This window comes from Mycobacterium zoologicum (genome assembly GCF_020181635.2).
In the GTDB taxonomy this organism is placed as follows: Bacteria; Actinomycetota; Actinomycetes; order Mycobacteriales; family Mycobacteriaceae; genus Mycobacterium; species Mycobacterium zoologicum.
In genome coordinates, this window is record NZ_JAYJJS010000027.1 from 1 (window position 1) to 54499 (window position 54499).

Sequence of the window (54499 nt, forward strand, 5' to 3'; positions counted from 1 at the left end):
GGAACAGTGGCTCACCGAACAGCGGAACAGTGGCTCTCACCCAGCGCAATATCCAGCAAGTGTAGACGAAATGTAGACACAGGGCATTGCGGATCGTCCCGTGTGTTCACGAACGCCAGGCAAGGTTCGGGTGCTACCAGCCCCTTGCTCTTCTGCCCCGCCTATCGAGCAAGGCCGAGAAATGCCATCATCGCTCGCTCGACCTCGACGACTTGCTCCGCAGTCAACCGACCTAGTCGGGAGTGGACATTCGACCTTCTGACGGTTGTGACCTTATCGATCATCACATCACTGTCGTGGTCCAGTCCGGATAGCCGGTCGTCGCCGCCGGCTATCCGAATGCGCATCAGCGGCGCATCCAACAGCATGCTGGTCATCGGAGCGACAGTCACTGAACTCGTACCATCAAACAGGTCGTCTTGGATGATCACCGCAGGACGCGGCTTCGCGGCATTAACGCCACCCGCCACGGTCCAGATCTCCCCTCGGTTCACTCCTCGTCCCATGGCGTCGAGATGGCCTCGATGAAATCTTGGTCGTCGCCGGTGTCGTCCGCCCGTGCGACCAACGAAGCCTGACGATGCGCCTCGGCCGCAAACGTCTCGGTTCGAACATCAGGCACCCAGACCTGCAGCGGCCGCAGGCCCCGCTCCCGCATTCGCCGTCGGTACGCACCGACCCTGTCCCTCACGGTCATGCCACCGATGTTACATGTAACGTTGGATCTGGGCGGCAGGATGAGCGGGCGCTGAAGGCCGGCAGACAAATTCCCCGCCACGGCTGTCGCGCGACGACGTGCTTGGCCAACTTGAAGACGGCCATCGTCACGATGCTCTAGAGGCGGCCCGACTGCTCGACCTACACCACCTGGGTGGACACTAGGACGTGGCTCTTTCTGCAACAGTGTTCAAGGTCGAACTTGGCATCTCCGATGTCGATCACGGTTACTACGCCGATCACATGCTGACCGTGGCACGTCACCCCAGTGAAACCGATGAGCGGATGGTGGTGCGGTTGTTGGCGTTCGGGCTGCGCGCACATCGACTCAGCGACGTCGACGGCGAGTTGACGTTCGGGGCGGGCCTGTCCACCCCTGGCGTACCGGACTTGCGGCTCGCCGACTACACCGGCCGGATCCTGGAGTGGATCAACGTCGGCCAGCCCGACGAACGCGCCTTGAGCAAGGCGGCCAGCCAGGCCGACCAGGTGCTGCTGTTCCCGTTCGCCGCCGGCGTGACCACCTGGTGGCGCACCGTGGGCCCCAAAGTGGCTGGGCTGTCGAACCTGTCGGTGATGCAGATACCGCACGCACCGGTGCGGCAACTGGCCCAGACTGTCGATCGACGGGTCTCGGCACAGGTGATGGTGCTCGAAGGTCAGGTGACGATGACCGTAGGCGGCGTCAACGTCACCTTCACGCCCGAGCCATTGGAGTGAACGCCTGAGCTCGAGGATGGATCATGGCCACTGCGAGTGAGTCTCGCCCGTCGCCTCGCGCTACTTCATCACTGCGACACGCCTTTTCCCGTTCGCGCCGTAAGCTGACGACGTGGACAACGCGACCCTGGCCAGCGCCTCCTCAGCGGCGGCGCTAACGGCGGGGCTGACAGCCTATCCAGCGTTGATGTTCGCCTGCATCGCGGTGACGATCTACTACGCACGCCGGCACCACCGAGGCCGGGCGATCGCCGCCGCGGTGATGGTCGGGGTACTGACCCTGGTCGGGTTGTTTATCGCGATCGTCAGCAGTGTCACGTGAACATTCACGACACGGCGGGCATGAACGCCAGATGGTTGGCGGCATCCGGCAACTCCCGGATGTAGATCCCCCCTTCCCCACTACTGTCTTTTATAGATGCCCCAACGCCTTTCACGACGGGTTGCGGGAATTGTCGCGACAACCACGACGGCATGCACGGGAGTGTGCGCATACCGGGTGGTCGTCACGCACACTGGAACACGCATCCGAGGCCATGGAGGAACGATGCTCGAATGAGCCCCATCCCCGAATTCGACTTCATCATCGTGGGAGCAGGCAGCGCGGGCTGCCTGCTCGCCAATCGGCTCAGCGCCAACCCAGACCACCGTGTGCTGTTGATCGAGGCCGGCGGAAGAGACAACCAGTTCTGGATCAAGGTGCCGGTGGGCTATCTGTACACCATCGCCAACCCCCGCACCGACTGGTGCTTCACGACCGAGGCCGATCCAGGTCTGGCCGGACGCAGCATTCACTACGCGCGGGGCCGCGTGATCGGCGGCTGCTCGTCGATCAACGCCATGATCCACATGCGTGGACAGTCAAGCGATTACGACCTGTGGGCGCACGCCACCGGTGACGACCGATGGCTCTGGGGTGGCCCAGACGGTCCCGGCGAGACGCTGGCGATCTACAAGCGGCTGGAGGACTACTTCGGCGGAGCCGATGCCTGGCACGGCGCCGGTGGTGAGATCCGGGTCGAGCGGCCACGGGTCCGCTGGAAGATCTTGGACGCCTGGCAGGCCGCCGCCGCCCATGTGGGCATCGCTCCGATCGAGGAGTTCAACCGGGGCGACAACGCCGGCAGCGCGTACTTTCACGTCAACCAACGACGCGGCCGCCGTTGGTCGATGGCGGATGCTTTCCTGCATCCTGTCGCCCACCGGCCGAATCTCAGCGTCTACACCCAGACGCAGGCGTTGCGACTGCTGATGGATGACCAGGTCCGCCAGGACCAGCGTCGCGGTGCCTGGACCACGGCTGCGCACCGCGCCACCGGCGTTCGGTTGCTCAAGGACGGCCGTATCGTCGACGTTCGTGCTCGCCGCGAGGTCATCCTGAGCGCTGGGTCGATTGGTTCGCCTCATCTCCTGCAGGTCTCGGGTCTGGGCCCCGCCAAGCTGCTTGCACAACATCAGGTGCCGCTGGCCGTCGACCTGCCGGGAGTGGGTGAGAACCTCCAGGACCATCTGCAACTGCGGACGGTCTACCGCGTCCGGGGCGCCTCGACCGTCAACACGCTGTACCGGAATTGGATCACCCGTGGCGGCATGGGACTTCAGTACCTGATGCTGCGATCAGGACCGATGACGATGCCGCCTTCCACCCTGGGGGCATTCGCGAAAAGCGACCCCGCTCTGGCCAGTCCCGATCTGGAGTGGCATGTGCAGCCCCTGTCGTTGCCCAAGTTCGGAGAACCGCTGCACCGTTTCGCGGCGATCACTCCCTCGATCTGCAATCTGCGGCCCAGCTCGCGTGGCCATGTGCGCATCGCCGGTCCGGATCCGCTGACCAATCCCAAGATTGCCTGCAATTACCTGTCCACTGACGCCGATCTTGAAATTGCCATGCGCGGCCTCCGGATGACCCGGAAGATCATGTCGGCGCAAGCCCTGTCCCGGTACAACCCGCAAGAGTTGCTGCCCGGCCCACAACTGGTGAGCGACGAGGACCTGCAGATGGCGGCCCGTGAACTGGGTACCACGATCTTCCACCCCGTGGGAACGTGCACGATGGGAGCCTTTGACGCGCAAGGTCTTCCGAGGTCTGCGACCACGGTGCTCGACACCGACTGCCGCGTGTACCGCGTCGCCGGTCTTCGAGTGGTCGATGCTTCGGCGATGCCCGCCATCACTTCCGGCAACACCAACGCGCCGGTCATGTTGATCGCAGAGCGTGCTGCGCGGGCAATCCTGAGCTAGGAAGGTTACGGTTGCCCCAGGTCGAGATCACCGGCCGCGACAAGGGAGGGTCACCATGCTCAAGCACGAGATCCACGGCACCGGTGAGCCCTTGGTGCTCGTCCACGGGATCACGCACCGCAGGCAGGCCTGGTATCCGGTGTTGGAGCACCTGACCGATCACCGCACCGTGGTGCTCTTCGATCTGCCCGGCCACGGCGAATCGCATGACCTGGTGGTCCGCGACGGCGACGTACAGGGGACCCTGCGCGTCGAGCTCGTCGAATTCCTGGACCAGCTGGGGCTTGAGCGCCCACACATCGCCGGGAACTCTCTCGGCGGCCGGGTGGCGCTGGAAGCCGCCGCCGACGACCTGGTCGCCAGCGCGACCGTGCTATCCCCCGCCGCGTACTGGCACAACGCCATCGACTTCGCCTACGTTCGTCTGATCTTCCGGTTGCTGACCACCAGCGCCCGACTGCTGGCACCCGTGGTGCCGACGCTCGCGCGTTCGCCACGGGCTCGCCGGATGATGGGCGGGGTGGTCTCAGCCCACCCCGAGAGGATTCCGGCCGAGGCGTTTGTGGGCGATCTCAACGGCATGCGGCGAGCCATCCCCGCCATGAAGAAGATCTTCCCGGCCGCAGAAGTGTTCGACCGTGAGATCGCCGCCGACGTTCCGGTGACCGTCGCGTGGGCAGCACGTGACCGAATTCTGCTGCCCTACCAAGCGCGCATCGCCGAGCAGCGACTCCCCCAGGCCCGCCACATCCGACTGCCCGGGTGCGGCCACGTGCCAATGGCCGACGACCCCGCGCTCGTCGCACGCGTTCTGCTGGAGGGCAGCGCACCCGGCGCGCAAGCCGAGGCGTCCTAGCCAGCCACTTCAAGAACGAACGCTACTGGTTCACCACCACCGGAACCGCCGACCGGCTGCTCAGCACATGCCCGGGCCAGTCGACGGTATCGACGTCCAACACAGCCAAGAATCTGCACGGTCTGACGCACTGACCCGCGCGCCCGGAATGTTTGAATGAGCCGTGGCCAACCGCATCCAATCCCTGCTCGAGGTCCAGTACCCCGTCGTCCAGGCCCCGATGACCTATATCGCGCGCGCCGAACTCGCCGCCGCGGTCTCCGAGGCCGGCGGGCTCGGAATGATCGAAACCCTCACTCCCGAGGGGCGTGCCGACCTGAAGCGGGTGCGTAAGCTCACCGCGAAGCCGGTGGCGGCGAACCTGATGATCCAGGGCTGGAAGAAGGACCCGTCGATCGTCGAGATCTTGGCGGGGGCCGGCGTACGCCACGTCTTCACCTCGGCCGGTGATCCGGCACTGTTCACCGCGCGGCTGCACGACGCCGGTATGACGGTGGTGCATGTTGTGGGGTCGCTCAAGGGCGCGCACAAGGCGGCCGACGCCGGCGTCGACGCGCTGGTGGTCGAGGGGGTCGAGGGCGGTGGGTTCAAATCCCTGCTCGGCGCCTCGACGATGGTGCTACTCCCCCTGGTTGCCGAGAACGTGCACCTGCCGATCATTGCTGCGGGCGGCATGTGCGACACCCGGTCGGCGGCGGCGGCACTGGTGTTGGGCGCCGAGGGCGTGCAGATGGGCACCCGGATGCTGGCCAGCCAGGAGTCGGCGGTGCACGCGAACTTCAAGGATGCGATCGTGACGGCAAACGATTCCGGCACAGTACTTCTCGACATTCCCGGCAATCCGACCATGCGGGTCTTGCGGACCGGGCTGGCGGCGCGTGTCGCGGACGACGACCCGGATGCCCAACTTCTGGGCAGAATCACCGAGCTGTACTTCGACGGCGACATGGAGGCCAGCGTCGCCAATACCGGTCAAGTGTCATCACGGATCGTTGATCTGCTGCCGGTGGCGGAGATCATTCGCCGGACGTGGGGCGACATCGAAGCGGTGCTCGACGACGCTCGATCACGCAGCGGAAGGTGCTGAACCAGGAGGCCGCGTCAAGTAGTGACCAGCCGTTGGCCCGCAGGCGCTAACTGCAGCGATACTGCCGGTTGAGCACGCAGTTCACCGGCGGCGAGTAGAGGCCGCTCACCACGCCGCGCATCCCGCCGGTCGCCGAACCACCGGGCGCGATGATGCGGTTCCAGTTCGCGGGTCCAAGAACATAATGTGTCCCCGATCGCGCGATGGTGCTGCTCCAGGTGTGCGACACCGATTCCCCCACCGGCAGGTCGAATTCAAGCCGCCAGTCGGCCATCGGCGCCGCACTCAAGTTGGTGACGGTGAACCGGGCAATGAAACCCGTCTGCCACGTGGAGTCCACCGACAACCTCGCCGTCGCCGCGGCCGCATCAGCCACCGGCATGGCGGGAAGCCCGACGACGGCGACCAGCCATACCGACGCGACCAGCCGAAGCGATGCGCGCCAGTGCTTCACAAAGGTGCTGAGGACGGCCACGGCCGCCAACCCTAGGCCTGACCCAGCACCATCGCCGCGTACCCGGCCGGCGGGCTGCCGAACCTTTGCCCAACCGAGACCGGCGTGAGATTTTTGGGCGACCTCACCGCGACCGCGACGACCGTATCTGTTGCGCGATCTCACCGTAACGCTCGAAGCGTTCGGGGTCGCCGATCGCGTTGTACAAGACCACGCGCGATGCCACTCCGCCGTACTTGTCGATCAGCTTGTCCGCCAATTGATCCCACGTTGACTCGGTCGCAAACGCAGCCAGGTGCTCGTCGGTGATCTGTGCGGCCATACCCGCGAAGTCACCGGCCTTCTGCCTCTCCCGGATCCGGGCCGTGGTGCCCTCGAAGCCGGCCTCATCCCAGATGAACGCGTAGTTCGGCGTGCTGCCGTAGAAGCTCATGCTGGCGCGGACGAAATCCCGTTCCCTGCTGCGCTCTTCGTCGCTGTCGCCGACGATCGTCATGGCGGGAACGATGATCGCGATATCCGACGGCGAGCGACCGGCCTTCTTCGCTCCTTCGGCGACCCGCGGCACGACGTGGCGTGTCAGATACCCGGGCTCGCCGAGTGGATGAACGTGTACGCCGTCGGCCACTTCGCCGGCCATCCGCAGCATCCACGGATTCACCGCCGCGACATCGACTTTGGGGTCGGGAGCGTCGATGGGCCCGGCGCTCCACTGCGGAGTGATGAAATCCAGGTCGTAGAACTCGCCGTGGTGATCGAGCTTCCCCGTGCGGAACGCGGCGAAGCACGCCTTCACCGCCAGTACGTAGTCGCGCAGCCGCGGCCCGGGGTGATCGAACGCAGCCCCGTAGCGTCGCACCACGTGGGTGCGGACCTGCGTGCCCAGGCCGAGCCGGAAGTTACCTGCGCTGGCCTCCTGCAACTCCCACGCCGTCGCCGCGGTGACGAACGGGCTGCGCGGGAAGGCGACCGCGACTCCGGTGGACAGCTCCAGGCCGGGTGCGGCCTGGGACGCGATGGCGGCGTTGAGATACGCGGTACGCCCGGCCTCGGTGAACAACAGACCGGAGAATCCCGCGGCCTGGGTGCGCCGGGCCAAGTCGCCGACCTTCCCCAGTGGCTGCGGGAGGATCATGACGTCGATTTGCACGCGGCGAGCCTACGCGCAACCTGTAGCGTCACGGGGGTGAAACTCACCCGAATGCAGTCGTTCGTTGCCGCCGCGGCCGGTGTCGCCGCCATCGTCCTGCCGTTCGCGGCGGGCCCGGCGACGGCGGCCGAGTCCTGCCCCACCGCCGCGCCGGCCGGCGGCACACCGGAGTGGACGCTGAGCGGGGCCACCGGCAGCGTCGCGGTCACCGGCTCCACCGCCACGACGGCACCGCGGGTGGACGTCTCCACACCGTTCAGTGTCACCGAGACCCAGGTGCACACCCTGCAGGCCGGCGATGGCCCGGTGGTTCCGGGTTCGGCGAAGGTGTCGGTCTGCTACATGGGCGTCAACGGCCGTGACGGATCGGTGTTCGACAGCAGCTATCAGCGCGGTGCACCGGTCGACTTCCCGCTCAACGGCGTGATCCCCGGTTTCCAGAAGGCGATCGCCGGGCAGACCGTGGGCTCCACCGTCGCCGTCGCGATGACGTCGGCCGACGGCTACCCCGACGGCCAGCCCGGGGCCGGAATCCGTCCCGGCGACACCCTGGTGTTCGCGATCAAGATCCTGGGCGCGTCCGGCTGAGTTCGCGGGCCGCGTGTGAGCCGACCCCGGTCAGCTCAGGGCTGCGATGGCCGCGTCGTAGTCGGGCTCGGAGGCGATCTCGGGCACCAGCTCGGTGTAGGCCACCTTGCCGTCGGCGCCGATCACCACGACGGCCCGTGCCAGCAGCCCGGCCATCGGACCGTCGGCGATGGTCACGCCGTAGTCGCCGCCGAAGCTCGACCGGAACGCCGACGCCGAGGTCACGTTCTCGATGCCCTCGGCACCGCAGAAACGCTTCTGCGCGAACGGCAGGTCGTTCGACACGCACACCACGGCCACACCGCCGGCCGCAGCGCGCTCGTTGAAGGTCCGCACGCTGGTCGCGCACACCGGGGTGTCAATGGACGGGAAGATGTTCAGCAACAGCGGCTTACCGCCGAACTGACCACTGTCGACCGCACCGAGATCGGTTCCGGTCAGCGAGAATGCGGGCGCCGCACTCCCCACCGCAGGCAGGTCGCCGGACGTGTTGACTGCGTTTCCGCGCAAGGTTATCTGTGCCATGCCGCCAGTCTGCCAGTCGTGACTACGGCAGGTGCCTCCGGTACCGTTCGATCATGACCGATCGAAACCGCCAGTTCCTGCTCCGTGAGCGTCCCACCGGCCGGATCGGCCCGGACACCTTCGAACTCACCGAGCAGGCGGTGCCGGCGATCGGCGACGGCGAGGCACTGGTGCGCGTCGACTGGATCTCACTGGATCCGACCAACCGGATGTGGATCAACGAAACACCGTCGTACCTGCCGCCGGTCGGCATCGGCGAGGTCATGCGCGCCGCCGGGCTCGGCGAGGTCATCGCGTCGAACAATCCGAACTTTCCGGTCGGCCAGATCGTGCAGGGACTGACCGGCTGGCAGGAGTATGCGGTCGTCTCCGATTCGATGCCGCTGTTCCCGGTCGAGGTCGCCGACGGCGTCTCACCCAGCGCGTACCTGGGCGCGCTGGGCATGACCGGGCTCACCGCGTGGATCGGGATCCGCGACATCGGCAAACCCAAGCCCGGCGAGACCGTCGTCGTCTCAGCTGCGGCCGGCGCGGTCGGCTCGGTCGCCGGTCAGCTCGCCAAGGCCTCCGGGGCCCGGGTGGTCGGGATCGCCGGCGGGCCGGACAAGTGCGCGCTGCTGACCGACCGGCTCGGCTTCGACGCGGCCGTGGACTACCGCGCCGAGGACTGGGCCCGCCAGCTCGCCGCCGCAACCCCCAACGGGATCGACGTCGACTTCGAGAACGTCGGCGGCGACATCATGGATGCCATCTTCGCCCGCATCAACGTCGGCGCTCGAATCGCGTTGTGCGGGATGATCTCCGGCTACAACGAGACCAACCCACCGCCGGGACCACGTGCGTTCGGCAACCTACTGATCCAGCGCGCGAACCTGCAGGGCTTCATCGTGCTCGATCACTTCCTGCGCTCCCCGGAGGCCAACGCCGAGATCGGCGAGCTGATCGCCGCCGGGAAGCTCACCCCGCTCGAGACCGTCGTCGAAGGGTTCGAGCAGCTGCCGACGGCCATCAACATGCTGTTCGACGGCAAGAACGTCGGCAAGCTGGTGGTGAAGGTCTCCAGCTAGACCCAGCGTCGGGTCAGGGCCTCAGGCGTCCAGGCGGGCCAGGCCAGCTCCCCGATCTCCGCACCTCCGGCGAACTGCGCCACAATCTTTGGCCCGGTCGCACGTGAATTGTCGTAAACCGTAGCGACATCGGCCATTGCGATCGCTTCGGCGACGAGTGGCCACAGCCGGTGGTATCGCCCTCGGATCTTCTCCTCAGGAACCGCGTGCCCGCCCGCGACCACGCGATACCGCACCCGCTGCACCGCCAACACTTCGGGGATCAACAGTGCATGCAGCATCACCGTGTAGCCCTGGGAGTGCGCATGGCGGAGCAAGTCAAGTTTGGACTCGTGCGAAAACACCGTCTCAGTGATGAACGAATGGCCCTCCGCGATGAGCTTCACCCGGGTCAGCGCAGCCACCTTTGCAGCGTCGTACGCGCGCGCAGCGGTGTCGTCGGGCCAGCGGCTCTTGGCGATCTCATCTGCGTTGACGAACGGCGCACCCGGCAGCAACTGCCCCAACGTCAGGGCAACGAAGGTGGATTTCCCCGCCCCGTTCGGGCCGACGACGAGGTCGAGTCGTCGCATCAGCGCCCGTCCGCCGTCAGTAGGACGTCTCGACGATCACCGAGGTGCCGTCGGGCCGATATTCGACGATTCGACCCTCGTCATCAAGCGCGACTGTGGTGATGCCGCGCTCGGCGAGCAGGTTCCCGTAATTGGTCTGCGCCAGGTTCTCCTCGATCGCCGCGGAGATTTCAGCGTTGTAGACCACGCCTTCGTCGGCAGTCAACGCAGCGGTGTCCAGATGACCGGCCAAGGCTGCTTCGACCCGCCTGCGCGCCGCGGTCTGCTGCGCCGATACCGCGCGACCTACCCGCGCCCAGTGATCGAGCTGTTGTTTGGCCGACCGGCTCTGCCGAGCACCTTCGGCCGCAGCGCTGTCCACCAAGTCCGCCGCAAACCTGGTTACCCGATCGGCGGCCTCGGCCATAGGCGACCTCCCAGCTGCGTAGCAATATGAAACAAGCTATAGCGGAATGCTACACCGTCCAGTCGGCTCACCCCGGGCTGTAGCGTGGCGCAGGTGACTTCCTTTCGCACCCCGCTCATCGCACTCGCCACCGGTGCCCTGGGCCTGGGCCTGACCCTGACCGCCTGCGGCGGCTCGGAGAACAGCGCTTCCTCGGAGCGCACCTCCACAGTGACGGATCTGTTCATGCCCCCCGGCGGCCAGACGCCGTCGGTCTGCCCCTCGTCGGCGCCGACGGAGGGCGGCGAGCCCGAGTGGACGCTGCCCGGATCCAGCGGCAGCCTGGCGGTGATCGGCTCCACCGACACCGCCGCGCCGAGTGTCACGGTGAAGCAACCGTTCAAGGTGGCGCAGACCCAGGTGCACACGCTCAAGGCCGGCGACGGCCCGGTGGTCGCGGACAGTGCCACCGTGACGGTCTGCTACATGGGTGTCAACGGCCGCGACGGGTCGGTGTTCGACAGCAGCTACCAGCGTGGCGAGCCGGTAGAATTCGGGCTGGGCCGCGTCGTGCCGGGATTCCAGAAGGCCATCGCGGGCCAGAAGGTCGGCTCGACGGTGGCCGTCGCGATGATCCCCGCCGACGGCTACCCCGAGGGCCAGCCCGCCGCCGGCATCCTGCCCGGCGACACCCTGGTGTTCGCGATCAAGATCCTCAAGGCCCGCTGAGCCGCGGTCGGTCATGGAATCGTCCCGGGTGGATCGGTGGCTGTGGGCGGTGCGGATCACCAAAACCCGGCCGGACGCGGCGGCCGCCTGCCGCGGTGGGCATGTGCGGGTCAACAATCGCCCGGCCAAGCCGGCGACCACGGTCTGTCCCGGTGACGTGGTGAGCGCCCATATCGGTGATCGCAGCCGAATCGTGGAAGTGCTGCGGGTGATCCAGAAACGAGTCGGGGCGCCCGACGCGGTGACCTGTTACCTGGATCGGACGCCGCCACCGCCACCGAGCGCCGCGATGCCGGTGGCCGCCCGCGACCGCGGTGCCGGGCGACCGACGAAACGAGAGCGGCGGGTGCTCGACAAGTGGCGGGCCCAGCAGGGCTGACGCCTCACTGCGGGTGCGACGCCAGGTACTGCTCGACCGGAATCCGCGTCGCCGAGAAGTACCCGATCGGCAGCAGCAGATCACCGGCGGTGGTGCGGTAGTAGGTGTCCCACCGGTAGTAGCCGGCGAATCCGGCCGGGTCGCCGCCGATGACCGCGGCATAGTCTTTGACGGCCCGCACGTAGTAGTCGGAGTGGTTGTAGCCCCAGATCGCCTTATCCGGGTTGGTGGCGAATCCGTTGGCGGCCAACAGCCGTCCCGCCGCCATGATGGAATCCCGGGGCGAGTGGATGTCTCCCCCGTTGCCGTAGGCCGCGAACGTCGACGGCAGGAACTGCATCGGGCCCGCCGCGGCGTCGTCGCTGATGCCGTTGATGCGGCCGAAGCCGGTCTCGACGAAGTTGATGGCCGCCAGGTAGTTCCACGGCACCCCGGATGCGGCCTCGGCGGCACGGTAAGCGGCGATCAGTTCGTTGGCCGGCACCGGCGGCACCACCCGCCATGGCGGCATGCTGGATTTCGGATCGGTGAGCGCCATGAGCGCACGGCGGGCATCGATGTTGCGGTCATAGACGTCGAGCAGGGACGCCGGGATCTGCGGGCGAGCCACCGCATCCCACTCCGGGTGTGCCCCCAGGGTGCGATAGGCGACCTGCTGGCGGCGAGCAGCGGCCGCGAGCACCTGTTCCGGGGCCGACGGGTTGCGCAGCGCCTCGTCGGCGGCGACCAGATCGGCGGCCAGCGCCGCCGGATCGGCTCCCGGCTCGGCACCGGCCGGCGTCACCGTTGCGGCGAGGGCGAAAACCAGGGTCGCGACAATGCGCCATACTCGTGCAGCCATGCCGTCCATCTTGACCGGTGAGCAGGCGTAAAGCGCGCAAGGTGGCCCTCGGGAGCGTTCCCGAGAAAGTAGAACATGTTTCGGTTATAGCCGTTTGTTCATTTATCATCGCTGGTTATCTGAGTAGAAGCAGAACTAGAACCTGTTACATTGAGCCGCGTGACCACCAGTTTGACAACTGACATCGTCGTCGTCGGGTTCGGCGCGGCAGGAACGAGCGCGGCGATCACCGCACGAGAACTCGGCGCCGAGGTCATCGCCGTCGACCGCGCCAACGGCGGTGGAGCCACCGCGATCTCCGGCGGCATCATCTACGCCGGGGCCGGCACCTCGGTCCAGAAGGAAGCCGGCGTACACGACACGGCCGAGCAGATGCTGGACTACCTGCGCCTGGAGGTCGGCGACGCGGTCAGCCCGGAGACGTTGCAGCGCTTCGTCGATTCCAGTCCGGAGATGATCGACTGGCTGAGCGGCCACGGTGTTCCGTTCAACGCCGGACTGTGCCCCTACAAGACGTCGTTTCCCAACAACCGCTACTACCTGTATCACTCCGGCAGCGAGAATGCCGGGGCATTCCGCGCCCACACCCCGCCGGTGCAACGCGGCCACCGCGCCTACGGCAAAGGCACCTCGGGCACGAAGATCTATGCGCCACTGGCGGATTCGGCCCGCAGGCTTGGCGTGGACTTCCGGCCGCACACCAGCGTCACCGAGCTGCTGCGCGATGCCACCGGCCGGGTGATCGGCGTACGCGCGATGACCATGGGCGAGGCGCCACGGCGCATCCAGCGCCGCTATGCACGCCTGGCGGCGATCTCCTCCAAGCCGGGCGTCTACTACCCGCCGCTGCGCGCGGCGATGGAGCGCCGGCTGGCCAAGCTTGCCGACCGTTACGCCCGTCCGATCGAGATCACCGCGCGGCGAGGCGTGATCATCTGCGCGGGTGGCTTCATCGCGAACACCGAATGGCGCAAGCGCTACGCCCCTCAATTCAACGGGGGCCTGCCGTTGGGCACCAGCGGTGACGACGGCAGCGGTATCGCGTTGGCGCAGAGCGTCGGTGCGGTGACCGACCGGATGGATAACGTCTCGGTGTGGAAGTTCATCACCCCGCCGAGCGCATTCATCTCCTCGATCGTGGTCGACGACAAGGGTTCTCGAGTCATCGACGAGACCCGCTACGGCGCCGCGCTCGGCCAGGCCCTGGTAAAGCAGCACGGCAGCAACGGCTGGATCCTGGCCGACGCCGCCCTGATGTCGGAGGCGCGGCGCCAACTGCTCACCCAGACGTTGTGGTTCCAGCGCGCCCAGTCCGCCGCCCTGATGCTCACCGGCGCCAAACGCGGCAAGACCCTGACGGAGGTGGCCCGGGCGGCCGGCATCGACCCGGAGGGCCTGCAGGCGACCGTCGCCGCCCACAACGACGCGATCGACGCCGGCCAGCCCGACCCGGTCGGGAAGCCCGACGAATTCCGCCGCCGCATCGATCGAGCCCCCTACACACTTCTGGATATCTCGGTGCGCCCCAACCCCTTGCTGCCCACGCCGATGCTCACCCTCGGCGGGGTGCGGGTCTGCGAGGACACCGGCTCCGTCGTCGACGCCGACGGAGCGCCGATCCCGGGGCTCTACAGCGCCGGCCGCACCGCGATCGGTATCGCGTCCCGGTCCTACGTCAGCGGGCTGTCGATCGCCGACTGCGTGTTCGCCGGCCGGCGCGCCGGGGCGAGCGCCGCCCGTCGGGCCGACTAGGGCGCGGACCGCTCGATCAGCTCACGAAATCCCCTGGCCGGGTCGGTGTTCGCTCCGGCCTGGCGGACCCGGTCCACCAGCGTGATATCCGATGTCACGACGGTGATCTCCCCGGGCCGCTCGTCGGCCAGCACCAGCCGCACGATCTCGTCGTCAGCGGAGTTGGCGCCCGGCCGCGGGGCCGCGGCGATAGTGACGATCTCCGAGCCGATGGGCGGCGACGGCGGCTTTTCGAAGACCACGGTGACGTCCCCGCCTCGCGCCGCCGCCCAGACTTCGAGCTGTCGGGTCAACCGGACCATCGCGGCGTGGCGGTCCTTCCACCAGCCGTCCGGGCGCGCACCGATCACATTCATCGCGTCCACGATCCACCTCACGACTCCGACGGTACGGTGCAGCCATGAGTCTGGTCACCTATGAATTGGACAACCACGTGGCGACCATCACCTTGAACCGGCCCGAAGCCCGCAACGCCATCAACGGGGCGCTGCGCGAGGACCTCAACGCCGCCTGGAACCGGTTCCGCTCCGAGGAGGACGCCTGGGTAGGCATCCTGACCGCCAACGGGGACGTGTTCTGCGCCGGGGCCGACCTCACCGATTCCGCCGGCGCCGTAGGCACCTTCGCCGGGACGTTCTGGGAGAAGCCCACCATCAACTCGTTCGAGAGCGGCATGGAGCTGTTCAAACCGACGATCGCCGCCGTGCACGGCCCGTGCGTGGGCTACGGGCTGACCGGATTGTTGTTCTGCGACTTCATCATCGCCAGCACCGAGGCGGTGTTCCGCTTCCCCGAGGTGTCGATCGGGGTGCCCACCATCGTCGGGGCGATCCGGCTGCCGCAGCGGGTGGGGTGGGCCAACGCGATGGAACTGCTGCTCACCGGCGAACCGGTCAGCGCGCAGCGGGCCAAGGAGATCGGCCTGGTGTGGAAGCTGGTCGAGCCGGACGAACTGCAGAACACCGCCCGGGACTGGGCGAAGACCCTCACCAAAGCCGCCCCGCTGGCCCAGCGGGCCACCAAGGAGGTGGCGTGGCGCAGCGCGGACATGAGCTGGATCGACGCGGTCCGGTTCGGGGAGACCATGCGCAAGGTCGCCGGTGCCACCGAGGACGTCGCCGAGGGGCTGCTGGCCTGGCAGGAGAAGCGTCCGCCGCACTGGCGAGGGCGCTGATCATTGATACTACCGTCGGTAGCAATCGGGTAGCATGACGGTGTGAAGCTGAGCGTGAGCCTGTCGGACGCCGACGTCGCCGCATTGGATGCCTACGTGGCGCACACCGGGCTGCCATCACGGTCGGCGGGTCTGCAGCGCGCTATTCGGATGCTGCGCTACCCCACTCTGGGCGACGACTATCGCAACGCATGGGCGGATTGGTCGGATGACAACGAAGAACACGTCTGGGACACCGCGGTCGCGGACGGGATCAGCGATGCAGCGCGGTGAGATATGGCTGGTCGACCTGGATCCGGCTCAGGGAAGTGAAGCGAACAAGCAGCGTCCCGCCGTCATCGTCAGCAACGACCGCGCGAACAGCTCCGCCACCGCCTTGGGTCGCGGTGTCGTCACCGTTGTACCGGTCACGAGTAACGTCGCCTCGATCTATCCGTTCCAAGTTCTGTTGCCGGCCGAACGGACCGGCCTGACTGTCGACTCCAAAGCGCAGGCCGAACAGATCAGGCCGATTTCAGTCGGCAGACTGCGTCATCGTCTCGGCCGGCTACCCGCCGAAGAACTCACGCAACTCGATGACGCGCTGCGCCTGCACCTTGAATTGTGGTCCGGCTGAACCGAAGTCAGCTCACAGCGACGGGCTCGTCGGCATCGGCCAGGATCGGCGGGACGGTCGCCGCTGCCGTGACGCACAGGTAGGCCACGGTGAAGCACGCGATGGTGTACCAGAGGCAGCCGATGGGGTCGCCGTTGGCGGTCAGGCCGCCCTGCGCTCCCAAGTAGGCCGGTAGGGCCGTCAACCACAGTACCGCCATGACCGACAGATACACCGCCGCGTAGCGCACGATCAGCGGGTTGTCGTGGCGCCCGCCGACGATCAGGTTCAACCGCATTCGCCGCCACTGCATGACCAGCACCGGCACGGCGATCGCGACCATGACCAGAAGCTCTGCGGCATAGGCGATCCCGGTGAGTTTGCCGTCACTGACGGCGCCCAGAAGGGTCGCAGGAAGGGGCAGGATGCCCGTTCCCAGCGAGGCCAGCAGCCCGATGGCCACGGTACGCAGGAACACCTGGAATCCGCCGAACCGCCGGCCGTGGTCGACCTGCCGGCCGACCAGTAGTTGCACGAACAACGCCAGCGATGCCGGCCACAGCGCGGCGAACACCACCACGCTGCCCATCGGCACCGAGGTGAACATCGGCTGGTTGAGCGGGTTGTCCACCGACCACTCCCACCAACGCAGCTGTGGGCCGAGGTGATCGAAGATCTCATAGAAGGCGTGGTGGACGAAGCCCACGCAGATCGCCCCGACGATGCCGCCGAAGTGACGGAACACCCCCAGGATCCGGACGATCTCGAAGGCGACGGTCGCCATCATCGGATAGATGGCGACGATGTAGAGCGGCAGCCGTCCCCACAGGAAGTCGACGGTGAACACGTTGTGCGCGAACATCGTATCGACGTGATCGGCGATCCCGAACGCTGCCGGGAAGTACAGCGGCGGCTCGATGATCAGCAGGTAGGCGATCGCACCGAACCACAACGCAAGGTTGGTGGCGTCCCCGCTGCGGTAGCGTTTGATGGCGTAGATCAGCGCCAGCACCGCCCCGGCGATCACGGTGATCTCCAGCACCGGCAGCGTCCAGTTCTCCAGGTGCAGCGGGTTGCGGAACTCCACCAACCCCCCGGCCTCCCCGCAGGAGAACCCCAGCGACTCGGCGAGACGCTCGAAAGTCGGGGCACACAGATCGGTCATCAGGCACTCTTCTCGTCAGCGGTGTACCACTTGGTCACGTCATAGCCGTCGTCGTAGCGGGCGAACCATTCGGTGGCTAGCACCGGGATCTCCTCGTGTGCCGGTTTGTGATTCGGCATCTGACTGCGCACGATGCCCTTCACCGCGGTGAGCATCTCGTCTTTGGGCAGATGCTTGAACGCATCCAGCACCGGTCCTTGATCGGCCGGCCAGCCGAACGGAATCCGCTGCCGCCAAGCCTGTTTGGCCCGGTAGGTCTGGAACAACGACAGTGCGTCGACCTTGCGGTCCGCTAACGGGACGTGCTTGTTGAAACCCAGGCATGCCACCTTGATCACGCTCATCACGTGTTTGAAGATCGACGGCGCCATCCGCATCCGGTACCACGGGTCGTTGATGACGTGGTCATAGATGATCAGCGCGGAACTGCGGTGCTCGACCTCTTCGACGAAGTGCCACAGGAACAGCGAGGCGACCCGGTCATCGCCCGGCGCGAACAGGGTGTTGTCGTGATCGAGCATCAGCTTGAAGACGGGAGTGAAGGTCGCCTCGAGGTCGGCGGTGTAGGCCAGCCGGTAGTCCAGCGACTTCTCGGCGGTCATCTTGTCGAACATCGCGTTGCACTCGTCGACCGTCTCCTTGAGTCCCGGGTAGGTCCGGATCAGCGCCTTCGCGTGGCCGCGATGGGCCATCGAGTGCTGGCCCTCCTGGCGGACGAAGGCGTCGGCCTCCTCGGCTACCGCGGGGTCGGTGATCCGCGGCATCGCCTCGGTGATCATGCTGCCGATCATCTTCTCGAAGCCGATCGCCAGCAGCGAGACGGCGTTGGCCATCGACGAGAACGCCGGGTTGGCCTCGTTCCACAGAAATGGGACCGGGTATTCGGCGAATGCGAACCTCAACTTGCGCACGATCAGATCCGTCATCGCCAACCTCGACCCTAAACATACATATAGACGTTTAAGCGTATGATTGTTCGGTGACCCTCGATTGTCAAGCAGTGCACTGATGGCCCGGCGACGCGGATGGGGCGGCAACCCGCCCCGCAGCGACGAAGAGGCCGGCGAGCGGATCATCGCCGCGGCCGTCGACCTGGTCGCCCAGACGGGCTCGGCAGTGTCGCTGGCCGACGTCGCCGGTTCCCTGGGCGTGATCCGCCAGACCGTGTACCGCTACTTCCCCACCGCCGATGCGCTGATGCACGCGGTGGCCATCGCCTCGGTCGACGGCTTCCTGGACCGGCTGACCGAGCACGTGCGCGGTATCCACGACCCGGCCGATGCGCTCTCCGAAGGCGTGCTCTACACACTGGACGCGGTGGCCCGCTCCCCGCAGCTGGGCGCGATGCTGTCGTCGACGTCCCCGCACAACCGGGAGATGGCGTCCGAGGAGTCCCAGGCCATCGGGATGCGCATGATCGACCGATTCGACGTCGACTGGGAGCGGCACGGCTACGACGAGGCGAGCCTGCGCGAACTGGTCGAATTCACCCTGCGGATCATGCTGTCGTTCTTTGTCGCGCCCAATGAACCGGCGCGCTCCCCCGATGAACTGCGCCGCTTCCTGCGGCGCTGGCTAGGCGGCGCGGTGGCCGCCCAGCGGGCCCTGCCCGGGCCTTAACGGAGATCACATACCCCCACGGGCATTTTTGGGCGTGAATCAATACCCCATGGGGTATCGTATCGAGCAGTGGTTCAAATCAGAGGAAGTGCCGGAAGGTGGCCACCATGTTCAGAATTGCGAAGCGGGCCTGGGTCCCGGTCGTCGTCGTCATGGCGGCGGTCGCCGGCACCTTGGCGGTGGTCAACCTGCGCGGCGCGTTCGGATCCGACGAGATCTTCCACTGGGATGGCAGCGGTTCGGCGCCGATCGCATCGACCAATGAAAAGCGGGTTGTCTATGAGGTCTTCGGACCCGACGGCGCCACCGGCGGGGTCAGCTACCTCGATGAGCAGACTCAACCCGCGCGGTCGAAATTCACCGCCCTGCCCTGGTCGCACACCATGACCACGACGAGCCCCGCCGTGATCGCCAACGTGGTGGCCCAGGGTGACGCCGATGCGATCAGCTGCCGCATCACGGTCAACGGCGACATCAAAGATGAGCAGTTCGCCACCGGTCACCACGCCCAGGTCTTCTGTCTGGTCAAAGCGGCATGAGCGCCCACGGTAACCCCCGCCCGGCCTACATGCGCTGGGTGCGCAGGCTGGCCTGGCCGCTGATCATCGTCTGGCTGCTGCTGACCGTCGGCCTCAACGTGCTGGTGCCGCCGATCGAATCTGTTGCACGGGACCACGCGGTGACGATGTCCCCGCAGGACGCGCCATCGCTGATCGCCGCCAAGCACATCGGCAAGACGTTCGAAGAATTCGACTCCGACTCAATGGTCATGCTGGTGCTCGAGGGCCAGAACGAGCTCGGCCCGGAGGCCCACGCCTACTACGACAGGCTGGTCGAGAAGCTGTCCGCCGATCACGAGCACGTCCAGCACATCGCGAACCTGTGGGGCGACCCGATCACCGCGGCAGGCGTGCAGAGCGCCGACGGAAAGGCCGCCTACGCGCAGATCAACACCGCCGGCGACCAGGGCAGCACGCAGGGCAACAAGTCCATCGACGCGGTGCGCCACATCGTCGCCTCGGTGCCGGCCCCGGACGGGGTGAAGGCCTACGTCACCGGGCAGGCCGCGCTGACCACCGACATGACCGAGGCCGCCGACAAGTCCATGTTCAAGATGATGGCGGTCACCGGCGTGGTCATCATCATCATGCTGGCGATCGTGTACCGCTCGGCTGCCACCGTGGCCTTGGCGCTGGTGATGGTCGGGTTCGAGATGGGCACCGCCCGCGGGCTGGTCGCACTGTTGGGTGATCCTGGGCTGCTGGGGTTCTCGACATTCGTCGTCGCGATGCTGTCGTCACTGGCGATCGCGGCCGGCACCGACTACGCCATCTTCCTGGTCGGCCGCTACCACGAAGCCCGACGTGCCGGCGAGGACCGCGAAACCGCCTGGTATTCGATGTTCCGTGGCACCTGGCATGTCATCTTGGGATCCGGGCTGACCATCGCCGGCGCCTCCCTGTGTCTGCACTTCGCCCGGCTGTCCTACTTCAAGGCACTCGGCATCCCGTCGGCCGTGGGGCTGCTGGTGGTGATCGCCGGCGCGCTGACCGTCGCCCCGGCCATCGTCGCCGTCGGCGCCCCGCTGCTCGACCCCAAGCGGGCGGAGCAGCAGCGCGGATGGCGGCGCATCGGCACCGCCAACGTCCGCTGGCCCGGTGCGGTGTTCGTGAGTGCACTGCTGGTCACCCTGGTCGGGATGCTCGTGGTGCCGGGCATGCAGGTCAGCTACAACGACCGCTACTACATCCCGTCTGACCTGCCGGCGAACGTCGGTTACGACGCCGCCGAACGGCACTTCAGCGCCGCCCGGATGAACCCCGATGTGTTGATGGTCGAGGCCGACCACGACTTGCGCAATTCGGCCGACATGATCATCTTGGACCGGATCGCCAAGAACATCTTCCGCACCCGCGGGGTGGAACGCGTGCAGAGCATCACCCGGCCGTTGGGCAGCCCCATCGAGCACACCTCGATCCCGTTCCAGGTCAGCATGGGCGCCGTGCCGATCCAGCAGAATCTGCAGTTCATGGACGACCGACTGGCGGACATGCTCAGGATGAGTGACGACCTGGGCGCCACCGTCGCGTCCATGGAGCGGCTGCGGGAACTGGTCGCCCGGATGGACACCACCACCGGGAAGATGACCGCCGACATGGTCACGATCAATGCGACCGTCGACGAGATCCGGGACCACATCGCCGATTTCGACGATGTCGCCCGCCCGGTCCGCAACTACTTCTACTGGGAGCAGCACTGCGTGAACATCCCGGTCTGTCATGCGGTCCGGTCGGTGTTCGACGCCTATGACGGTATGGACAAGTTCAGCGAGAACATGGCGCCGCTGCTGGCCGACATGGCCGACATGAATGCGGTGATTCCGCAGATGGTCGGGCAGTTCGAGCCGATGATCGCTGTCGCGAAATCCATGCAGGCCAGCCTGCTTTCGATGCACTCGACGTTCTCCGGACTGGTGACCCAGATGTCGCGGATGACCGACACCGCCACCGAGATGGGCCGGGCCTTCGACGCCTCCCAGGCCGACGACTACTTCTATCTGCCACCGGAGGCCTTCGACAACCCGGACTTCCAGAGGGGCTTGGAGCTGTTCCTGTCCCCCGATGGCAAAGCGGCACGGTTCATCGTCACCTACGACGCGGATCCGGCTACCCCTAAAGGCATTTCGTTCGTGGAGCCGATGCTGGCCGCCGCCCACGACGCGGTCAAGGGTACGCCGTTGACCAACGCCAAGTTCTATCTCACCGGAACCGCGGCGGTCTACAACGACATCCAGTCCGGTTCCACCTACGACATCCTGATCGTCGGGGTGGCCGCGGTGACGCTGATCTTCATCGTGATGCTGTTGCTGACCCGGGCATTGGTGGCATCCGCGGTGATCGTCGGCACGGTGCTGTTGTCACTGAGTGCGGCGTTCGGGCTGAGTGTGCTTGTGTGGCAGCATATCTTCGGGCTGCCGTTGAACTGGATCGCGCCGGTGTTCGGTGTCATCATCCTGCTTGCGGTGGGCTCGGACTACAACCTGCTGCTGGTCTCCCGCTTCCAGGAGGAGATCGGTGACGGCACCAAGACCGGGATCAAGACCGGGATCATCCGCTCGATCGGCGGAACCGGCTCGGTGGTCACCGCGGCGGGCCTGGTGTTCGCGTTCACGATGATGTCGATGGCGGTCAGCGACCTGTACTCGATCGGCCAGGCCGGCAGCACCATCGGGATCGGCCTGCTGTTCGACACCCTGATCGTGCGGTCGTTCCTGACACCGTCGATCGCTGCGATGCTCGGCCGTTGGTTCTGGTGGCCCAGAAGGATTCACAAGGTCCAGCGGCCCGCGACTACCCAGCTGCCGGTGACCGTGGAATCACCGTAGGGCGGAAGTCGTACTGGGTGGCCGTGGCACCGAAGCCGCCACGGCTGCCCAGATTCCCGAACGGAACCATCGGCGGAATCGGTGATGCGGGACCCATCCCCGCCGGGGCAGCAGCTCCGGTCACCGGCAGTGCTGTGGCCGCCGGCGTGGTGGCCACACCCATGCCCGTCCAGGCCGGTGGCACCGACAGTGCACCGATCGCGGCCCCCCGGCCAAGACCGGCCGTCGCCGCCGTCCCGCCCGTGAAACCCGTCAGTGTCACCGATCCGGCAGTACCGGCCACCGCGGCCGGGGCCGCCGCGGCCCCGGCAGCAGCCAGACCGGCGGTGGCTCCCTTGGCGCCGTTGGCCCCGGTCATGAACATGCGCATGAGCATGCTCATGGGCATCATCGCCATGCGCAGTGGCATGCTCAGCGAACTCAGGCTCGACAACGATGACGCCGACGCACCCGTCGACGGATCCGGCGTCGGCGTGGCCAGCGCCTGCAACGCCGACGGCGTGGTGGAGATGAGCTGCGGGCCCTGCGACATCAGCGTCTCGGTGTCGGTACCGGTGGTGGAGGCAGCCGAGTGGGCGGCCGAGAACGCCTGGCTGACCTGGCCGGACGGATCGGTGGTCTGCGGTGGCGAGCTGAATGGAGTGACCTGGGTGGCCGCCGCCGAGGCGGCCGCGTAGCCGTACATGGCCGCCGCGTCCTGGGCCCACATCTCCAGGTACTCCGCCTCGGTGGCCGCGATCACCGCGGTGTTCTGCCCCAGGATGTTCGTCGCGACCAGTGTTGCCTGCAGGCTGCGGTTCGCCGCGATCAACGACGGCGGAACGGTTGCCGCATAAGCGGTCTCATATGCCCCGACCGCGGCGGTGAGCTGAGCGGCCGCCTGTTGGGCCTGGGCGCCGGTTGCGCCCAGCCAGGTCGCGTAGGGACCCGCCGCAGCCGCCATCGCCAGCGCCGACGGGCCCATCCATGCTCCACTGGTCAGGCCCTCGACGACCGAACGGTATGACGTAGCAGCCGAATTGAGCTCGCCGGCCAGCTCCTGCCAGGCGGTTGCGGAACTCAGCAGTGACCCCGGGCCGGTACCGGCGTACATTCGCGCCGAATTGATCTCCGGCGGTAAGGCTCCGAAATCCATTGCCTCCCCTTGTCCGCGCGCCGGCCACCATGCCGGCCAGATTTAGGAAGGCTAACTAGCTGATTTTGGTGCACGGCATGCCTGCGCTGTGTGCGCGCTGTGTGCGACGGGAGCGCGGTGGGCTCAGCGTGAATCCAGCGCGCCCGCAAGGTATTGCTGGCGGCACGCCGTCCGCCCGAGCTTGCCGCTGGTAGTGCGCGGAAGGCCACCCGCCGGAACGAGCCGGACGTCCGCGGCGATCAGTCCGTGTACACGCTTCACCGCAGAGCGGATCGCGGTGACCGCCGGGGCCGGGTCTTTTCGCCCGGTGCCGGTAGCCCGTTCAGCGATGATCACCAGCTCATCGACCGGCTCGGCGGCCACGGTGAACGCCACCGCGTAACCGCTGCGCACCATCGGCGAGGACTGCGCCACGGTGTTCTCAAGGTCGTGGGGATAGTGGCTGCGGCCCTCGATGACGATCAAATCGGCGGTCCGACCGGTGATGTAGAGCTCGCCGTCCAGGTAACACCCGAGGTCACCGGTGCGCAGCCAGTCGGCCCCGATGGGAACCCGCTCGGCGTGACTCCCCTGCGTCAACGGGGTCTGCAACCGGGCGCCGAACACCCGGCGCGTCTCCTCGGGGCGGCCCCAATAGCCGGCGGTCACGTTGTCACCGTGCAGCCAGATCTCACCGATGTGTCCGTCGGGCAACTCGGCGTCGGCGTCGACGATCACCGCCGACAGGCTGCGGGCGACGCGACCGCACGACACCTGGGCCACCGCATCCGGGGAGCCGGAGGCCACCGGAACAGCACATCCCACACCGAGCTGCTCGCGGCTCATGTGCAGCACACTCGCCTCGGCGTCGGGTTCGATGGTCGCCACGAACAACGTGGCTTCGGCGATCCCATAGGACGGTTTGATGGCGCTGCGCGGCAAGCCGTATGGCGCGAACGCCTCGTTGAACGCCGTGATGGCAGTCATGTTCACCGGCTCGGAACCGATGATCATCACCACGTTCGACAGATCGATGTCAGCATCAGGCGCGGGCACACCGCGCTGGGCGGTCAGCTCGTAGGCAAAGTTCGGTGCCGCGGTGACGACCCGGCCGCGCCGCGAGGCATCGGACAGGGCCTGAATCCAGCGGTGCGGGCGGCGGATGAACGCCGTCGGCGAGATCAGGGTGGAGTGGCCGCCGTAGACCGCCGGAAACCCGATCATCGACAGGCCCATGTCGTGATACAGCGGTAACCAGCTGAGGCCGTGGGTGTTTCGATCCAGCATGTCGATCGACAGGATCATCTGCAACAGGTTGGTGGCAACTGCCCGGTGCGTCACCTGTACGCCTACCGGTGCCCGGGTGGTACCGGAGGTGTACTGCAGGTGCGATACCTCGTCGACATCGATGTCGACGGGCACGAACGCCGCCGCCGCCGAATCCGGTACCTCGTCGATGACGATGACCTGCGGCCGCAACGAAGCCGGCAGCCTGCTCAGAAAGTCATCGACGGTGTGCCGCACCGCCGCGGTGGTCAGCACCGCCGCCGGGGTGCAGTCGCGCAGGGCGGTGTCGAGGCGTTCGGCGTGACCGGGAAGCTCGGGGGCGAACAGTGGCACCGCGACGGTGCCGCACCTGAGCGACGCGTAGAACGCGGTGACGTAGTCCAGTCCCTGCGGTGCCAGGATCGCCACTCGATCGCCCCGGGCGGTGGCCTGTTGCAGTCGGCCGGCGATGGCCCGCGTCCGCACCCCGACCTGCACCCAGGTCAGTTCCATCGCGCGGCCCTCGACCGGCCCGGCGTAGTCGAGGTAGCGGAATGCCACCGCGTTCCCGACGTGGGCGATGTTGCGGTCGATCAGCGAGATCAGGGTGGCGCCAGGCGGCAGCACGATGCCGCCGTCCGCGTCGAGACACTCTTCGATCTGCACCAGGCCCTGCGCCGGTGCCGACTGCCCCAGTGCCGGGTGATCCATGCCCGTAGTCTAAGCGCCCCCGATATTGTCCCGGCGGAGCCGGAAGCATCTGTACGGCCGCATGGTTGCACCTACTTGATGGACCGGACCGTCCGCGTCCCGTCTGTTTGCCATCATCCGCTTTGACAGCAAAGGACAGTCACGACAATGCAATTGGGCATTCATTTCGTCGATTTTCAGCCCGGTGACCCGGCTCGGCTCGGACCGGTGCTGGCCGGAGCCGCCACAGCCGCCGAAGACGCCGGCGCGGCGATGTTCACCATGCAGGACCACTTCTTTCAGATGGAGCAACTCGGCCGCGCCCAGGACCCCTTTTTGGAGTGCTACACCGCCCTGGCCTTCGTCGCCGCCTCGACCCGCACCATCCCGCTCGGTGTGCTCGTCACCGGGGTCACCTACCGTCATCCCGGTGTGCTGGCCAAAACCGCCGCCACGCTGGACGTTCTGTCGGGAGGCCGGTTCATCTTCGGAATCGGGACGGGCTGGTACGAGCGCGAACACGCCGGTCTGGGTGTGCCGCTGCCACCGCTGGGTGATCGCTTCGAAATGATGGAGGAGGCGCTGCAGATCTGCCGGCAGATGTGGAGTGACGACGACGGATCCTACGTCGGCAAGCACTACCGGCTGGCCGAGACCATCTGCGAGCCCCGGCCGACCCGGCAGCCACCGGTGTTGATCGGCGGTGGTGGCGAGAAGAAGACACTGCGACTGGCTGCCCGCTACGCCGACGTGTGGAACCGCAACGGTACCGTGCTGCGGCCCGATGATCTGGCTCGCAAAATCGATGTGCTGCGGCGGCATTGCGACGAGATCGGCCGCGATCCGGGTGAGATCCGCAAAACCGTCGGCCTGTTCGCGGACCCGTTCGCCGACCTCGACGGCTACCTGCGGGCCGTGGAATACTGCGCCGGCCTGGGATTCGACCTGGTCCACACCGGGCCGCTGCCCGGTAATCCCGACCCCGTCGGGTTCATCCGCCGACTCGGCGACGAATTGGCGCCCCGGCTGGCCCAAATCGGTTGACGCCGTCGGCTGCACGAACGCTCAGATCGCGCTCTGGCCACCGTGTTTGGCGTTCGCCGCGCTGACCGCGGGCAGGATGATCGTGTCGATGACGGCCCGGATGAATGTCGCGTCGAACCTCTGACCGCTGACGGTCCGCATCAGTCCCATCCCGGTCAGGGCGTCGGCGATCAGCGACCAGTCCTGGCCGGGTGCGACCTCACCGCGCGCCGCGGCCTGCTCGAGGATGGCCGTCACCAAACGCCCACCCTTGAGCAGCAGCAGATCATCAAGGGCTGAGGCGAGCTGCTGGTCCTGCATCGCCTCCAGGGCCACGCGCAGCACCAGATCATTGGGGATCACCCCGCTGTCGTGACGCGCCACCCGCTCGACCAGTGCGTCGAAGTCGCCGGCCAGGCTGCCGGTGTCCGGCACGTCGTCATCGACCAGGTCGGGCCGCCAGTACACCAGCGCGTCGGTGATCAAGGCGGCTTTGGACGACCAGCGGCGGTAGATCGCGGCCTTGCCGACACCCGCGCGCGCGGCGATGTCGTTCATATTGGTGTCGCGGTAGCCGTGCTCGGTCAATGCTGCCAGTGCCGCATCGAGAATGACCGGATCACGCGAACGGTCAAGGCGACCTTCGGTGCGTTGGCGCAGTCTCGAATTCATCGATGACCTACTGCGCCGGCCTCGGCTCGTGCCCGCCACGGCCACGCCGGGTGATCTCAAAGGTGTTGAGCGGCCACCAGAACCAGCGGCCCAGCGCCGCGGCGATCGACGGCGTCATGAACGCCCGCACGATCAGCGTGTCGATGATCAGGCCGATACCGATAGTCGTGCCGAGTTGGCCGACCACGCGCAGGTCGCTGACGATCATCGCCATCATGGTGAAGGCGAACACCAGGCCGGCCGCGGTGACGACGCGCCCGGTGGCCCCCACGCCTCGGATGATGCCGGTGTTAAGGCCGGCGTGGATCTCTTCTCGAAGGCGGGATACCAGCAGCAGGTTGTAGTCCGAACCCACCGCCAGCAGGATCACCATCGACAGCGGGATCACGATCCACTGCACGCCCAGACCCAGGACGTCCTGCCAGAGCAGGACCGACAGCCCACACGCTATACCCAGGGATGCGGCCACGGTGCCGACGATCACCAGGGCGGCCATCACGCTGCGGGTGATGATCAGCATGATCGCGAAGATCAGGATCAGCGATGCGATGAGCACGATCATCAGGTCGATGACAACACCGTCCTGCATGTCGGCGTACAACGATGCGGTGCCGGCCAACGAGACCTTCGCACTGGCCAGCGGGGTGCCCTTGAGGGCCTCGGCGACAACGTCTTTGAGGTCCCGAACATGTGCGATGCCCTGCACCGAGGCCGGGTCTCCCTGGTGGGTGATGATCATCCGGACCGATTTGTGGTCCGGCGACATGAACATCTTGATGCCACGTTGGAAGTCGGGATTGTCGAACACATCCGGCGGCAGATAGAAGAAATCGTCGTTCTTGGCCTGATCGAAGTACAGGCCGATCTCGGTGGCGCCTTTGGCCAATTCCTGCTGCTGGGCCTGCGTACCGGCCATGGTGCTGTGGGTGGCGATCATGAAGTCGCGCATCTTGGTCATCGACTCGAGGTTCTGCTGCAACGCAGGCAACATCTGCTTGGTCAACTCGGCCATATGGTCGATGTCGACGTTGAGGCCGACCATCTGTTCGGCGAGCTGATCGATGCCGTCCATCATGTCGAAGATCGACCGCAGCGAGTGACAGATCGGGATGTCGTAGCAGTGCGGCTCCCAGTAGAAGTAGCTGCGCATAGGTCGCCAGAAGTCGTCGAAATCGGCGATGTCGTCGCGTAGCTGCTCGGTGGTCTCCACCAACTCATGGGTTCTGCCGGCCATGCTCTGCGTGGTTTCGCTCATCTCCTTGGTGACGTCGTACATGCGTTCCATGGCCGCGATGGTGACGCTCATCTCGTCGGCCTGTTCGAGCATCTGCGCCGTGTTGTCGTTGTTGAACTTCGCGGCTTGCAGCGTGCCGGCGTTCTGCGCGCCGAGCAGGAACGGGATCGAGCTGTGTTCGATCGGTGCGCCCAGGGGGCGGGTGATGGTCTGCACCCGATCGATTCCCCGCATCCGAAAGACGGACTTGGCGACCTTCTCGATCACCAGCATGTCCGCGGGGGTGCGCAGGTCGTGATCGGTTTCGAGCATCAACAGTTCGGGGTTCATCCGGGCCTGGGAGAAGTGCCGGTCCGCGACGGCCATGGCCAGGTTGGCGGGCATGTCGGCGGGGGTGAACTTCTGGTCGTTGTACTGCGGCACATACGTCAGCAGACTGATGAAACCGATGACGGCGAGCGCGCTGGTCATCAAGATGATCGGAATGGGCCAGCGCACCGTGCTGGTGCCGACCTTGCGCCAGTTCCGCGTCGACAGTCTCTGTCGGGGGTCGAGCAACCCGAACTTCGATGCCACGGTCAGGATCGCCGGTGTCAGGGTCAGCGACGCGACGATCACGACCAGAATCGCGATCGCGCAGGGCGGACCCATCGTCTGGAAATAGGGCAGCGTCGTCATGCTCAGACACATCAGGGCGCCGACGATGGTCAGCCCGGAACCCAGGATGACGTGCGAGACACCGCTGTAGGAGACGTAGAACGCATCTTCGCGATCGAGGCCGTTCGCTCGCTCCTCGTGATATCTGCCGAGGAGAAAGATCAGATAATCCGTGATCGCGGCGATGGACAACATCGTCACCATGCTCACCGCGTAGGGCGTCAAGCCGATGATGTTCATGTTGCCGACCGCGGCCGTCACACTCATCGCGGCGAACAGTCCCAGGCCGATGGCGACCATCGATATCAGCATCGTCACCACCGAGCGGTAGACGGCGAGCAGCATCACGATGATGATGACGATCGACACCAACTCCAGCCGGTGCATGCTTTGATGGCCGGCCACGCTGGTGTCGGCATTGAGAACGGTGTTGCCCGCGACGTGGGCTTTGATACCCGGTGGCGCGGGGACCGAGGCGACGATGTCACGCACCGCCGCCACCGACTCGTGGCTGGCGGTCGTACCCTGCGAACCGTTGAGGAAGATCTGCACATAGGCGGATTTGCCGTCCACGCTCTGCGAGCCCGCCGCGGTCAGCGGATCACTCCAGAAGTCCTGGACGTTCTGCACGTGCTCGTGATCGGCCAGCAGCTCGGCGACGATCTCGTCGTAGTACTTGTGCGCCGCCTCGCCGACCGGTTCCTCACTCTCCAGCACGACCATCGCCGTGGAGTCCGAGTCGTACTGCTGGAACACCTTTCCGATATTGAGCATCGCCTTGTACGACGGTGCATCGATAGGACTGATCGGCACCGACCGGGTGGCCGCGACCTCGCCGAGCGAGGGCACCACCGCGCCCAGGACGACCACGAGCAGCACCCAGAACAAGATGATCGGCACCGAGAAGATCCGGACCAGGTGGCCGATGAAGGGGCGACGGGCGCTCGTGTGGGCGGTGGGGCTCATACGCTTTTCACCAAGCAGTAGATGAACGGTTTGATGGTGTCGGCACTGGCCCGGTCATCACGCACCACGTCGTCAACGGTCACCCGGCACCGAAGGTTACGGGTGTTGCGGTCGCCCTGGGCCAGGATGTTGGCCGACATCGACGGCAGGGTGGTGATGATCGTGAACGACCATGGCAGGGCGGCGTTTTCGATCAGATTCGGCTGACCGTTCTCGTCGAGGTAGTTCAGGTTCGCGGTCCCGCCTGTCCCGCTGACCTCATAGGTAATGCGCTTCGGATTGAAGTTCTCGGTGATGGCGGAGCCCTCCGCAAGATTCGGGCCGTGATGTCCCAGGGATCCGCGAATCCGGGTAATCGCATACCCGCCCAGGGCTATGACAACCACGAGTAGCAGCGGAATCCAGAACCGCTTGAACAAGCCATACACCGGGTGCCCGCCTCCCCTGCCTTCGTCGCGTCAAGTCGACCGCAGGACAGTCCGCGGAACCCGGGTTCCGTCACAGCGGCGGGGTTGACGCTACCGCACTTGCCGGCGGCGTACGCGTAACAGGGGCAGCCTCGCGGGCTCAGATGACCGGTTCGTGCAGCGCCAAGCTGATGAACAGGTAGCCCATGCAGATCAGCAGGTTCAGCGCCGCCACCATCAACCCGGCCACGATCAGCGCATGCACCAGCCGGCGCCGGTTGCGCTGCGCCCGGGCCAATCGCTGCTCGCGCATGATCTCGGTCGCGGCGAGCGCGAACGTGTAGTCGACCGATTCTGCCGAGGCCGGTGGCGCGCCGGCGGCCAGCTGTCGTAGCCGGGCCGCCGGAATCCGAACACCTACCCCGGCGAAGCGGCGGCTCATCTGCCGCGCCTCCCAGCGGCTGTGCCACCGGTTTGACCGGGTCGTCATGGCGTCTCAGCTTAGCCACGTCAGCCGCCAAATCCACGGGATTCACCCGACGGCCCCGGTTTCGGCGGCAGTGCGCGAAAGTTGTATGGCAAAACCGCGTTGTCGCTCAGCCACCGACGGCACAATACGTGGGAGACGAAGGCTGAACCGGGGCGAACAGGAGTGTAATTCCATGACGACCATCGAGACGAACACCGCAGCGAGTGCACCGACGCAACCGGATCTCGCTGCCGATGTCGCCGCCATCCAGAAGTACTTCGACAGCCCCCGTTTCGAAGGCATCACCCGCCTCTACTCCGCCCGCCAAATCGTCGAGCAACGCGGCACCATCCCCGCCGACTATCCGGTCGCACGAGAGGCGGCCACCGCGTTCTACGCGCGGTTGCGGGAACTGTTCGCCGCCAAGAAGAGCATCACCACCTTCGGCCCCTATTCGCCCGGCCAGGCGGTCGTCATGAAGCGAGTCGGCATCGAGGGCATCTACCTGGGCGGGTGGGCGACCTCGGCGAAGGGCTCGATCAACGAAGACCCCGGCCCCGACCTCGCCAGCTACCCGCTGAGCCAGGTGCCCGACGAGGCCGCCGGCTTGGTCCGCGCCCTGCTCACCGCCGACCGCAACCAGCAGTACCTGCGCCTGCAGATGACGCCCGAACAGCGCGCCGCCACTCCCGCTGTCGACTACCGCCCGTTCATCATCGCCGACGCCGACACCGGCCACGGGGGTGATCCGCACGTACGCAACCTGATTCGTCGCTTCGTCGAATCCGGCGTCCCCGGCTACCACATCGAGGACCAGCGCCCGGGCACCAAGAAGTGCGGACACCAGGGCGGCAAGGTGTTGGTACCGTCCGATGAACAGATCAAGCGGCTGAACACCGCCCGCTTCCAGCTGGACATGATGGGCGTGCCGGGCATCATCGTGGCGCGTACCGACGCCGAGGCGGCCAACCTCGTCGAGAGCCGCTCCGACGAGCGCGACCAGCCGTTCATCCTGGGCACCACCAACCTGAAGATCCCGTCGTACAAGGCGTGTTTCCTGGCGATGACCCGGCGCTTCTACAACTCGGGAATCAAGGAGATCAACGGCCACCTGCTCTACGCCCTGCCCGAAGGCGAGTACGCCGAGGCCGACACCTGGCTGGAACGCCAGGGCATCACCGCGCTGATCACCGCGGCCGCGCAGGGCTGGAACAGCGACGGGACGCAGTCGGTGGACGCCCTCTTCGACGACATCGAATCGAAATTCGTGGAGGCCTGGCAGAACGACGCCGGGCTGATGACGTTCGCCGACGCGGTCGCCGAGATGCTGGCCTTCGCCGAACGGGAGGGCGAGCCCAAGGAGATGACCGCCGCGCAATGGCGCGAATTCGCTTTCCGCGCACCGCTGTACACCGCACGGGCGAAAGCCGCGGAGCTCAACGCCGACCCGGGCTGGGACTGCGATCGAGCGAAGACCCCCGAGGGGTACTTCCAGGTGCGCGGCGGCATTCCCTATGCAATCGCCAAGTCGCTGGCCGCGGCCCCGTTCGCCGACATTCTGTGGATGGAGACCAAGACCGCTGACCTCGCCGAGGCCCGTGAGTTCGCCGAGGCGATCCACGCGGTGTACCCCGACCAGATGCTGGCCTACAACCTGTCGCCGTCGTTCAACTGGGACACCACCGGAATGACCGACGACCAGATGCGGGCCTTCCCGGCCGAGATCGGCAAGCTGGGTTTCGTCTTCAACTTCATCACCTACGGCGGGCATCAGGTCGACGGTGTGGCCTCCGAAGAGTTCGCGGCCACTCTGCTGCAGGACGGGATGCTGGCGCTGGCCCGCCTGCAGCGCAAGATGCGGCTGGTCGAATCCCCTTACCGCACACCGCAGACGCTGGTCGGCGGGCCGCGCAGCGACGCCGCGCTGGCCGCCTCGTCCGGGCGCACCGCCACCACCAAGGCGATGGGTGCCGGATCCACCCAGCATCAGCACCTGGTGCAGACCGAGGTGCCCAAGAAGCTGCTGGAGGACTGGCTGGCACTGTGGGCCGCGCACTATCAGGTCGGCGAGAAGCTGCGGGTCCAACTGCGGCCGACCCGGCCCGGATCCGATGTGCTCGAACTCGGGATCTACGGCGACGGTGACGAAAAGCTGGCCAACGTGATCGTCGACCCGATCAAGGACCGGCACGGCCGCAGCATTCTGACCGTGCGCGACCAGAACACCTTCTCCGAGAAGCTGCGGCAGAAGCGACTGATGGACCTGACCCACGTGTGGCTGATCCATCGGTTCAAAGCCGCTGCGGTGCACTACGTCACGCCCACCCAGGACAACCTGTACCAGACCGAGAAGATGAAGGAACACGGCATCTTCAGCAGCGTCAACCAGGAGGTCGGCGAGATCATCGTCGCCGATGTGAACCAGCCGCGTATCGACGAGCTGCTGGCATCCGACCGCGAAGCCCTGGGCAAGCTGATCGGCAAAGAAGACTGACCCTCCGCTCGCCCCAGTGGTGAGCGGCCCCGGCTACTCGGGCCAGCTGTTGCCCAGGATGGTCTCGACGAAATCGCCGCGGACGAACGACGGATCGCAGTGCGCGAGCACGTCGGCGTTCACGGTGCCGAAGGTGGTGTCCGGGCGGTACCGAACGCCTTCGGTGAAGGCTCGCAGGATGCGACGTTTGAAATCGGGTCGCGGATGCGCGGCGGTCACGGCGGCCAGCGAGTCGGTGGCCAGGTCGTCGCGGCCGATGCCGAGGACGTCGGTCTCCACCCCGGCGGTGACCAAGGCCACCTCGGGGTCGAGGAATTCCGGCACCCCCGGGGTGGTGTGCAGCGCGATGCCGAGCCAGACCTTGCGGGCGTCGGATTCGTCGGCTCCGCGCTGCAGCAGGAAGTCGCGGGCCGCATTGGCACCGTCGACCTCGAATCGCAGCGCGGAGTCGCGGTAGCGCTCGGTCAGACCCAGATCGTGAAACATCGCGCCCACGTAGAGCAGTTCCAAGTCCGGGGTCAATCCGCGCCGGAGGCCCTGCAGCGCACCGAAGAAGAACACCCGGCGGGAATGGTGGTAGAGCAGGTCGTCTTCGATATCGCGGATGTACTCGGTCACCTCGCGCGCCAGCGGCGTGTCGGGAACCGAGACTCCGGCGATGGTGTCAACAAGATCGGTCATATCTGCGCTCTCCTTTCGAATCGGTGGGTATTCGTCAATCACCTCGGCATCGCACCGAAGGCCTATCGAGACAGGTTCCGAACCAGCGGGTGATCAACCGCGGATCGCCGCCACCGTATCGGCCAGCGTCTCCCGCGGATCGCGCAGGACGACACCGAAGTCACGTTCGGCCGGTGAGTCGTCAGAGGCCGGCATTTGGGTGTAGTACTGCATGCCGGCCTCGGTGAAAGGCGTGGAGATCGGCAGGACGCGTTCGGCCTGATCCAAGATTCGTCCAGCCCAGCGCAACGCGACATCGGGCACCGGCAGGGCGACCATCGGCGAACCGGACACCGCGCCGAGCAGGCCCGCAAGCCGGCCGGCCGGTACCCGGTGGCCGCCGGCCATGTAACGCCGCGGGCCCCGGCCGGGTTCGAGCAGCGCGACGTGTAACGCTGCCAGGTCACGCACGTCGACGATCAGCCACGCCGCGCCCCGACCGGGGATGACGTGCATGCCCAGTGCGGCCCGCACCCCCTCGCCTGCCTCGCCGTATCGATCGCCGACCGGCGGGCCGAGCACCATGCCCGGATAGGTGATGTTCACCGGGGCGCCGGCCTCCTGCAGGCCGCGCACATAGCTTTCCTCGCGGGCCTTGGACTGGCCGTAGCCGTCGGATCCGCCCGCCACCGGCAGGTCCGCCCGCAGAGTGCGCAGGCCGGGGTGGAACAGCGCGGTGAAGCTCGAGACGTGGATGATCGGGTCCAGTCCGAATTCGACCGCGCCGCCCAGCACGTTGTGTGCGCCATCGGAGTTGGTGGTCATCATCTGCTCGTTCTGGCGCGGGTCGGTGGCCACCAGTGCCGCGGCGTGTACGACGGCGTCGCAGCCGTCCAGCGCGCGTCGCACCGCGTCGGCGTCGGTGATATCGCCGACCACATGATCGGATACGTCGACGCCGAGCTGTTCGACGCTGGTGGTCAGACCGGCGGGATTGCGAACCAGGAACCGCACCCGGTGCCCAGCGTCGGCGATCGCCTTGGCCGTCCAGCCGCCGACGAATCCGGTTCCACCGGTGACCAGCACCCGCATCGTGTTCATCCGTCAATCTTCCTGGGCTAGAGCGAGATCCGGACGGTATTGGGTCAGGTCCGCTTGGGCAGTTGGCTGGCGATCAACGGCGCGATCTTGTCGGCCATGTAGGCATGCCCGGCGTCGGTGGGATGCACGCCGTCCGGGCCGATCAGCTCGGGCCGGCCCGCGAACCAGCCTTCGGCGAGCGGGTCCACGAAGTCCGCCCCGACGAAGTGAGCCTCGCTGTTGAGGATGTCGCGGATCCGCCACACGTTGACCGGAATGTCGGGGGTGGGCCACGCGGGCCCGATTACGAGCATCCGAGCTGTCGGTACGGTCCTGTGGGCCAGGCCGAGGGTGTCGGCGACCAATCGGGTCAGCTGGCCCGGGTCGACGTCCTGGTCGTTGCGTGAGCCGAAGAACACCACCAGCGCGTCGTCGGGTTGCACCGCACGCGCGGTCAGGTCTCCGTAGAGGCTGCCGTGGTTGCCGGGCACGCCGTACCCGGCACCGCCTTCGGCGGCCACGTCGGCGGCGACGTACACCCCGCGGCCCGCCAAGGTCTTCCAGGCACGTGAAGTCCAGTTCGCCGCACCGCGGCCGCTGTTCTCATACCCAGCCGTGTAGGAGTCACCGATCACCGCGATCCGGGTGGGCGACGCGCTCAACGGCACCGTCTCGTAGTGGCGGGCCGGCTCGCGATCCCGGGCCAGGCAGCCGGTCCCCACCACAGTCGCGATGACCACGGCCATCAGGCAGACACCGAATGTCCGCACCCCATTCACAGCTGTCCTCCCCGAGCCTCAGCGCACACTGACCGGTACTGCGACGGTGCGTTCGTCGAGGACTTTTTTGACGGCCAGCGGGTCCTCGGTGGGCATCACCTGGGCCGTCGCGGGCCGGGCACCGATCATCTTGCGCATCCAGCGGCGCGCCGGCTCCTCAACACCGTGGAACAGCAGCATCGACAGCACCGTCGCCACCACCAGCAGTCCGGCGACCATCCACTTGGCCGCGGTGTCCCCTTCGTTCAGCACGACCTCGAATTGTATTGCGGCCCAATTCCACGACGTGTGCACCAGCTCGTGAACCATATACAGCGCAAACGAGATCTGCCCGCCGTAGACCATCAGCCGGGTGGACAACAACGCCGGCAGGCTGCCGGTACCGATCGCCAGCGCCATGACCAACGGAACGAACAGCACGTCGACCAGTCCGCTGCTGTCATAGATCCCCGAGATCGGATGCGCGTCGAAGTAGTTCAGAACACCGACCATCGCTGCGATCAGCAGTGCCGAACCGAATCCGGCGACGGAGCGGGATCGCTGTGACGGCACCATCTTCCGGACCGCGGCACAGGCCAGCGCACCCGCGGTGAATTGCATGACGATGCGCGGCAGCCAGCTCCACGGCGTGTAGAACTGGCCGGTCACCAGAAGTAGCAACAGCGGCGGCAGCGAGGCGCCGACCGCCAGCGCCGCCAGCGAGCGCGCCGACGTCACTCGCATCATCCGGTAGACCACCAGGATCAGCACACCGAACAACAGATAGGCCAGCCACTCGGCACTGATGGACCAGGCGGGCCCGTCCCAGCTGGATCCGTCGAAGAACGGCTCGAACCACAACTGCACCAACAGGACCTGGCGCACGTAGCTGATGGCTGTCAGCCGGCTGAGGTCCTCGGTCGGCACATGCCCGACGTGCAGCGTGAAGATCACCCACACCAGTGCCAGGTGCAGCGTGACCAGATAGATCGGCCAGACCCGCGCCAGCCGCAGCCACAGGAAGTGCACGGTGGCACGCGCCGAGAACGACTCCCCCATCCGTTCAAGGTAGTTCCAGGTCAGCACGAACCCGCTGAGGATGAAGAACAGATCGACGCCCTGGGCCCCGCGGTCGAGGATCGGGGCCATCGCGTCGGCGAAGGCCGGCGAGGCCAGTCGCAGCAACGGGCGGAAGTGAAACAGCACCACCCACACCGCGGCGATGATGCGCAGCCCGGTGAGGGCCTTGATCTCTCCGCTACGCACAACACTCTTTCGCCGGGGGCTTCACTGTCAGGGACTGCCTTGGGAGACTAGCAGCGGCCCTGGTCTCGACACAGTCATCGACGAGTGGGCGGCCTTCCGTGTTGGTGGCCCGTTGACCATACTTGCGGGATGTCAGACGAGTATCGGGTGGGACGCGGGATCGCCGACATCACCGGCGAGGCGGCCGAATGCGGAATGCTCGGCTATGGCGTGGCCGCGCAGCAGACCACCGGCCTGCACAACCGGTTGCGCGCGCGGGCGTTCGTGATCGCCGACAACGCGACCGACAACCGGATCCTGCTGGTGGTCTGCGAGGTGCCGCTGCTGCTGGAAAGCATCCATCGCGAGGTGCTCGGGCGTCTCGGGGCCGACTACGGCAAGCTCTACACGTACCGCAACGTGATGCTCACCGCGACGCATACTCATTGCGGCCCAGGCGGTTACGCCGACCACAGGATCTACAACTCCAACACCGGAGGCTTTCGGCCGCAGACGTTCGGCGCGATCGTCGACGGCATCTGCGAGGCGGTGACCCGTGCGCACGCCGACCTCGCGCCGGCCTCCTTGAGCCTGGCGTTCGGGCGGCTGCACGACGCCAGCAGCAACCGCTCACCGTCGGCGTTCGCCCGCAACCCCGAGGCCGATCGTGCCCACTTCCCCGACCAGATCGACCCGCAGACCACACTGCTGCGCATCGAACGCGATGGCCGCCTGGTCGGCGCGGTGAACTGGTTCGCTACCCACGGCACGTCCATGACCAACCGCAACACCCTGATCAGTGGCGACAACAAGGGCTATGCCGCCTACCAGTGGGAGCGCCTCGACCATCAGGTCGACTACCTGGCGACCGAACCTCCCGAGTTCATCGCGGCGTTCGCCCAGACCAATAGCGGGGACATGTCGCCGAACCTCAATCACCGCCCGGGCAGCGGGCCCACCGAGGACGAATTCGCCAACACCCGGATCATCGGCGCCCGCCAGGCCACCGCGGCCGTCGACCTGACCGTCGGCCACGGCACCGAGGTCAGCGGCGGCGTCGACGCACTTGCCACCTACGTCGACCTGTCCGATTTCGAGGTCCGGCCCGAGTTCACCGGCGACGGCCGCCCTCACCGCACCGGGCCGGTGCTCGCAGGTGCGGCAGCGCTGGCCGGTACCGACGAAGGCCCCGGCCCGCTGCACCCGCTGGTCAAGCAGGGCCGCAGCCGCATCGTCGACTGGCTGGCCGCCACCACGGTGTATCGGCTCTCGCCGCGGTTGCGCGACGCACACGCCCCGAAGTTGCCGGCGGCGCCGGGCAATCGGCTGAACAAGGCACTGTCGTTGATGCCCACCGGCGGGCCGATTCAGTTGTTGCGCGTCGGGCAGCTCTATCTGATCGGAGTTCCCGCCGAGGTGACCATCGTGGCCGGACTGCGGTTGCGCCGCACCGTCGCCGAGATCGTAGGTGCCCAACTGCAGCAGGTGCTCGTAGCCGGGTACAGCAACGGCTATCTGCACTATGTCACCACGCCGCAGGAGTACGAGGACCAGCGTTACGAGGGCGGCAGCACCATGTTCGGCCGATGGGAGCTGGCAGCCCTGCAGCAGGTTGCGGCCGACCTCGCCACCGCGATGCGCGACGGCCGCCCCGCCCCGGCGGGGCAGGTCCCCATAGAGCCGTCACGCAAGCGCAGATCCCGCCGCCGCGCGGCGGTCCCGGACGAACCGGCCACCGGCCACCGGTTCGGCGACGTCCTACAGGCGCCGAGGGCCCGCTACCAGCCCGGGGACACCGTGCGGGCGGTGTTCGCCGGCGCCCACCCCAACAACGACCTACGTCGCGGCAGCACCTACCTGCGGGTGGAGCGCGAAACCGGCGACGAGTGGAGCACCGTTGCCGACGACGGCGACTGGTCGACGACCTTTCGGTGGGATCGGACCGCCCGCCGCCGTTCGTCGATCACCGTGACGTGGAGGGTGCCCTCCGACGTGGCCGCGGGCCGCTATCGGCTGCGTTACCAGGGCGACTCGCGGGCCACCAACGGCCGGATCAGCGCGTTCACCGGGACCACTGAGGCGTTCGATATCTCACCAAAGCGTTAATCGGCCGCCCATATGGCCTTAACTTCGCCGCCTAACCTCGGGAAACATCGAGGCCGGCCCGACCGCCGACCGCGATCACACATCGGAAGCGGGGGCTGGGCATGGCTACCACCATCACCACTCGGGGCACGTCGCACATCGGTTCGCAGCGCAATTCCGTCATCGAATGCGGAGGCGCGCAGATCCGGGCGCACTATCGGCACCTCGCGACCGTCGTCACCATCCGCGGCCGGATCGATTCGGCCAATGTGGACCAGGTCAGCGAACAGGCCCGGCGCTACGTCCTGGCCAAGGAGCCGGTGGTGCTCGATCTGAGCGGGGTCACCGCGTTCACCTCCGCGGGCATCTGGCTGCTGTGCGTGATCGACGGTGACTGCCGGGCCGCCGGCGTGGAGTGGACGCTGATCGAGGGCACCACCGTCGGTGAGCTGCTCAGCGACTTCGACCACGACGCCAAGTTCCCCACCGCACCCTCGGTGGACCAGGCGCTGCACGCGCTGGCCGACGGCAACGACCAGCGCCGTCAGGCACTTCTGCCGTTGTTCCAGAAGTCGGCCTGATAGGACGCGCCGCCACGGCCACCCTGCGGTGGTGGCCTGCGATCGGACTACTGGCGATGCTGGCCCTGGGCTGGGCGGTGGGCCACGACGCGACGGCATTGGACACCTGGTTCGGCCACGGCACCCACAAGATCCTCGGTGAGCAGCCACGGTGGCTGTTGATCTTCACCAGCGGCTGGCTGGTGCTGGCGGTGACGGCGGTGTCCCTGGCGGTCGCGCTGTACCGCCGGCAGTGGCCGCTGGCGGTCGCCGTGGTGATCGTCCCGTTCGTGGCCACCGCAGCAGGTCAGTGGCTCAAGCAGTTGTTCGACCGGCACAACGGCCCCTACCTGGAATACCCCAGCGGCCACACCGCTCTGCTGGTCTCGGCGCTGGGCATGCTGGTGGTGGCAGCCGGTGTCGGGATGGCCCGGCGGTGGGCGCTGGGCCTGGCGGTCCTGCTCAGCGCGCTGGGCATGCTCGGCCTGGTGGCCTGCGGCTATCACTACCTCACCGGCACCGTCGGGGCGGCGATGCTCGCCACCGCGCTGGTGAGCGCCGCCGCTCGGTTAACGTCTGCGCTGTGATCGTGTTGCTGCCCCCGTCGGAGACTAAACGCACCGGCGGCGACGGCCGCCCGCTGGAACTGGACGGCCTGGGCTGCCCGGAACTCACCGAACTGCGGGCCGCGCTGATCGGAGAGCTGGTGGAGCTGGCCGCCGATCGTGATGCCAGCCGGCGCGCCCTGGCGTTGTCGGCCGGTCAGGACGGCGAGATCGAGCGCAACGCGCAGCTGCGCACGTCTGCCACCGCGCCGGCGATCCAGCGTTACACCGGCGTGCTCTACGAGGCGCTCGACGTCGAGTCGCTGCGCGGTGCGGCAGCTGCCCGCGCCACCGCCCGGCTGGCCGTCGGCTCAGCGTTGTTCGGACTGCTGCGGGCGACCGATCAGGTACCGGCCTACCGGCTTTCGGCGGGTTCGAAGCTGCCCGGGCAGCCGGGCCTGGCCCGGCGTTGGCGGCCGGTGCTGGAACCGGTGCTGGCCAAGATCGCCGCCGCGGAATTGGTCGTCGACCTGAGGTCGGGTTCCTATGCGTCCCTGGCGAAGATCCCCGGCGCGGTGCGCGTCGATGTGCTGGCCGAGCACGCCGACGGCCGTCGGGTCAATGTCAGCCATTTCAACAAGGCGCACAAGGGCCGACTGGCGCGGGCGCTGGCCACCACCCGATCCGAACCCGACGATGCCGCGGCGGTGGCCACCGTGGCGCGCCGGGCCGGGATGCGGGTGGAGCGCGACGGCCAGAAACTGACCCTGGTGGTCTCGGCATGAGGATGATCAGCGCCGTGCTGCTTTTGGGGTTGGTCACCGGCTGCGGTGTCGCGGCCGCCGACGTCCCGCCGGTGTCGGCGCAGGCCCGCGCGGCCGGTTTCGTCGACGTCCGCAGCGCGGTGCCGGACGCGATCATCGACCTGCGCTATGCCACCGCGAATAACTTCACCGGTGTACAGCTGTATCCGTCCGACGCCCGGTGCCTGGTGCACGAGTCGCTGGCCCCGGGTTTGACGGCGGCCGCCGGCGCGCTGCGCGCCCGGGGCCGGAGGTTGGTGTTCTGGGACTGCTACCGACCGCACGACGTGCAGGTGCGGATGTTTCAGGTGGTGCCGAATCCGAACTGGGTGGCCCGGCCCGGCCCGCTGGCCCGCAGCCACGAGACCGGGCGATCCGTCGACGTGACGACCGCCGATCAACAGGGGCGCCTGGCTGAGATGGGCACCGGCTTCGACGACTTCACCCCGACCGCAACGGCATACGCCGACGGAATCAGCGCCCGCGCCACGGCCGAACGTGCCGCCTTGCGTGAGGCGATGGGCGCCGGCGGGTTGTCTGTCTACTCCGGCGAGTGGTGGCATTTCGACGGCCCCGGCGCCGGGGTGGGACGCCCCATTCTCGACGTTCCGGTCACCTAGAAGGCGCGGCCAGGTGTCGCTCCACCGACGCGACCTTGGCGTTCATCGCGTCGACCGCTCCCGCCCGAAGGTCGGCCTTGATCACGGTGCTCACCCTCGGGGACCGGGCGGCCACGGCTTCCACCGCCCGCTGCACCACGGCCATCACCTGCGCCCAGTCGTCGCCTTCGATGACGGTGAACATGGCATCGGTGTGATTGGGCAGCCCGGACTCGCGGACCACCCGGACCGCCTCGGCGACGATCTCCCCGACTCCCTCGCCGACACCGAGTGGGGTGACCGAGAACGCAACCAGCACCGACATCTGCCTCACCCCCTCGTTCGCACCACCAGTGAGCCTACCTAGCATCGGGCCATGCGGGTTCTGGTGCAACGTGTCTCGTCAGCGCGGGTTTCCGTCGACGGCGAGACGGTGGGCGCGATAACGCCGGACGGCCAGGGGTTGGTGGCGCTGGTCGGGGTCACGCACGACGACGACACCGACAAGGCTCGGCGGCTCGCCGAAAAGCTCTGGCAATTACGAATTCTCGACGGCGAGCGATCGGCCGCCGATACCGGTGCGCCGATCCTGGTCGTCAGCCAGTTCACCCTCTACGCCGACACCGCCAAGGGCCGGCGCCCATCGTGGAACGCCGCGGCACCCGGAGCGGTCGCCGAGCCGCTGGTGGCCGCGTTCGCCGACGCACTTCGCGAGTTGGGAGCCCACGTGCAGACCGGGGTGTTCGGCGCGCACATGGCGGTGGAATTGGTCAACGACGGCCCGGTGACGGTGCTGCTGGAACTCTGAGACTGATCAGCCCCGAATGGCCGTGGGCGGCGCGTACACACCCACCAGGTCGCGGTGCCACCACGCTTTATCCCGCCGGCGCTCGGCCCGGGTGGTGAACCGGTACTCATACAGCAGTGCCCGCACATACCGCGGCGGTTCGCCGGGAAAAGGGTTGCCGCGCAACAGCCGCAGCGTGTCACGATCGTTGCGCAGCAGGCGCTGCAGCAGTGCGTCGCGCCACGGCTGCGCATAGCGCGGCGACAGCGCGGCGAACCACATCAGCCAGTCCAGCCGCAGGTGGTAGGGCGCCCACTGCCTCGGAGGCCGTTTCAGCGCACCGGGTTTGCCCTTGAACTCGTACTCCCGCCACACCGTATCCGCACTGATCCGAGCCTCCGTGGTGCCCTCGATCACCACTTCCCGGCGGGTGCGGCCGACGGTGCCGAACGCACCGTAGCTGTTGACCAGATGCAGCGGGTTGAAGGAGGCGTTCATCCGTTGGCTCCGACTGGCCATATTGCGGATCGGCCAGTAGCTGAGCACCAGCACCATCGCGACGAATGCCAGCACCAGCGCCGTGAACCATGGTGGGGCTTCGGCCAGACCCGGTGATGCCGAACCGAAACCCATTCCTGTAAGCCAGGATTGGTCGATCACGCTGGCGGCCAGGACAATTGTCAGCCAGTTCAGCCAGGCGAAGTTGCCCGACGCCACCAGCCACAGTTGGGTGGCGACGATGATCACCGCTGCAACGCCGGCGACCGGCTGCGGCGCGAACAGCCCGAACGGCACGACCAGCTGGGCGAAGTGATTGCCGGCGGCCTCGATCCGGTGCAGCGGCTTGGGCAGGTGATGGAAGTACCAGCTCAGTGGGCCCGGCATCGGCTGGGTCTCGTGGTGGTAGTACAGGCAGGTCAGGTTGCGCCAGCAGGGGTCGCCGCGCAGCTTGATCAGGCCGGCGCCGAACTCGATGCGAAACAGCAGCCACCGCGCCAGCCACATCACCAGCACCGGCGGCGCCACCCGGTCATTGCCCAGAAACACCGCCAGGAAGCCGCTTTCCAGCAGAATCGACTCCCAGCCGAATCCGTACCAGACCTGCCCGACGTTGACGATCGACAGGTACAGCACCCACAGCAGCAGCCAGAGGGCCATCACCGCCCACAGCGGGGCCAGATCACCGACGCCGACCACCATCGCCGCGGCCAATATGGCGCCCAGCCAGCACAAGCCGGCGAACCATCTATCCGAATAATGCAGGTGAAAAATACTGGGAGCCAACCGGAACGACCGCCGGCGCACAAACGATGGCACCGGAAGCATGCCGTGCTCGCCGATCAGAGCTCGAAACTGCCGCCCGGCCGCGACGAAGGCGATGACGTAGACCGCCGCGATGCCGCGTTCCAGCACCAGCCGGCCCAGCCGATATCCGGACCCGTCCAGCCACACCCATTGCGTGTTCACGCCGGCGCGTCATTCGGCTGACAGAGCCCGGCGCAGCAGATGCATGGCCACCGTCGTCGAGCGCTCCCGGATATCGGCACGCTCCCCCGGCAACCGGGTGGTGCGGGTCAGCAGCGTGCCGTCGCCGAGCGCCACACAGAAGCACACCGTGCCCACGGGCTTGTCCGGCGTTCCCCCGCCCGGGCCGGCTATCCCGGTGATGGCCACCGCAGTGTCTGCCCCGAACCGGCGCAGCGCACCGGCGGCCATCGCCTCGGCCACCGGCTCGGACACCGCGCCGTGCTCGGCGATCAATGCCGCGTCCACCGCGAGCAGCTCGGATTTCGCATTGTTGGAGTACGACACCACGCCGCCGGCCAGATACTGCGAGGCGCCGGGCTGGTCGGCCAGCCGCGCCGCCAGCATTCCCGCCGTACAGGATTCCGCCGTCGCGATCCACCGACCCGCCAACATCCCCGCCACCAGATCGTCGATCAGCGAACCGTCCTCGGAGAAGACCTTGCCGCCGTGGCGTTGGCGCAGCAGCGCGATCAGTTGCGCGTAGGCGGTGGCGGCATCGGGTTCATAGCGGGTGACGATCTCCAACTCCCCGCGACGCAGACAGGTGGTGATCTCCAGCCGGTTGTAGTCGGCGATGGTCTGCTGCGCGTGCCGCAGTGTGTCGGCCAGACCGGATTCGGGCAGCCCGAACATCCGCACCGTCTGCTGTTCATAGCGGGTGCGGCCGGCGATCGCGTCCTGCACCGCTGCGGTGCCGATCGCCTTGTGCCACATCGGTTGCAGCTCGCGCGGCGGCCCGGGCAGCACCACCACCGTCGGCGTGCCCGCCACCACCACGCCCGGCGCGGTGCCCACCGGGTCCAGGATGGTGGCCCCAGCAGGCACCATCGCCTGCTTGCGGTTGGCCGCGCGCACCGTCGCAAAATCCGGTGCGCCCGGACCGGTGTAACGCGCCATCATCGGTTTGAGGATTTCGGCGATCCGGTCCTCCAACTCAGCATCGAGCACCAGGTCCCGGCCGCAGAACCGGGAGACGGTCTCGACGGTCAGGTCATCGGCCGTCGGCCCCAGGCCACCGCTGGTGACGATCAGGTCGACACCGGCACCGGCCAGGAACCGCAGCTGTGCCTCGATGTCAGCAGGCCGGTCACCGCAGATCGTGATGTGCGCCAACTCGACTCCCAGTTCCAGGAGCTGGTCGGCGAGCCACGGTCCGTTGCGGTCGGCGATGCGCCCGGTGAGTACCTCGGTACCGGTGACCACTATTCCTGCGCGTGCGCTCACCGGTCCGAGGTTACCCACTCACGGGTCAGGGCAGACCGGGGATGAGCACCACTTCCATCGGGGACGCCGCGGGAATCGGGGCCGCCGCGGCCGCCGGCATGAAGGCGCCCGGAACCATCGACGTCGGTGCCATGGCTGTCGGTGCCATCGCCGCCGGCGCGGCCCCGCCGAAGTTCGGCATCGGGAACGGCAGCATCGAACCCAGGCTGGCCGGCAACCCCGACAGGCCACTGGTACCGGCGGGAGCCGCGGTGCTCTGCGTCGGCGGAACGTTGAAGGTCGCGGTCGCGATCGGCGACTGGGCCGGCGCAGCCGCGGGAGCCAGCGTGGAGCCACTGAGTGCCGACGCGGTGGTCTGCAGCAACTGCTGCGGAATGGTCGCCGAGGACGCGACGACCTGCTCCAACACGCTGGGCAGGCCGGGGTTGATCGGCGCGACGTCCGCGCTGGCGACCGCGCTGGATGCCAGCGCCCCCAGGAACAGGCCGGCAGCGGCGCCGGCGGCAACAGTGAGGCAATTTCGGATTCGTGACATGGCTTCTCCCCAATCCCGTGAACGACAAGGTCGGGACCGAAGTTAGCCGTGTGAAAATTGAGACTGGTGTGACACGACGGGCGGTATATGAAACCGATGCGAACCGGAGTCGCGGCAGTTACCCCGCCCGTCTCACTTGGCCAGCCAGCTCTGAATCTTCCCGACCTCGGTGGTGTAGGCCAGCAAGACGGTGTCCTCGTAATGTGCACCGCCGTTGAGGACGGTGTCATCGCGCCACATCGCGTGGACGTGGTAGATGCCGCGGCTGTAGATGTCGACACGCTCCCGGCGGGTGCGCCGCCAGCCGAGCTGCTCGGCTTGATCGGACAGTGCCTGGCGCAGATCGGTCGTGGTGGACTCACTGGTCATGGACCTGGTCTCCTCATCCATAGGCTGATCACGCTATCAGCTGCCACCCACCCGCCTCGGACGTAACATCGACGCCGATGACCTCGTCAGCATCACCGCGCGACCTGATCGCCGAGATCGCCAGCACCGAAACCGGAGCCCGGATCGGGGCCTTCTTCGATCTGGACGGCACGCTGGTCTCCGGGTTCACCGCCACCGCTCACGCCGGTGACCGCATTCGGCGGCGCCAGGCCCGGGCCGGCGAGGTGCTCGGTGTCGTCGAGGCCGCGGTGCGATATCGGCTGGGCCGCATGCAGTTCGAGCGGCTGTTGATGCGCGCGGCCGGCTACCTCCGTGGCGAGTCCATCGGCGAACTCGACGGCGTCGGCGCGAGACTGTTCGCCGACCACATCGCCGAGCGGGTCTACCCGCACATGCGGGAGATCGTGCGGGCGCATCAGCAGGCGGGCCACACCGTGGTGTTGAGTTCCTCCGCCCTGACCATCCACGCCGAGCCCGTCGCCCGCTTCCTGGGGATCGGGCAGGTGTTGTGCAACCGCTTCGAACTCGACGACCACGGTGTGCTGACCGGCGGCGTCGTCAAACCCGTGGTGTGGGGCGCACAGAAGGCCGCCGCTGTCCAGCAGTTCTGCGCTGAGAACGGGATCGAGCTGGCCGACAGCTTCTTCTATGCCGACGGCGACGAGGACGCCGCGCTGATGTCGGTGGTGGGACACCCCCGGCCGGTCAATCCACGCCCGGGGCTGGCCGCGCTGGCGGCGCGGCACGGCTGGCCGGTGCTGCGGGTCAGCGGGGCCGGCCGTGCCCGCGCAAGGTCGCTGAGCCGAGCCGCCGGCTTCGGAGTGGCCGTGCTGCGGGCTGTCGCAACCCGTTGAGTCGGCTCTGGCGACACGATTGGCGGTAGTGTGGGGATTCCAGTCGCCCACCTGTGGCCTATTGGCTTCAGCCCGCCGAGTCTGGTACTAAATTAGAACACGTTTCACTCAAGTCCCGTCGCCCCCGCGAAGGAGCAGGTAATGCACACTCCCCTCTGCGATGAGCTCGGTATCGAGTTCCCCATTTTCGCCTTTACGCACTGTCGTGACGTGGTCGTCGCGGTGAGCAAGGCCGGTGGGTTCGGGGTGCTCGGCGCGGTGGGCTTCACCCCCGAGCAGCTTGAGATCGAACTGAACTGGATCGACGAGAACATCGGCGACCACCCCTACGGCGTCGACATCGTCATCCCGAACAAGTACGAGGGCATGGACTCCGGACAGTCGGCCGAGGACCTGGCGGCCTCGCTGCGCAAGATGGTGCCCCAGGCGCACCTCGACTTCGGCAAGAAGCTGCTGGCCGACCACGGCGTTCCCGTCGAGAACGCCGACGACGACAGCCTGCAGCTGCTGGGCTGGACCGAGGCCACCGCCACCCCGCAGGTCGAGGTCGCGCTGCAGCACCCGAAGGTGACGATGATCGCCAATGCGCTCGGGACTCCCCCGGCCGACATGATCGCCCACATCCACGAAGCGGGCCGCAAGGTCGCCGCGCTGTGCGGCTCTGCGTCGCAGGCCAAGAAGCACGCGGCAGCCGGGGTGGACATCATCATCGCCCAGGGCGGCGAGGCCGGCGGCCACTGCGGCGAGGTGGGCTCGATCGTGCTGTGGCCCGAGGTGGTCAAGGCGGTGGCGCCGGTTCCGGTGCTGGCCGCCGGCGGTATCGGCAGTGGCCAGCAGATCGCTGCGGCCCTGGCACTGGGCGCTCAGGGTGCGTGGACCGGTTCGCAGTGGCTGATGGTCGAGGAGTCCTCGAACACCGAGGCCCAGCACGCCGCCTACATCAAGGCGGGCAGTCGCGACACCGTCCGCAGCCGCTCGTTCACCGGCAAACCGGCCCGGATGCTGCGCAACGACTGGACCGAGGCGTGGGAGGCCCCGGAGAACCCCAAGCCGCTGGGCATGCCGTTGCAGTACATGGTCTCCGGCATGGCGGTTCGGGCCACGAACAAGTTCCCCAACGAGAGCGTCGACGTGGCGTTCAACCCGGTCGGTCAGGTCGTCGGCCAGTTCACCAAGGTCGAGAAGACCTCGACGGTCATGCAGCGCTGGGTGCAGGAGTACCTCGAGGCCACCGGCACCCTCGAAGCGCTCAACGAAGCCTCTGGCGCCTGACTGCCTACCGCTCTGCACCCAGAAACGGTTGCGCGGCAACAGCATAGAGACCGAACGCCGCGAACGGCGCCGCCAGCGGCAGCCATGGCAGGCTGAACGGGAAGACGGTCACGGCCAACGCGGCACCGGTGAACCCGAGGGCGAAGATCACCGTCGGAGCCGTCACCGTGCCGGCGTGCCGCAACAGCAGGTAGCCGACCGCGGCCAGCCCGGCTACCGCCGCCGAAACCGCCGGTGGATCGGCGAATCCGATCGCCACCACGACGAGCAATACCGCGACCGTCGCCGCCGCACGCCACCAGAACCCGACCAGCACCGCGACCGCCGCCAGCAACGCCGCGGTGGCGGCCGTCCCCTCCGCCGCGGAACCGGCAGCCGCCGCCATGGCCAGCCCGCACGCGCCGGACAGCGCCGACAGCACTGGCCCGGGGGCATCGGCACACCGCGTCATGGCCCCGTCGCCGTCGGTCGTTGCCGCTGTGTCACCAGGCGCATCGACTGATCCAGCGCCTCCTGAGACACCCAGGACGCGACGTCGACGCCGAAGCTGGCCATATCCCGATACATGGCAGCGCGCTGCAGCATCCAGATCCGCGACACCAACGGCTCGGGTTGGTCCTCGAACGGTGAGCCGGCCAGGACGTCGACGACCAGCACCACGTGCCCGCGTTTGCGCAAGTCTGTCAGTGCCAGCGCAAACTCGGTGTCCAGAAGCGTAGAGAACGCGATGATCAGGGCGCCGGCCGGAACAGCGGCCCGCGGCGCCAGCGTGCCGACGGTGGTCTCGAATCCGTCGCCGGCGCCGAGGACGGCGTCGACGATGCGATAGAACTGGCGCTGCCCGATATCCGCGCCCACCCAGCGCGGCCGGCCGCCACCGAGCGTCACCACCCCGGCGCGGTCGCCATTGCGTAATGCGTTCTGCACCACCTGCGCTGCGCCGAGCACCGACCGCTCGGCTGCCGCGGTCGCCGGACCGTGCGGCTGCGGGTAGGCGTCGATGAGCACCACGACGTCGGCGGCCCGATCGGTCAGCCGTTGGGTGACGTGCAGACTCCTTCGCCGCGCACTGACCGGCCAGTTCACCGAGCGCAGCGGGTCGCCGGGCACGTAGGGACGGACGTCGGCGTACTCCACACCGCGACCCGGATGCCGGGTCAGGTGGGTGCCCACCCGGTCGAGCAGTTCGCTGCGCGGAATCGGCGTGCCCTGCGGCGGCGCCAGCGGGAACACTGTGACCTCAGCGACGTCGACGGTGGCCGTCCCGGCCAGCAGCCCGCCCCTGCCGACGGTGCCCACGATGGCTCGAATCGGGTAACGGCCCCAGCGTTCGGTGCGGGCGGTCAACGACTTCGCGGGGGCCGGCCCGGCCAAGCTGTCAAGGGTGTCGAGTCGCATCGCGGGGTGCGCCGACACCGCCAGGTCCACCGCAGTCACTTCAGCGGCCGATGTGGTCGCCCAGACAGTCAATTCGACCGTTTCGGATTCGAAACAGCGCTGCTTGCACGGGCTTGCGCGCACGTGCAGCACCGGTACCGGCGACTGCCGGCCCAGTGAGCACAGCACGCCCAGCAACGGTGCGGCGAACACGATCAACTGGCAGCGCGAGGCGCCCACCGCCACCACCAGGGCCAGCCCCGCGCCGGTGATCAGCGCCCGCGTCAAAGATGAGGCCCGCCAGTGCAATTCGACGTCGCGGCCCGCGCCGGACTCCGGGTCCACGATCACGTCGCGTCCGGGGGCGGCCCGCCCGTTTCCGGGTTTCGCGGCACCGGAAGCCGCCGCAGCAGCTCCTCGACCACGTCCGAACCCTGGATGCGCCGCACCCACATCTCGGGCCGCAGTGTGATCCGGTGCGCCACCGCCGAGGTGGCGAGCGCCTTGACGTCCTCGGGGATCACGTAGTCGCGACCGAGCAGCAACGCCCGCGCTCGCGCGAGCTGAATCAGGTCCAGCTCCGAGCGCGGACTGGCACCCACCGCGACCTGCGGGTGGTGCCGGGTGGCGGTGGCCAGCGATACCACGTAGCGCAGCACGTCGTCATGCACGCTGACCTGCTCCACCGATTCCCGCATCGCGATCACGTCGTCGGCGTCGACCACCTTGTGCACGGTCGGCATTGTGGCGCCCCGGTCCAGGCGCCGGCGCAACATCGCAGCCTCGCCGCGCTCCGACAGATAGCCCAACTGCAGCCTGATCGCGAATCGGTCGAGCTGCGCCTCCGGCAGCGGGTAGGTGCCTTCGTACTCGATCGGGTTGTCGGTGGCCAGCACGATGAACGGCTCGGGTAGCCGGTGGGTTGCGCCGTCGATGCTGACCTGACCTTCGGCCATCGCCTCCAGCAGGGCGGCCTGGGTCTTGGGCGGGGTCCGGTTGATCTCGTCGGCCAGCACCAGGTTGGTGAAGATCGGCCCCTGCCGGAACTCGAATCTCCCCGAGGCCATGTCGTAGATGGTGGTGCCGAGCAGGTCCGCCGGCAGCAGGTCCGGGGTGAACTGCACCCGGGTGAAGTCCAATCCGAGCGCCGCGGCGAACGATCGGGCGATCAGGGTCTTGCCCAGTCCGGGGAGATCCTCGACGAGCACGTGGCCACCGGCGAGCACCGTGGTCAGGATCAGCGTGAGCGCAGCCCGCTTGCCCACCACCGCCCGCTCGATCTCGTCGAGCACGGCGGTGCAGCGCGCGGCGGTGGTCGCCGCCGTGCCGGACCGCCCGGTGCTCATCGCTCCTCCAGCCGGTGCAGGATCTCCTCCAACACAGCGCGTCCCGGTCCCGGCCCGCGTTCTCCCGCGGGAGCGACATTGCCCGGATCCACCCACGGCCACAGCTCGTCGCCGAACAGCATCGCCCCGTTGGCGCTGAACGTCGCGGGGTCCTTCGCCCGCCTCTGACCGGTGGAGACCTCGAAACGGCTGGCCAGGATCGGGCGCCAGCGTCGATCCCAGTCCGCCCGCGTCGACTCCGCCCAACGGATCCTGGCTTCCGTGCCAGACAGCCACCGCCGCAATGATTCTCCGAGTTCGTCAACGACCATCGGCTCCGTGGGCGAACCCGCGTTCGCCGCCAGCATGCGCCGGATTCCGGCCAGCGGCACCGCAATCGCAGCGCCTGCCGCCCACGCCAGCCACAGCGGCCGGTGTAGCACCAATGCCACCAGCTCCACCGCGATTACCAGCAGGACCGCTTGCATCGCAAATATTTTCATGTCGCAGCCCGCAATTCGTCGAGCACCAGCCGCAGTATCGCGACAGCATCGGCGCGGTCTTGCTCGGTCATCTGGTGGGGACTGAACCGCGCCTCGGTGAACAGCTCCACCAGCCGGGAGGCGTTGTCCGACGCCAGCGCATGATGGTCGACGGCGCGGGCCAGCACCTCGGTGGGAGTGTCACACTGCCGTGGTGCGACATCGGGGACGTCGGCCAGGTGGCGCTCCATCGCCGCGTAGCAGGCGATGATCGCCTCCCGCGGTCCACGACTGCGGTCGGCGATCCGGGTCAATCCCAGCTCAGCTACCCGGACCAGGGTTTCATCCGCGGCGGGTCCGGGCACAACGACCGGCGCGCCGTCGGTAGCCGATGGCCGAACGCGGCCGCGGCGAGGGCGCGCGGTGACCAGGGCGGCCAGCAGCACCGTCGCCACGGCGCTGAACAGCAACAGGCCGGCCACTGAACCGTCCGGGCCAGGAGCCGAGGGCGGTGCCGGTGGGACCGGTGTCCCCGGGGCGGATGGCGACGCGGGCACACCGCTTCGCGAGTCGGGCAGTTCGACCGGGATCGAGAAACGGTGCATGCCACCCAGCTCCGCGAACACGACGATCGCCACCAGCGCCAGCGCCACTGCCGCCAATGCGATCAGCAGCACCCGCCAGGACAGCCGTCCCCGACCGCCCAGGGGTGACTCGGCCAGCTGCCCCATGCTGCCGGCTGCCGCGCGCGGGTGACGCAGCCGACTCACCGTAGCGATGGCGACGGCGCCCACCGATACCGCCAACAGCACAGCCAAAATGATGGTCTCGGCCGGACTTGCGGCGGTCGGCTGTCGTGGCTCGCCGACGACACCGGGCAGATACCCCTGCGTCGCGGCCCCGGCCACCACCAGCAACGCGATCAGGTTGATCACCCGCGGCATCCCCAATACTGGCACGCCGGGCCGGTGGGCGGCCAGGATCTTCGCTAAGCGTCGGGCTTCTCGTCGTGCCCGCCGAACTGCTTGCGCATCGCCGAGAGCACCTTGGCGCCGAATTCGAACAGGTGACGTGACGCGAAACGCGCGTACAGCGCGGTGGTCAGCACCGGCGCCGGCACGCCCTCGTCGATCGCGGCGATGACGGTCCAGCGGCCCTCACCGGAGTCGGAGACCCGGCCGGCGAACTCCTCAAGTGCCGGCGACTTCTGCAAGGCGCCGGCGGTGAGGTCCAGCAGCCAGGAGCCGATCACGCTGCCGCGTCGCCAGACCTCGGTGACCGCCTCGATGTCGATGTCGTACTGGTAGTACTCGGGATGGCTCAACGGCGCCGTCTCGGCATCGCCCTGCTGAGCCACCTTGCCGATGTTTGCGTGGTGCAAGATGTTGAGACCCTCGGCGATCGAGGCCATCATCCCGTACTCGATTCCGTTGTGCACCATCTTCACGAAGTGCCCCGCCCCGGACGGGCCGCAGTACAGATAGCCGTTCTCGGCCTGGCTGACGTCACCCTCGCGGCCCGGCGTGCGCGGCGCCGCCTCCACACCCGGTGCCACCGTGGCGAAAATCGGCTCGGCGGTGTCGAACGCATCGCGGTCGCCGCCGACCATCAGGCAGTAGCCGCGCTCGCGGCCCCAGACCCCGCCGCTGGTGCCGCAGTCCAGCAGGTGAATGCCTTTGTCGGACAGCAGTTTCGCATGTGCCAGGTCGTCGCGGTAGTACGAATTGCCACCGTCGATCACGATGTCGCCGGGCGCCAGGATTCCGGCCAGCTCCTCGATGACGCCCGCGGTGATGTCGCCGGCCGGCACCATCACCCACACCACCCGCGGGGCGGACAGGTTCATCGCCAGCTCGGACGTCGAGGACACCCCCGTGACACCGGGTTCGCCGGTCAATGCTGCCACGGCGTCGGGATTGTGGTCATAGACCACGCATTCATGGCCACCGTCTGTCAGCCGCCGGACGAGATTGGCTCCCATCCGGCCGAGGCCGATCATGCCCAATCGCATGACGTCGAGGTTAGTCGAAGTCAGCCGACCTGAGCGATCCCGGGCGGGAAGTACGGTCCGATGCCGCCGGTGTAGATGCCCGGCTGCCAACCCCGTGCACCCATGCACAGCAGCGGCAACCCGTCGGGTGACTGTGCGGCCGACTGCGGATTCGGACAGGGCGAACCGATGTCCTGCACTCCGTAGAGCGGGTTCGAGATCTGCCAGAACCCGGTGTCCTTCGGCGGCCATTGGTTGGCGATGAAGTGACACGCCAGCGCCTGGCCGTTGGGGCCGTGGCCGTAGATGTAGCGCTCCCAGCTGTAGCAAGCGTCGCCCTGTCGCTGCCCCTCGGCCATCCCCGGTACGTCACCCGGGTAGGCGCCGGCGGCCGGTGCCCCGAGCGCCGCTGTCACACCTGCGGCGCCGGCGATGAGAGCTGCTGCGGCCAGTTCACGAATCATTAGTCGCCCTTAATCCTGTCGATCCGGGCCACGAGGCCCCGACAGGGAAGCCTAACCGGTACCCGCCGGGCGTCTTCGGTGAATCCACCGATTGTCGGCCCACTAAAGTCCCGCAGATGGCCGACACGCAGACGCAGTTCGACGAATCGCAGGGCCGTCTGCAGATCGGCACCGACGTGGCCGGCCGAGCCGCCAAGATGGGCCACCGCCTCACGATCTCCATGTCGCGCTGGCAAGCAAGGGTGCGGTGGTCGTCGGGTCGGCCCACCTCGGTCAGCCTGTCCATCGAGGTTGACGCATTGCAGGTACTGCGAGGTGACGGTGGGCTGACACCGCTGACCACCCCGGAGAAGGCGTTGATCCGCGGCAACGCGCTCAAGTGCCTCGGCAGCGGCAAATACCCGCGAATCCTGTTCGAGTGCAACGATATCGAGCCGGCCGAGAGTGGCTATCGGTTGGCCGGGACGCTGCAGATCCGGGGCCGGACCCAGCGGCATGTCGTCCAGGTGCGGGTGAACGAGGCGGGCCGGGTCGACGCGGAGAGCCGGGTGCGCCACAGCGACTTCGGCGTGCGGCGCTATTCGATGCTGATGGGCGCGATGCAGGTCGCCGATGAGGTGACGGTGTCGATGACGGCGACCGTGCCGGCGGTGCCCGGGTCCTGAATCAGCGGGCCGGCAGGCGCGGAATGTGCTGCCGAAACCGATCCAGCAGCGTCGGCGAGCCCTGAGGCGGCGGGCCGGGCTCCATGGCCGGTGCATCCCACAGCGTTTGGAGCTCCACCAGCGCGCCCTCGGGCGTGTCGGTCGGGGGCGGCGGGGCTTCGACCTTGGGCGCGGGGGCCTCCACCATCTCGGGCACCTTCTCGCTTGCCTTCTCGGGAACCTTTGCCGGTGCCGCGACGTGCGCCATCGTCACGCGTTCGGGCGGCGTGGAGTTCGGG

The 54499-nt window shown here is 67.4% G+C and carries 61 protein-coding genes and 1 pseudogene (1 of these 62 cut by a window edge); 28 read left to right on the forward strand and 34 right to left on the reverse strand.

Annotated elements, in window-relative coordinates; genetic code table 11:
* Positions 1–161: 161 nt before the first annotated feature.
* Both K6T84_RS18620 and K6T84_RS18625 read right to left on the reverse strand, forming a co-directional pair.
* Positions 162–494 (reverse strand): type II toxin-antitoxin system PemK/MazF family toxin, encoded by a 333-nt coding sequence (locus K6T84_RS18620; protein WP_225399578.1) that lies wholly within the window; start codon positions 492–494, stop codon positions 162–164.
* Positions 491–697: an antitoxin MazE-like protein gene (locus K6T84_RS18625; RefSeq protein WP_225399577.1), complete on the reverse strand. Its 207-nt coding sequence runs from the start codon at positions 695–697 to the stop codon at positions 491–493. The genes K6T84_RS18620 and K6T84_RS18625 overlap by 4 nt, the downstream gene beginning before the upstream one ends.
* Positions 698–885: 188 nt before the next feature.
* On the opposite strand from K6T84_RS18625, the gene K6T84_RS18630 reads away from it, so the two are divergent.
* The 6 genes and pseudogenes from K6T84_RS18630 (at position 886) to K6T84_RS18655 (ending at position 5621) form a co-directional block, all read left to right on the forward strand.
* Entirely contained in the window at positions 886–1437 is a 552-nt protein-coding gene (locus K6T84_RS18630; RefSeq protein ID WP_225399576.1) for a YaeQ family protein, read from the forward strand.
* A 112-nt stretch (positions 1438–1549) separates the two neighbouring features.
* A complete protein-coding gene (locus tag K6T84_RS18635; RefSeq protein ID WP_225399575.1) occupies positions 1550–1759 on the forward strand; it encodes a hypothetical protein in 210 nt (69 codons plus the stop codon).
* A 233-nt stretch (positions 1760–1992) separates the two neighbouring features.
* Positions 1993–3678 (forward strand): GMC family oxidoreductase, encoded by a 1686-nt coding sequence (locus tag K6T84_RS18640; protein WP_225399788.1) that lies wholly within the window; start codon positions 1993–1995, stop codon positions 3676–3678.
* 55 nt (positions 3679–3733) lie between these two features.
* A complete protein-coding gene (locus tag K6T84_RS18645; protein ID WP_224860232.1) occupies positions 3734–4534 on the forward strand; it encodes an alpha/beta fold hydrolase in 801 nt (266 codons plus the stop codon).
* 5 nt (positions 4535–4539) lie between these two features.
* Positions 4540–4668, forward strand: a pseudogene (locus tag K6T84_RS18650) (sterol desaturase family protein); the annotation flags it as partial.
* Positions 4669–4697: 29 nt separating this feature from the next.
* The gene (locus tag K6T84_RS18655) at positions 4698–5621 is read left to right on the forward strand and encodes an NAD(P)H-dependent flavin oxidoreductase (protein WP_225399574.1); all 924 of its coding nucleotides are present in this window, start codon (positions 4698–4700) and stop codon (positions 5619–5621) included.
* Positions 5622–5667: 46 nt separating this feature from the next.
* On the opposite strand, the gene K6T84_RS18660 is transcribed toward K6T84_RS18655, so the two are convergent.
* Together K6T84_RS18660 and K6T84_RS18665 are read right to left on the reverse strand one after the other, a co-directional pair.
* Complete coding sequence (locus K6T84_RS18660) at positions 5668–6096, reverse strand: cellulose-binding domain-containing protein (RefSeq protein ID WP_224860228.1); 429 nt, start codon at positions 6094–6096, stop codon at positions 5668–5670.
* Between the two features lie 103 nt (positions 6097–6199).
* On the reverse strand, positions 6200–7210 hold the full coding sequence (locus K6T84_RS18665; RefSeq protein ID WP_408065913.1) for a TIGR03617 family F420-dependent LLM class oxidoreductase: 1011 nt from the start codon (positions 7208–7210) through the stop codon (positions 6200–6202).
* A gap of 66 nt (positions 7211–7276) precedes the next feature.
* Here K6T84_RS18665 and K6T84_RS18670 point away from each other — a divergent pair, with 66 nt between their 5' ends.
* Positions 7277–7813 (forward strand): FKBP-type peptidyl-prolyl cis-trans isomerase, encoded by a 537-nt coding sequence (locus K6T84_RS18670; protein WP_225402003.1) that lies wholly within the window; start codon positions 7277–7279, stop codon positions 7811–7813.
* A gap of 30 nt (positions 7814–7843) precedes the next feature.
* Here K6T84_RS18670 and tpx read toward each other — a convergent pair whose 3' ends face one another.
* Positions 7844–8338 carry a thiol peroxidase gene (gene tpx, locus K6T84_RS18675; RefSeq protein WP_224860224.1) on the reverse strand — a complete coding sequence of 165 codons (495 nt, stop codon included), beginning with the start codon at positions 8336–8338 and terminating at the stop codon, positions 7844–7846.
* Between the two features lie 53 nt (positions 8339–8391).
* Here tpx and K6T84_RS18680 point away from each other — a divergent pair, with 53 nt between their 5' ends.
* Entirely contained in the window at positions 8392–9405 is a 1014-nt protein-coding gene (locus K6T84_RS18680) for an NADP-dependent oxidoreductase (protein WP_225401875.1), read from the forward strand.
* On the opposite strand, the gene K6T84_RS18685 is transcribed toward K6T84_RS18680, so the two are convergent.
* Entirely contained in the window at positions 9402–9977 is a 576-nt protein-coding gene (locus K6T84_RS18685) for an ATPase (protein WP_225399571.1), read from the reverse strand. The two genes, K6T84_RS18680 and K6T84_RS18685, sit on opposite strands and share 4 nt — an antisense overlap.
* A gap of 16 nt (positions 9978–9993) precedes the next feature.
* Positions 9994–10383: a TA system antitoxin ParD family protein gene (locus K6T84_RS18690; RefSeq protein ID WP_224860219.1), complete on the reverse strand. Its 390-nt coding sequence runs from the start codon at positions 10381–10383 to the stop codon at positions 9994–9996.
* Positions 10384–10467: 84 nt separating this feature from the next.
* Here K6T84_RS18690 and K6T84_RS18695 point away from each other — a divergent pair, with 84 nt between their 5' ends.
* Positions 10468–11091 carry an FKBP-type peptidyl-prolyl cis-trans isomerase gene (locus K6T84_RS18695; RefSeq protein WP_408065908.1) on the forward strand — a complete coding sequence of 208 codons (624 nt, stop codon included), beginning with the start codon at positions 10468–10470 and terminating at the stop codon, positions 11089–11091.
* Positions 11092–11104: 13 nt separating this feature from the next.
* Entirely contained in the window at positions 11105–11470 is a 366-nt protein-coding gene (gene hslR / locus K6T84_RS18700; protein WP_224860215.1) for an Hsp15 family ribosome-associated heat shock protein, read from the forward strand.
* Between the two features lie 4 nt (positions 11471–11474).
* Here hslR and K6T84_RS18705 read toward each other — a convergent pair whose 3' ends face one another.
* Positions 11475–12311 carry a lytic transglycosylase domain-containing protein gene (locus K6T84_RS18705; RefSeq protein ID WP_225401874.1) on the reverse strand — a complete coding sequence of 279 codons (837 nt, stop codon included), beginning with the start codon at positions 12309–12311 and terminating at the stop codon, positions 11475–11477.
* Positions 12312–12470: 159 nt separating this feature from the next.
* Here K6T84_RS18705 and K6T84_RS18710 point away from each other — a divergent pair, with 159 nt between their 5' ends.
* The gene (locus K6T84_RS18710) at positions 12471–14063 is read left to right on the forward strand and encodes an FAD-binding protein (RefSeq protein WP_225399570.1); all 1593 of its coding nucleotides are present in this window, start codon (positions 12471–12473) and stop codon (positions 14061–14063) included.
* Here the strand turns inward: K6T84_RS18710 and K6T84_RS18715 are convergent.
* Positions 14060–14440, reverse strand: coding sequence for an NYN domain-containing protein (locus tag K6T84_RS18715; protein ID WP_224860209.1), 381 nt, complete (start codon positions 14438–14440; stop codon positions 14060–14062). The genes K6T84_RS18710 and K6T84_RS18715 overlap by 4 nt on opposite strands.
* Positions 14441–14463: 23 nt before the next feature.
* Here K6T84_RS18715 and K6T84_RS18720 point away from each other — a divergent pair, with 23 nt between their 5' ends.
* From K6T84_RS18720 to K6T84_RS18730, 3 genes are read left to right on the forward strand one after another with little or no spacing between them, the layout of a single operon-like run.
* Positions 14464–15237, forward strand: coding sequence for an enoyl-CoA hydratase/isomerase family protein (locus K6T84_RS18720; RefSeq protein WP_224860208.1), 774 nt, complete (start codon positions 14464–14466; stop codon positions 15235–15237).
* Between the two features lie 42 nt (positions 15238–15279).
* On the forward strand, positions 15280–15510 hold the full coding sequence (locus tag K6T84_RS18725) for a ribbon-helix-helix domain-containing protein (protein ID WP_224860206.1): 231 nt from the start codon (positions 15280–15282) through the stop codon (positions 15508–15510).
* Positions 15497–15853, forward strand: coding sequence for a type II toxin-antitoxin system PemK/MazF family toxin (locus K6T84_RS18730; protein ID WP_225399569.1), 357 nt, complete (start codon positions 15497–15499; stop codon positions 15851–15853). The genes K6T84_RS18725 and K6T84_RS18730 overlap by 14 nt, the downstream gene beginning before the upstream one ends.
* Positions 15854–15860: 7 nt before the next feature.
* Here the strand turns inward: K6T84_RS18730 and K6T84_RS18735 are convergent, their stop codons facing one another.
* Positions 15861–16997 carry a hypothetical protein gene (locus K6T84_RS18735; RefSeq protein ID WP_225399568.1) on the reverse strand — a complete coding sequence of 379 codons (1137 nt, stop codon included), beginning with the start codon at positions 16995–16997 and terminating at the stop codon, positions 15861–15863.
* Entirely contained in the window at positions 16997–17923 is a 927-nt protein-coding gene (locus K6T84_RS18740; RefSeq protein ID WP_225399567.1) for a metal-dependent hydrolase, read from the reverse strand. Before K6T84_RS18740 ends, K6T84_RS18735 begins: the two co-directional genes overlap by 1 nt.
* An 82-nt stretch (positions 17924–18005) precedes the next feature.
* On the opposite strand from K6T84_RS18740, the gene K6T84_RS18745 reads away from it, so the two are divergent.
* The 3 genes from K6T84_RS18745 (at position 18006) to K6T84_RS18755 (ending at position 22002) form a co-directional block, all read left to right on the forward strand.
* A complete protein-coding gene (locus K6T84_RS18745) occupies positions 18006–18617 on the forward strand; it encodes a TetR/AcrR family transcriptional regulator (RefSeq protein ID WP_224860198.1) in 612 nt (203 codons plus the stop codon).
* Between the two features lie 107 nt (positions 18618–18724).
* The gene (locus tag K6T84_RS18750; protein ID WP_224860196.1) at positions 18725–19156 is read left to right on the forward strand and encodes an MmpS family transport accessory protein; all 432 of its coding nucleotides are present in this window, start codon (positions 18725–18727) and stop codon (positions 19154–19156) included.
* Positions 19153–22002, forward strand: a complete 2850-nt coding sequence (locus tag K6T84_RS18755; RefSeq protein ID WP_225401873.1) for an MMPL/RND family transporter — start codon at positions 19153–19155, stop codon at positions 22000–22002. Before K6T84_RS18750 ends, K6T84_RS18755 begins: the two co-directional genes overlap by 4 nt.
* Here the strand turns inward: K6T84_RS18755 and K6T84_RS18760 are convergent.
* Both K6T84_RS18760 and K6T84_RS18765 read right to left on the reverse strand, forming a co-directional pair.
* The gene (locus tag K6T84_RS18760) at positions 21968–23137 is read right to left on the reverse strand and encodes a PPE family protein (protein WP_225399565.1); all 1170 of its coding nucleotides are present in this window, start codon (positions 23135–23137) and stop codon (positions 21968–21970) included. The genes K6T84_RS18755 and K6T84_RS18760 overlap by 35 nt on opposite strands.
* A 123-nt stretch (positions 23138–23260) precedes the next feature.
* Positions 23261–25093, reverse strand: a complete 1833-nt coding sequence (locus K6T84_RS18765) for a fatty acyl-AMP ligase (RefSeq protein WP_225399564.1) — start codon at positions 25091–25093, stop codon at positions 23261–23263.
* A 147-nt stretch (positions 25094–25240) separates the two neighbouring features.
* Between K6T84_RS18765 and K6T84_RS18770 the strand changes: the two genes are divergently transcribed.
* Positions 25241–26116: an LLM class F420-dependent oxidoreductase gene (locus tag K6T84_RS18770; RefSeq protein ID WP_225401872.1), complete on the forward strand. Its 876-nt coding sequence runs from the start codon at positions 25241–25243 to the stop codon at positions 26114–26116.
* Between the two features lie 21 nt (positions 26117–26137).
* Here the strand turns inward: K6T84_RS18770 and K6T84_RS18775 are convergent, their stop codons facing one another.
* The 4 genes from K6T84_RS18775 to K6T84_RS18790 all read right to left on the reverse strand — a co-directional run bounded on the left by K6T84_RS18775 (position 26138) and on the right by K6T84_RS18790 (position 30521).
* Entirely contained in the window at positions 26138–26767 is a 630-nt protein-coding gene (locus K6T84_RS18775; protein WP_225401871.1) for a TetR/AcrR family transcriptional regulator, read from the reverse strand.
* A gap of 7 nt (positions 26768–26774) precedes the next feature.
* The gene (locus K6T84_RS18780; protein ID WP_225401870.1) at positions 26775–29624 is read right to left on the reverse strand and encodes an MMPL/RND family transporter; all 2850 of its coding nucleotides are present in this window, start codon (positions 29622–29624) and stop codon (positions 26775–26777) included.
* Positions 29621–30052: an MmpS family transport accessory protein gene (locus K6T84_RS18785; RefSeq protein WP_224860183.1), complete on the reverse strand. Its 432-nt coding sequence runs from the start codon at positions 30050–30052 to the stop codon at positions 29621–29623. The genes K6T84_RS18780 and K6T84_RS18785 overlap by 4 nt, the downstream gene beginning before the upstream one ends.
* 139 nt (positions 30053–30191) lie before the next feature.
* Positions 30192–30521 (reverse strand): hypothetical protein, encoded by a 330-nt coding sequence (locus tag K6T84_RS18790; RefSeq protein WP_224860181.1) that lies wholly within the window; start codon positions 30519–30521, stop codon positions 30192–30194.
* A gap of 172 nt (positions 30522–30693) precedes the next feature.
* On the opposite strand from K6T84_RS18790, the gene aceA reads away from it, so the two are divergent.
* Positions 30694–32994 (forward strand): isocitrate lyase ICL2, encoded by a 2301-nt coding sequence (gene aceA / locus K6T84_RS18795; protein WP_224860179.1) that lies wholly within the window; start codon positions 30694–30696, stop codon positions 32992–32994.
* 33 nt (positions 32995–33027) lie between these two features.
* On the opposite strand, the gene K6T84_RS18800 is transcribed toward aceA, so the two are convergent.
* The 4 genes from K6T84_RS18800 to K6T84_RS18815 form a co-directional block, all read right to left on the reverse strand.
* Positions 33028–33675 carry an HD domain-containing protein gene (locus K6T84_RS18800; protein WP_225399559.1) on the reverse strand — a complete coding sequence of 216 codons (648 nt, stop codon included), beginning with the start codon at positions 33673–33675 and terminating at the stop codon, positions 33028–33030.
* A 93-nt stretch (positions 33676–33768) separates the two neighbouring features.
* Positions 33769–34746: an NAD-dependent epimerase/dehydratase family protein gene (locus K6T84_RS18805; RefSeq protein ID WP_225399785.1), complete on the reverse strand. Its 978-nt coding sequence runs from the start codon at positions 34744–34746 to the stop codon at positions 33769–33771.
* Positions 34747–34799: 53 nt separating this feature from the next.
* Entirely contained in the window at positions 34800–35480 is a 681-nt protein-coding gene (locus K6T84_RS18810; protein ID WP_225399558.1) for an Rv0518 family GDSL lipase, read from the reverse strand.
* 51 nt (positions 35481–35531) lie between these two features.
* On the reverse strand, positions 35532–36758 hold the full coding sequence (locus K6T84_RS18815; RefSeq protein ID WP_225399557.1) for an acyltransferase family protein: 1227 nt from the start codon (positions 36756–36758) through the stop codon (positions 35532–35534).
* Positions 36759–36887: 129 nt separating this feature from the next.
* On the opposite strand from K6T84_RS18815, the gene K6T84_RS18820 reads away from it, so the two are divergent.
* The 5 genes from K6T84_RS18820 to K6T84_RS18840 all read left to right on the forward strand — a co-directional run bounded on the left by K6T84_RS18820 (position 36888) and on the right by K6T84_RS18840 (position 41350).
* Positions 36888–38843, forward strand: a complete 1956-nt coding sequence (locus tag K6T84_RS18820; RefSeq protein WP_224860171.1) for a neutral/alkaline ceramidase — start codon at positions 36888–36890, stop codon at positions 38841–38843.
* A gap of 101 nt (positions 38844–38944) precedes the next feature.
* The gene (locus tag K6T84_RS18825; protein ID WP_224860169.1) at positions 38945–39403 is read left to right on the forward strand and encodes an STAS domain-containing protein; all 459 of its coding nucleotides are present in this window, start codon (positions 38945–38947) and stop codon (positions 39401–39403) included.
* A gap of 56 nt (positions 39404–39459) precedes the next feature.
* Complete coding sequence (locus tag K6T84_RS18830; protein ID WP_225399555.1) at positions 39460–39969, forward strand: phosphatase PAP2 family protein; 510 nt, start codon at positions 39460–39462, stop codon at positions 39967–39969.
* Positions 39966–40712, forward strand: a complete 747-nt coding sequence (gene yaaA / locus K6T84_RS18835; protein WP_225399554.1) for a peroxide stress protein YaaA — start codon at positions 39966–39968, stop codon at positions 40710–40712. The genes K6T84_RS18830 and yaaA overlap by 4 nt, the downstream gene beginning before the upstream one ends.
* The gene (locus tag K6T84_RS18840; RefSeq protein ID WP_408065909.1) at positions 40709–41350 is read left to right on the forward strand and encodes a M15 family metallopeptidase; all 642 of its coding nucleotides are present in this window, start codon (positions 40709–40711) and stop codon (positions 41348–41350) included. Before yaaA ends, K6T84_RS18840 begins: the two co-directional genes overlap by 4 nt.
* Here the strand turns inward: K6T84_RS18840 and K6T84_RS18845 are convergent.
* Complete coding sequence (locus K6T84_RS18845) at positions 41343–41654, reverse strand: MTH1187 family thiamine-binding protein (RefSeq protein WP_224860163.1); 312 nt, start codon at positions 41652–41654, stop codon at positions 41343–41345. The genes K6T84_RS18840 and K6T84_RS18845 overlap by 8 nt on opposite strands.
* A gap of 51 nt (positions 41655–41705) precedes the next feature.
* Between K6T84_RS18845 and dtd the strand changes: the two genes are divergently transcribed.
* Positions 41706–42137 (forward strand): D-aminoacyl-tRNA deacylase, encoded by a 432-nt coding sequence (gene dtd, locus K6T84_RS18850; RefSeq protein ID WP_224860162.1) that lies wholly within the window; start codon positions 41706–41708, stop codon positions 42135–42137.
* Positions 42138–42143: 6 nt separating this feature from the next.
* On the opposite strand, the gene K6T84_RS18855 is transcribed toward dtd, so the two are convergent.
* From K6T84_RS18855 to K6T84_RS18870, 4 genes are all read right to left on the reverse strand, one after another.
* Positions 42144–43583 carry a lipase maturation factor family protein gene (locus K6T84_RS18855; RefSeq protein WP_225399553.1) on the reverse strand — a complete coding sequence of 480 codons (1440 nt, stop codon included), beginning with the start codon at positions 43581–43583 and terminating at the stop codon, positions 42144–42146.
* A 9-nt stretch (positions 43584–43592) separates the two neighbouring features.
* Positions 43593–44867, reverse strand: coding sequence for a competence/damage-inducible protein A (locus K6T84_RS18860; RefSeq protein ID WP_224860159.1), 1275 nt, complete (start codon positions 44865–44867; stop codon positions 43593–43595).
* A 25-nt stretch (positions 44868–44892) separates the two neighbouring features.
* Positions 44893–45402: a hypothetical protein gene (locus K6T84_RS18865; protein WP_225399552.1), complete on the reverse strand. Its 510-nt coding sequence runs from the start codon at positions 45400–45402 to the stop codon at positions 44893–44895.
* 132 nt (positions 45403–45534) lie between these two features.
* Positions 45535–45771 (reverse strand): hypothetical protein, encoded by a 237-nt coding sequence (locus tag K6T84_RS18870; RefSeq protein ID WP_224860156.1) that lies wholly within the window; start codon positions 45769–45771, stop codon positions 45535–45537.
* Positions 45772–45848: 77 nt separating this feature from the next.
* Between K6T84_RS18870 and K6T84_RS18875 the strand changes: the two genes are divergently transcribed.
* Positions 45849–46646: an HAD family hydrolase gene (locus K6T84_RS18875; protein ID WP_225401869.1), complete on the forward strand. Its 798-nt coding sequence runs from the start codon at positions 45849–45851 to the stop codon at positions 46644–46646.
* A 141-nt stretch (positions 46647–46787) separates the two neighbouring features.
* Positions 46788–47918, forward strand: coding sequence for a nitronate monooxygenase (locus K6T84_RS18880; protein ID WP_225399550.1), 1131 nt, complete (start codon positions 46788–46790; stop codon positions 47916–47918).
* Positions 47919–47922: 4 nt separating this feature from the next.
* Here K6T84_RS18880 and K6T84_RS18885 read toward each other — a convergent pair whose 3' ends face one another.
* Genes K6T84_RS18885 through K6T84_RS18915 form a run of 7 tightly spaced genes read right to left on the reverse strand, consistent with a single transcriptional unit; the run spans position 47923 to position 53556 of the window.
* Positions 47923–48369, reverse strand: a complete 447-nt coding sequence (locus K6T84_RS18885; protein WP_224860152.1) for a hypothetical protein — start codon at positions 48367–48369, stop codon at positions 47923–47925.
* On the reverse strand, positions 48366–49646 hold the full coding sequence (locus K6T84_RS18890; RefSeq protein ID WP_225401868.1) for a DUF58 domain-containing protein: 1281 nt from the start codon (positions 49644–49646) through the stop codon (positions 48366–48368). Before K6T84_RS18890 ends, K6T84_RS18885 begins: the two co-directional genes overlap by 4 nt.
* On the reverse strand, positions 49643–50641 hold the full coding sequence (locus K6T84_RS18895) for an AAA family ATPase (protein ID WP_225399547.1): 999 nt from the start codon (positions 50639–50641) through the stop codon (positions 49643–49645). Before K6T84_RS18895 ends, K6T84_RS18890 begins: the two co-directional genes overlap by 4 nt.
* Complete coding sequence (locus K6T84_RS18900; protein ID WP_225401867.1) at positions 50638–51123, reverse strand: hypothetical protein; 486 nt, start codon at positions 51121–51123, stop codon at positions 50638–50640. Before K6T84_RS18900 ends, K6T84_RS18895 begins: the two co-directional genes overlap by 4 nt.
* Positions 51120–52046 (reverse strand): DUF4129 domain-containing protein, encoded by a 927-nt coding sequence (locus tag K6T84_RS18905; protein ID WP_225399545.1) that lies wholly within the window; start codon positions 52044–52046, stop codon positions 51120–51122. The genes K6T84_RS18900 and K6T84_RS18905 overlap by 4 nt, the downstream gene beginning before the upstream one ends.
* A gap of 44 nt (positions 52047–52090) precedes the next feature.
* Positions 52091–53113: a phosphogluconate dehydrogenase (NAD(+)-dependent, decarboxylating) gene (gene gnd / locus K6T84_RS18910; protein ID WP_224860147.1), complete on the reverse strand. Its 1023-nt coding sequence runs from the start codon at positions 53111–53113 to the stop codon at positions 52091–52093.
* A 20-nt stretch (positions 53114–53133) separates the two neighbouring features.
* Positions 53134–53556 carry a hypothetical protein gene (locus K6T84_RS18915; protein ID WP_224860146.1) on the reverse strand — a complete coding sequence of 141 codons (423 nt, stop codon included), beginning with the start codon at positions 53554–53556 and terminating at the stop codon, positions 53134–53136.
* A 116-nt stretch (positions 53557–53672) separates the two neighbouring features.
* Here K6T84_RS18915 and K6T84_RS18920 point away from each other — a divergent pair, with 116 nt between their 5' ends.
* Positions 53673–54221 carry a YceI family protein gene (locus tag K6T84_RS18920; RefSeq protein ID WP_224860145.1) on the forward strand — a complete coding sequence of 183 codons (549 nt, stop codon included), beginning with the start codon at positions 53673–53675 and terminating at the stop codon, positions 54219–54221.
* Position 54222: 1 nt separating this feature from the next.
* Here K6T84_RS18920 and K6T84_RS18925 read toward each other — a convergent pair whose 3' ends face one another.
* Positions 54223–54499 carry the end of a DUF7159 family protein gene (locus tag K6T84_RS18925; protein WP_456341109.1) on the reverse strand. 851 nt of this gene lie beyond the right edge of the window, so only the last 277 of its 1128 coding nucleotides appear in the window; the start codon falls outside the window, past its right edge; the stop codon is at positions 54223–54225.

What these genes read in the sequence shown, in the direction of transcription:
- K6T84_RS18625 (WP_225399577.1), bottom strand. Translation starts at nt 697, where the DNA reads ATGACCGTGAGGGACAGGGTCGGTGCGTACCGACGGCGAATGCGGGAG.
- K6T84_RS18640 (WP_225399788.1), top strand. Translation starts at nt 1,993, where the DNA reads ATGAGCCCCATCCCCGAATTCGACTTCATCATCGTGGGAGCAGGCAGC.
- K6T84_RS18645 (WP_224860232.1), top strand. Translation starts at nt 3,734, where the DNA reads ATGCTCAAGCACGAGATCCACGGCACCGGTGAGCCCTTGGTGCTCGTC.
- K6T84_RS18665 (WP_408065913.1), bottom strand. Translation starts at nt 7,210, where the DNA reads ATGATCCTCCCGCAGCCACTGGGGAAGGTCGGCGACTTGGCCCGGCGC.
- K6T84_RS18670 (WP_225402003.1), top strand. Translation starts at nt 7,277, where the DNA reads ATGCAGTCGTTCGTTGCCGCCGCGGCCGGTGTCGCCGCCATCGTCCTG.
- tpx (WP_224860224.1), bottom strand. Translation starts at nt 8,338, where the DNA reads ATGGCACAGATAACCTTGCGCGGAAACGCAGTCAACACGTCCGGCGAC.
- K6T84_RS18680 (WP_225401875.1), top strand. Translation starts at nt 8,392, where the DNA reads ATGACCGATCGAAACCGCCAGTTCCTGCTCCGTGAGCGTCCCACCGGC.
- K6T84_RS18685 (WP_225399571.1), bottom strand. Translation starts at nt 9,977, where the DNA reads ATGCGACGACTCGACCTCGTCGTCGGCCCGAACGGGGCGGGGAAATCC.
- K6T84_RS18690 (WP_224860219.1), bottom strand. Translation starts at nt 10,383, where the DNA reads ATGGCCGAGGCCGCCGATCGGGTAACCAGGTTTGCGGCGGACTTGGTG.
- hslR (WP_224860215.1), top strand. Translation starts at nt 11,105, where the DNA reads ATGGAATCGTCCCGGGTGGATCGGTGGCTGTGGGCGGTGCGGATCACC.
- K6T84_RS18705 (WP_225401874.1), bottom strand. Translation starts at nt 12,311, where the DNA reads ATGGCTGCACGAGTATGGCGCATTGTCGCGACCCTGGTTTTCGCCCTC.
- K6T84_RS18720 (WP_224860208.1), top strand. Translation starts at nt 14,464, where the DNA reads ATGAGTCTGGTCACCTATGAATTGGACAACCACGTGGCGACCATCACC.
- K6T84_RS18730 (WP_225399569.1), top strand. Translation starts at nt 15,497, where the DNA reads ATGCAGCGCGGTGAGATATGGCTGGTCGACCTGGATCCGGCTCAGGGA.
- K6T84_RS18735 (WP_225399568.1), bottom strand. Translation starts at nt 16,997, where the DNA reads ATGACCGATCTGTGTGCCCCGACTTTCGAGCGTCTCGCCGAGTCGCTG.
- K6T84_RS18740 (WP_225399567.1), bottom strand. Translation starts at nt 17,923, where the DNA reads ATGACGGATCTGATCGTGCGCAAGTTGAGGTTCGCATTCGCCGAATAC.
- K6T84_RS18745 (WP_224860198.1), top strand. Translation starts at nt 18,006, where the DNA reads ATGGCCCGGCGACGCGGATGGGGCGGCAACCCGCCCCGCAGCGACGAA.
- K6T84_RS18750 (WP_224860196.1), top strand. Translation starts at nt 18,725, where the DNA reads ATGTTCAGAATTGCGAAGCGGGCCTGGGTCCCGGTCGTCGTCGTCATG.
- K6T84_RS18755 (WP_225401873.1), top strand. Translation starts at nt 19,153, where the DNA reads ATGAGCGCCCACGGTAACCCCCGCCCGGCCTACATGCGCTGGGTGCGC.
- K6T84_RS18760 (WP_225399565.1), bottom strand. Translation starts at nt 23,137, where the DNA reads ATGGATTTCGGAGCCTTACCGCCGGAGATCAATTCGGCGCGAATGTAC.
- K6T84_RS18765 (WP_225399564.1), bottom strand. Translation starts at nt 25,093, where the DNA reads ATGGATCACCCGGCACTGGGGCAGTCGGCACCGGCGCAGGGCCTGGTG.
- K6T84_RS18770 (WP_225401872.1), top strand. Translation starts at nt 25,241, where the DNA reads ATGCAATTGGGCATTCATTTCGTCGATTTTCAGCCCGGTGACCCGGCT.
- K6T84_RS18775 (WP_225401871.1), bottom strand. Translation starts at nt 26,767, where the DNA reads ATGAATTCGAGACTGCGCCAACGCACCGAAGGTCGCCTTGACCGTTCG.
- K6T84_RS18780 (WP_225401870.1), bottom strand. Translation starts at nt 29,624, where the DNA reads ATGAGCCCCACCGCCCACACGAGCGCCCGTCGCCCCTTCATCGGCCAC.
- K6T84_RS18790 (WP_224860181.1), bottom strand. Translation starts at nt 30,521, where the DNA reads ATGACGACCCGGTCAAACCGGTGGCACAGCCGCTGGGAGGCGCGGCAG.
- aceA (WP_224860179.1), top strand. Translation starts at nt 30,694, where the DNA reads ATGACGACCATCGAGACGAACACCGCAGCGAGTGCACCGACGCAACCG.
- K6T84_RS18800 (WP_225399559.1), bottom strand. Translation starts at nt 33,675, where the DNA reads ATGACCGATCTTGTTGACACCATCGCCGGAGTCTCGGTTCCCGACACG.
- K6T84_RS18805 (WP_225399785.1), bottom strand. Translation starts at nt 34,746, where the DNA reads ATGCGGGTGCTGGTCACCGGTGGAACCGGATTCGTCGGCGGCTGGACG.
- K6T84_RS18810 (WP_225399558.1), bottom strand. Translation starts at nt 35,480, where the DNA reads ATGGCCGTGGTCATCGCGACTGTGGTGGGGACCGGCTGCCTGGCCCGG.
- K6T84_RS18820 (WP_224860171.1), top strand. Translation starts at nt 36,888, where the DNA reads ATGTCAGACGAGTATCGGGTGGGACGCGGGATCGCCGACATCACCGGC.
- K6T84_RS18825 (WP_224860169.1), top strand. Translation starts at nt 38,945, where the DNA reads ATGGCTACCACCATCACCACTCGGGGCACGTCGCACATCGGTTCGCAG.
- K6T84_RS18830 (WP_225399555.1), top strand. Translation starts at nt 39,460, where the DNA reads ATGCTGGCCCTGGGCTGGGCGGTGGGCCACGACGCGACGGCATTGGAC.
- K6T84_RS18840 (WP_408065909.1), top strand. Translation starts at nt 40,709, where the DNA reads ATGAGGATGATCAGCGCCGTGCTGCTTTTGGGGTTGGTCACCGGCTGC.
- K6T84_RS18845 (WP_224860163.1), bottom strand. Translation starts at nt 41,654, where the DNA reads ATGTCGGTGCTGGTTGCGTTCTCGGTCACCCCACTCGGTGTCGGCGAG.
- dtd (WP_224860162.1), top strand. Translation starts at nt 41,706, where the DNA reads ATGCGGGTTCTGGTGCAACGTGTCTCGTCAGCGCGGGTTTCCGTCGAC.
- K6T84_RS18865 (WP_225399552.1), bottom strand. Translation starts at nt 45,402, where the DNA reads ATGTCACGAATCCGAAATTGCCTCACTGTTGCCGCCGGCGCCGCTGCC.
- K6T84_RS18870 (WP_224860156.1), bottom strand. Translation starts at nt 45,771, where the DNA reads ATGACCAGTGAGTCCACCACGACCGATCTGCGCCAGGCACTGTCCGAT.
- K6T84_RS18875 (WP_225401869.1), top strand. Translation starts at nt 45,849, where the DNA reads ATGACCTCGTCAGCATCACCGCGCGACCTGATCGCCGAGATCGCCAGC.
- K6T84_RS18880 (WP_225399550.1), top strand. Translation starts at nt 46,788, where the DNA reads ATGCACACTCCCCTCTGCGATGAGCTCGGTATCGAGTTCCCCATTTTC.
- K6T84_RS18885 (WP_224860152.1), bottom strand. Translation starts at nt 48,369, where the DNA reads ATGACGCGGTGTGCCGATGCCCCCGGGCCAGTGCTGTCGGCGCTGTCC.
- K6T84_RS18895 (WP_225399547.1), bottom strand. Translation starts at nt 50,641, where the DNA reads ATGAGCACCGGGCGGTCCGGCACGGCGGCGACCACCGCCGCGCGCTGC.
- K6T84_RS18900 (WP_225401867.1), bottom strand. Translation starts at nt 51,123, where the DNA reads ATGAAAATATTTGCGATGCAAGCGGTCCTGCTGGTAATCGCGGTGGAG.
- K6T84_RS18905 (WP_225399545.1), bottom strand. Translation starts at nt 52,046, where the DNA reads ATGCCGCGGGTGATCAACCTGATCGCGTTGCTGGTGGTGGCCGGGGCC.
- gnd (WP_224860147.1), bottom strand. Translation starts at nt 53,113, where the DNA reads ATGCGATTGGGCATGATCGGCCTCGGCCGGATGGGAGCCAATCTCGTC.
- K6T84_RS18915 (WP_224860146.1), bottom strand. Translation starts at nt 53,556, where the DNA reads ATGATTCGTGAACTGGCCGCAGCAGCTCTCATCGCCGGCGCCGCAGGT.
- K6T84_RS18920 (WP_224860145.1), top strand. Translation starts at nt 53,673, where the DNA reads ATGGCCGACACGCAGACGCAGTTCGACGAATCGCAGGGCCGTCTGCAG.